This is a genomic window from Sphingopyxis sp. BSNA05 (assembly GCF_013265645.1).
Taxonomy (GTDB): domain Bacteria; phylum Pseudomonadota; class Alphaproteobacteria; order Sphingomonadales; family Sphingomonadaceae; genus Parasphingorhabdus.
Window position 1 is genome coordinate 1 of sequence record NZ_PYIA01000051.1, and the last position, 55,789, is coordinate 55,789.

Sequence of the window (55,789 nt, forward strand, 5' to 3'; positions counted from 1 at the left end):
CGTCGCTGCGCTCCTCGCAATGACGGTGATCTGGCCACGCAGCTGATTTCCGGTGCGCCAACATTAACGTTGGATCGCCGCCGCATCGTCAATAACTATCACCCTTAGCGCCTTCGCGTCTTCGCGTGAAAATCTTCCCTACCTGTTCAAAAGAACAAGCCGCGCGGAAAGCCATTGCATCTCAAGCCGATATGCGGAATTAATCGCTTGATGAAACATATAGACCCCGCCCGCTATCTCGAGCAGCCGTTCGGCCAGCTCGCTGATCTGATCAACGCCCATGCCGTCAACCAGCCCGACCGGATTGCGCTGGATGACAGCGTGGAAAAGCTGAGCTGGGCCGAGACCGCGGCGCAGGTCAACCGGATTGCGGCGCAGCTGCAGGCGGATGGTCTGCAGAAGGGGCAGGCGGTTGCGATTCTCGGGACCACCACGGTGCGCTATGCGCTGGCCTATCTCGGCGCGATTGTTGCGGGTGGTTGTGCAGCGCCTTTGACCACTTCGGCGACGCCGACGCAGCTGGCGAACATGATGCGGGACAGCGGTGCGATGCATCTGTTTATAGACCGCGTGAAGAGCTCCGAGCTGTTGGAGAGCGGCGAAAAATTGCCTGCGCTCAAACATGTCATGCTCGATCAGGCGGTGGACGACGCGCCGGTGATCCTGGACTGGATGGCCGATGAAGGCGCGACGCCGGCCGATCTGGGCGTCGGTCCCAAAGACCCTTATAATATCATCTATTCCAGCGGCACCACCGGCACGCCCAAGGGTATTGTCCACAGCCGCCAGATGCGCTGGTATCATGCCGCTGTCGGAGAGGCGACCGGATATGGCAAGCCCGGACAGGTCACATTGCTGTCGACGCCGCTCTATTCGAACACGACGCTAGCGCTGTTCACGCCGACCATTGCTTATGGCGGCACGCTGGTGATGATGGGCAAATTCGATTGCCAGCGCTGGCTGGAACTGGCGCAGGAGCACCGCGCCAGCCACACAATGCTGGTACCGGTCCAATATCAGCGGCTGATGGATTATGAAGGCTTTGACGATTTTGACCTGAGCAGCCTGACCCATAAATATTGCACCAGCGCGCCCTTCTCGGCGGAGCTGAAGGCGGAAGTGCTGAAGCGGATGCCAGGCGGGCTGATCGAGATTTACTCGATGACCGAGGGCGGTGTGGTCTGTCTGTTGCTGTGCCACGAACATCCCGACAAATTGCACACGGTCGGTATCGCCTGGGGCGGCAGCGAAGTGATTACGATCGACGAGCAGCTCAACCGTCTGCCCGCGGGCGAAATGGGCGAACTGGTCGGCCGGTCGCAGACGATGATGTCGGGTTACAAGAACCAGCCGGAAAAACCGAAGAAGCCAGCTGGTATGACGAGAATGGCGATCGTTGGCAGCGGATGGGCGATATCGGCAAGGTTGACGAGGACGGCTTCATCACGCTGATGGGCCGGACCAAGGACATGATCATTTCCGGCGGGTTCAATATCTATCCGCGCGATCTGGAAGAAGCGCTGATGGCGCAACCGGGTGTCGCCGATGCGGCGGTGGTTGGCGTGGCGTCGCGGCAATGGGGCGAGACGCCGGTCGGCTTCGTCGTGGCGGAGGCTGGCGTGACGCTTGATCTGGAGGCGCTGAAGGCGGCTACCAATGCGAATCTCGGCAAGACCCAGCGGGTCTCCGAATTGCGCCTGATCGACGAACTGCCGCGCAGCCATATTGGCAAGATATTGAAAACGGAATTGCGGGATATGGCCGAGGGGTAGGATGAACCCCGGGCCTGTCTGATGTTCCCCCGCGCAGGCGGGGGTCCATCTCCCGATGTTGCGTTTGGACGGAATGGTTTTGTTCGCGCAATGCCGCGGCCGGAGCGCGACGATCGACCTGTCTCTGGCGACGGGAGTTCTGGAGATGGGCCCCTGCCTGCGCAGGGGCACTGCTTGGCACTATGGGCTCGGGCAACCTAGTTTGAAGAGGGGCGTTATCCCGACATGTTGATGACCTTTCTTGTCGTGGTGGTGGTTTCGGCGGCGCTGATCGCGGGCGCGCTCTGGGGCGTTTACGGGAAGATATCGAGCAAGACCGAAGGCTTTGTCATTGCCCTGGCTGGGGGTGCGCTGATCGTCTCTCTGGTCAGCGAGATGATCCAGCCGGCGGTCGAGCAAAGCAATCTCTGGGTCGGGCTGGGTTCGGTCGCGGCCGGAGCGGCTGTATTCTCTGGCGTCGATTACTGGATTGATGAAAAATGGGGCGCGGAAGGCGGCGGCGGTTTGCTGGCCGCGATCACCCTCGACGGTGTGCCGGAAAATCTGGCGCTCGGGGTGGCGCTGATCGGGGCGGCACCGATTGAAGTGGCGGCGCTGGCCGGATCCATTCTGCTCTCTAACCTCCCCGAAGCCGCGGGCGGCGCCAAGCAGATGGTCGGCAACGGGCTGTCCAAAGGCAAGACGCTAGGGCTTTGGGCGCTGACGGCGCTGATCCTGTCTGGCGCAGCCATTGTCGGCAATTTTGCGCTGGAAGGCGTTTCCCCGCATATGCTGGCCGCGACCCGCTGTTTCGCCGCCGGTGCGGTGGTTGCCTCGCTCGCCACCGAGGTGTTTCCCAAGGCCTATAAGGAAGACCATCATATGGCCGGTGTAGCGACTGCAATCGGTGTGATCCTGGCGGTCTTTCTCGGCGAGCTTGCCACCGCCTGAGGCGGGCCGGATTTTGCGGCGGCAAGGGACAAAGGCACTAGACTCGAATGGGGTGGCCCACTAAGCGGCTAAGCCATGTCCATAGCTCATGAAGAAACCATCCTGATCGTCGATTTCGGCTCTCAGGTCACGCAGCTTATCGCCCGCCGGGTGCGCGAGGCGGGAGTCTATTCGGAGATTGCTCCGTTCCATATGGCGGAAGAGGCCTTTCACCGGCTGAAACCCAAGGGAATCATCCTCTCCGGATCGCCCGCCGGGGTGCCGGACGAAGGCAGCCCGCGTGCGCCGGATGTGATTTTCGAAAGCGGCCTGCCGATCCTCGGCATCTGCTACGGCCAGCAGGTGATGACCCACCAGCTGGGCGGCACGGTGGAATCGGGTTCGGGCGGCGACTTTGGCGGCGAATTTGGCCGCGCCTTTATCGAAATCAGCGAAGAATGCGTGTTGTTCGACGGCCTGTGGCAGGTCGGCGAGAAGCATCAGGTGTGGATGAGCCACGGCGACAAGGTCACCGAATTCGCGCCCGGCTTCCGGATCGTCGCGACCACCGAGGGCGCGCCTTTTGCCCTGATCGCCGATGACGAGCGGCGCTATTATGGCACCCAGTTCCACCCCGAGGTTGTCCACACGCCCGACGGCGGCAAGATGATCGCCAATTTCGTCCGCCATGTCTGCGGCTGCGCCGGCGACTGGACGATGGCGGAATATAAGGATGCCAAGATCGCCGAAATCCGCGAGCAGGTCGGCGACAAGAAAGTGATCTGCGGCCTGTCCGGCGGCGTCGACAGTTCGGTGGCGGCGATCCTGATCCACGAAGCGATCGGCGATCAGCTGACCTGTGTCTTTGTCGACCATGGCTTGCTGCGGATGAACGAGCGCGAGCAGGTCGAGACCCTGTTCCGCGACCATTATAATATACCGCTGGTGGTGGTCGATGCCGAGGCGCGGTTCATGGCTGGCCTGGCCGGTGTCTCCGACCCGGAAAAGAAGCGCAAATTTATCGGCGGCGAATTTATCGAAGTGTTCGACGAGGAAGCCGCCCGGGTTGGCGGCGCCGATTTCCTTGCCCAGGGCACGCTTTATCCCGATGTGATCGAGAGCGTCTCGTTCACCGGCGGGCCGAGCGTGACGATCAAGTCGCACCATAATGTCGGTGGCTTGCCGGAACGCATGAACATGAAACTGGTCGAACCGTTGCGGGAACTGTTCAAGGACGAGGTCCGCGATCTCGGGCGCGAGCTTGGGCTGAATGACCAGTTCGTCGGACGCCATCCCTTCCCCGGCCCGGGTCTCGCGATCCGCATTCCCGGCGAAGTGACCAAGGAACGCTGCGATATCCTGCGCAAGGCCGACGCGATCTATCTCGAGGAAATCCGCAACGCCGGATTGTATGACGCGATCTGGCAGGCCTTCGCCGTATTGCTCCCGGTGAAGACCGTCGGCGTGATGGGTGACAGCCGCACGTATGATAATGTTTGCGGCCTGCGCGCCGTGACCAGCACCGACGGCATGACCGCCGACGTCTACCCCTTCGACGCCAGCTTCCTGACCCGCGTATCAACGCGGATCGTCAACGAGGTGAAGGGGATCAACCGGGTGGTTTACGATTATACCAGCAAGCCGCCGGGGACTATTGAATGGGAATAAATCGGAAAGAGCAAACAGCCGGGGGCTGTTTGTCCGATTTATTCGGCGACGTGAGGAGCCGCTGAGCCAAGCGCCAAAGTTTGGCAGTGCCTCGGTCCTTCGACAGGATCAGGACGAACGGGGCTTTTTGAGCGCTCGCTTCTTAACAGTTTAGGCCAATCATCTCCTTCCGTTCGTCCTGAGCTTGTCGAAGGACGGGTGCGCGCTATCGTGCGGCGATGGCATTCTGGACCTATATGCTGAAATGCGCGGACGGGCATTTTTATGTCGGGCACAGCGATAATCTTGAGGCCCGCATTGCGGCCCATCAGTCGGGAACGATCGGGGGATATACCCACAGCCGCCGGCCGCTCGAGCTGGTGTGGTGCGAAACATTCGGATCTCGCGAAGAAGCCCTTGCCGCGGAGCGCCAGATAAAGGGCTGGTCGCGGGCGAAAAAGCGGGCGTTGATTGCTGGTGACTGGGATTTGATATCCGAACTGGCCCGGTGTCGGTCGCGGGGATAGATTGTGCGAATTCGTACTTCGACAAGCTCAGCACGAACGGGGTTTTGTATTTCGGTCTCGCTGCCACGGAAGGTTGGTCGACCGGCGCCAATCGGCATCAGTCGGCTATGACACAGGCAGTTGTTGACCCCCCGTCACCGTCATACTAGACCTGAATTTAATCAAACAATTAAATTCAGGAGAGACCCGCCATGAAAGCCATCCAACTGCATGCCCCCGCATCGCTCGACAATCTCAAGCTGGTCGATCTGCCTGATCCGGCAGCGCCCGGCCCCGGCGAAATCGCGGTGCGGTTGCGCGCTTCCAGCCTCAATTTTCATGATTATGCGGTGGTCAAGGGGATGATCCCGACCGCCGAGAACCGCATCCCGATGTCCGATGGCGCGGGCGAGGTCACCGCCGTGGGCGAGGGCGTAAGCGATTTTGCGGTGGGCGATCTGGTGGTTTCGACCTTCTTCCCCGAATGGATCGACGGTGCGCCGCCCGAAGGCGGTTTCAAGCGCGTCCCCGGCGACGGAATCGACGGCTATGCGGTCGAGCAGGCGGTCAGTCTGGCGACGGCATGGACCAAGGCACCCGAGGGTTATAGCGCCGCCGAGGCTGCGACTTTGACTTGCGCCGGCCTGACCGCGTGGCGCGCTCTGTTTGTCGACGGCTGCGTGAAGCCGGGAGATACGGTATTGGTGCAGGGCACCGGCGGTGTTTCGATCTTCGCGCTGCAATTTGCCAAGGCGGCCGGCGCGACGGTGATCGCGACCTCTTCGTCCAACGAGAAGCTGAAGCGGCTGAAGGAACTCGGTGCTGACCATCTGATCAATTACAAGGAAGTCGAGGCCTGGGGGCCGAAGGTGCTCGAACTCACCGGTGGCAAGGGCGTTGATTGCGTTGTCGAAATCGGCGGGCCGGGCACGCTCGACCAGTCGATGATGGCGACGCGCATTGGCGGCCATGTCGCGCTAATCGGCGTGCTGACCGGTTTTGCCGGACCCGTGCAGACAGCGCTGCTGATGGCGAAGAACCTGCGCGTGCAGGGCCTGACCGTGGGCAGCCGGGCGCAGCAGCAGGATATGATCGCAGCGATCGAGGCCAATGGCCTGAAGCCGATACTCGACAAGTCCTTCCCGCTCGCCGATCTGGGCGATGCTTTCCGTCATCAGGAATCGGGCCAGCATTTCGGCAAGATCATCGTCGATATCTGATCCATGACGCGGCTCGCCACACCCGAGGATTGCGATGCGGTGGTTGCGCTGTGGCAGGCCTGTGGCCTGACGCGGCCGTGGAATGACGCGCGCGCCGATTTCGAGCGGGCGGTTGGCGGTGTTTCGTCCGACATTCTGTTGCTGGAAAAAGCAGGCCGACTGGCTGCGACGGTCATGGTCGGCGATGACGGCCATCGCGGCTGGGTCTATTATCTCGCGGTCAAGCCGGATTGCCGGAAACAAGGCCTTGGCCGAACGATGATGGCAGCAGCGGAGCATTGGCTGCGCGAACGCGATGCGCCGAAAATACAATTGATGGTACGCGACGACAATGAAGCGGCGATCGGGTTTTACAAGGCGCTGGGCTATGATGTGCAGCCGGTTGTGACCATTGGTCGCAGGCTGGACTGATCGGCAAGGGGCGGCGGTTGCCGGCCTCGGAGTCTTGCTACTAGACTATCGTCCGCCCATATCTCGGTGATGCAACTAGACCTGGGCCCCGATCACCGCACCGAAATATTGCGCCGGATGCACAGCAGGCTGGTCGCGCAGTTCGGCCGGGTGATCCGGCCCGATGACAAGCGCCGTGATCCCATGTGGACGCTGGTGCAGGGCGTCATCGGCGCGCGCGCGAAAACCGCTGTGTCCAATGCCAATGCGGACCGCTGATCGCCGAATATGGATCGTGGGAACGGGTCGCAGCGGCGCCTCTCGAGGAATTGAAAGCCCATCTGCAAACGGCGACTTTCCCGGCAATGGCGGCGGAGCGGCTCAAGGCCTGTCTGCAGGACATTATCGCGCAGCGTGGCAAGGCCAGTCTGGATCATCTTGCGACCATGGAGACAGCGGATGCCATGGCCTGGCTGGAGACCTTGCCCGGGATTGCGCGGAAGATCAGCGCCGGCATCATGAATACCAGCCAGTTTGATCGCAAGGCGCTGGTGCTCGATACCGGCCACCGGCGGGTGGTGCAGCGCATGGGTCTGGTGCCGCCCAAAGCGGATACGACCCGCGCTTATGATGAGCTGATGCCTATCTTGCCGCCCGAATGGTCCGCCGCCGATCTTGACGAGCATCATCTGCTCGGGAAGCGCCTTGCCCAGACCATTTGCCGACCGAAACGACCGGATTGTCCGTCCTGTCCGGTGCGCGCAGACTGCGAAACGGGACGGACCTTATGATAAGCGATCAGCAGGTCGAGACCGTCTATCGCCGTCTCTCCGAAGCCATGCCGGGACGGACGAAGGACGCCAAGGGCCCGAAGGGCCAGCCCGACGCCTTCCGCTCCTGCATATCCTGCATGCTCTCGGCCCAGTCGCTCGACCGCAATACGGCCAGGGCCGCGCGCGCCTTGTTCGCGCTCGCGCAAACGCCGGAAGACATGCTGGAGCTGGACGACCGCGATATTGCCGCAGCGATCAAACCTGCGGGCTTTATAATATGAAACGCGCAATATCCGGAGATTCTGCGAGCATTTGCTGGCCGAACATGGCGGTGTCGTGCCGAATACCCGCGAAGGCTTGTTGTCGATGCCCGGCATTGGCCGCAAATGCGCGGATATTGTCATGAGCTTCACTTTCGGCGCCGATGTGATCGCTGTCGACACCCATGTGCACCGCGTCTGCAACCGGATTGGCCTGACCGATGCGAAGTCGGCCGACAAGACCGCCCAGCAACTGGAAGAGCGTAGTCCCGATTGGGCCTTGCGCGACGGGCATTTCTGGCTAATTCAATTCGGGAAGCGAATTTGCACCGCCCGGAGCCCGAAATGTGACCTTTGTCCGGTTGCTGACCTATGTCTCTGGCTCAAAGTGCAGCAAAAACAGGACCAGGCCCATGAGCAACGAAACCAAAATGTACGGCATTTCCAATTGCGACACGATCAAGAAGGCGCGCAACTGGATGGAGAAAAACGGCATCAACTATGTCTTCCACGACTATAAAAAGTCGGGGATCAGCAAGGAAAAGCTGGAAATGTGGGTGATGCAGGTCGGTTGGGAAGCGCTGGTCAACAAGCGCGGCACGACCTTTCGCAAGCTGCCGGACATGGTGAAGGAAAATATCGGTGACGATACTGCGGTCATGGTGATGGCGGAGAATCCCAGCATGATCAAACGCCCGGTGCTGGAACATGGCGACGAACTGGTCGTCGGTTTCAAGGCAGCGGATTATGAAGCGGCGGGGCTGACTGCGCGCAACAGCTGATGCCGACGATCATGTCCCATGCCGCTGTGCCCCTCGTGGGCGCTGTGATATTGGGACGGAGCAGGCTGTCTTTGCCGGTGATTGCCACCGGATTGCTATTCGCGATGCTGCCGGATGCTGACGTGGTCGGTTTTCGGCTGGGCATCGAATATGCGGACAGCTGGGGGCACCGGGGCGCAACCCATAGCCTGCTTTTTGCCGCCGTTGCGGCCCTGTTCGCAACCGCCTTGCTGCGGCCCGAGCGATTTGGTCTGGCGGCGGCTTTCCTGTTCGTTTCGATGGCCTCGCACGGACTGCTGGATATGCTCACCAATGGCGGGCCGGGCGTGGCTCTGTTCTGGCCCTTCGACTCCATGCGCCATTTCGCCCCCTATACCCCGATTGCCGTATCGCCGATCGGGATTTCTGATTTTATCAGTAGCCGTGGCATCAAAGTGTTATATTCCGAAGCTATATGGATTTGGATACCGCTGACACTGGTTGCCGCAGGTTTCGGTATCAAGAAAAGGACAAGCAAATGGTTCAGGCAAAATGGAACGGCGCGGTGATTGCCGAGAGCGACGATATAGTGATGGTCGAGGGCAACCATTATTTCCCCCGCGATTCGGTCTGGTCGAAATATCTGATGCACAGCGATACGACCAGTCATTGTCCCTGGAAGGGCGATGCATCCTATCACAGCCTGATCGTCGACGGCGAGATCAACGAGGATGCGGCCTGGTTCTATCCCGCACCCAAGAAAGCCGCCGCCGAAATCGAGGGCCGGATCGCCTTCTGGAACGGCGTCGAGGTCGGCTGATGATGAGCTTCCGCTTTGCTTTGGTGATTGGATTCGCGCTGGCGCTGGCCGGATGCGGGGCAGGAGCGGAGCAGGCAGGAGATACAGATATGAAGGCAGCGACCTTGACCGGAGAAGCACCGATCATCATCGCCCATCGCGGCGCCAGCGGCGAGCGGCCGGAACATACGCTGGCGGCCTATCGGCTGGCGATCGAACAGGGTGCCGATTTTATCGAACCCGACCTGGTGCTGACCAAGGACGGCGTGCTGGTGGCCCGTCACGAGAATGAGATCAGCGGGACGACCGATGTCGCCGTTCGTCCGGAATTTGCCGATCGCAAGGCGACCAAGCTTATCGACGGTCAGGAATATTCCGGCTGGTTTACTGAAGATTTTACGCTTGCCGAGTTGAAGACATTGCGGGCGAGGGAACGGCTCCCCGAATTGCGGGCCGCGAACGCGCAATATGATGACCGGTTCGGAATACCGACCTTTGAAGAGGTCCTGCAGTTGCTCGAGGCGCATGCCACAGAAACCGGCAAACGGATTGGTGTCTATCCGGAAACCAAACATCCCGGCTATTTCAAGGCTCTGGGACTGGGCCATGACGAGCCTTTGCTGAAATTGCTGAAACAATATGGCTATGATGAAAAGGATGATCCGGTCTTCATCCAGTCGTTCGAGGTCGGCAATCTGCAGGCATTGGCGATGACAACGGATGTCCGGCTTGTGCAGCTGGTGGCCAGCGAAGGCGGCCCGCCGGACATCGCCGGGCGGACCTATGCATCAATGGTGACGGTTGCGGGCTTGCAGCTATCGCCACCTATGCGGACGGAATCGGACCGTCCAAAGATATGGTGATTGGCCGCAACGCCATCGGCCAGCTGGGCGAACCGACCGGGCTGGTCGAGGCCGCACACAAGGCCGGCCTCGTGGTCCATCCGTGGACCTTCCGCCGCGAAAACTACTTTCTGCCGACCGATTTCAAGAGCGGCGTCGATCCGCGCGAGCCGGGTGATCTGGCAGGCGAAATCCGCGCCTATGTCGCTGCGGGTGTTGACGGGCTGTTCAGCGATAATCCGGCTCAGGCGGTATCCGCGGCCGAATAGTGACGACGGGTGGTGACGGCGTAAATCAATATTGAGACGACCATCAGGCGGCGCCCAGAATGAAAGGCGCGCCGGGAAAATAAAATCCGTCCTTGTCGGCATAGGCCCCGAAGACTCCGGTCATCATCACCGGCCCGATGATCGAGGTCAGGCTGATCGTGCTGGCAATTGATCCCTGCAATTCGCCCTGGGCATCCTCGCTGATCCGGCTGCTCATCATCTGCTGCATCGCCGGGAAGGCGAACCCGCTGGCCGCGCCGACGATGATTCCGAGGAACACGAACCAGTCATTGGGTGCGAAGGCGAAGATCAGATAGGCGGGTATCCCGAACAGCAAGCCGAACTGGCCGGCGCGTCGTTCGCCCAGCTTTCGGATCAGTGGCCCGGTCAATATGCCCTGGACCAGCGCCAGCAATATTCCGAACAGGGCGACGCTCAGCCCGATCTTCAAGATGCTCCAGTCAAACCGTTCGATCAGCCAATAGGCCCAGATCGCGATCTGCGCCTGCGCCGCCAACTGGAGCACAAATATGGTCGACAGAAAGCCCAGGACGAGAGGCGTTCTGCTCATCTGGAGGATGCTTCCCATCGGATTGGCGCGGGCGATAGAAAATGGACGGCGCTTTTGCTTTGGTAGCGTTTCTTGCAGTATAACAATGCCGACGCCCGTCCCGAGGAGGGCAAGGATTGATGCGGCAATAAACGGCAGTCTTTCTCCATATTCGCCCAGCACACCGCCGATGCCGGGACCAAGGACAAAGCCCATCGCGCCGGCACCGCCCAATATGCCGAAATATTTGCCGCGCTCGGCTGGCGAGGTAACATCCGCAACGCAGCTATTGGCAGCGGCCCAGCTTGCGCCCATGATCCCGGACACTATCCGGCCGATGAACAGCCAGATCAATGTCGGCGCCCAGGCCATGATCGCATAGTCGAGCCCGAGCAGGAACAGCGTGACCAGCAATACCGGTCGGCGCCCGAACCGGTCGCTCAGGCCGCCAATGACCGGGGCGAACAGAAATTGCATCATTGCATAGGCGAATAGCAGCCAGCCGCCGATTTCCGCGGCGCGATCGATTGTCGTGCCGGTGATCCCCTCGATCAGCGCAGGCATGACGGGCAGGATCAGGCCGATGCCCATCATGTCGATGAACACGATGAAGGCGACGAACAGCAAAATGGACTCTGGCTTGCGGGCCACAGGCATGACTATTTCCAATGGATGGAGATCAGATTTTGGTGAGTCGCGAGACATGGGAAGTGTGCCGCAATAATATTTGCATGGCAATGGACAATCGCGGCAACAGGATACTGGCCTTATCCGGCAAGGGAGGCTAAACATCCTCCATGTCCACAACCTTCAAACTCGATACATCCACCAGCCGCGCCAATCCCCGGCCACAGCCGATGCGGCGCCTGTCTGTTCCGAAAATCCAGGGCCGCAAGGTCGACGGGGTGACGGCGGAACCGGTGGTGATGCTGACCGCCTATACCGCGCGGACGGCGCAATTGCTCGACGCGCATTGCGATATGCTGCTGGTCGGCGATTCGCTGGCGCAGGTGATTTACGGGCTCGATTCGACGATTCCGGTCACGCTGGAGATGATGTGCAACCATGGCGCAGCCGTCGTCCGGGGCAGCTATCACAGCGTGGTCGTCGTCGACATGCCCTTCGGTTCTTATGAAGCGTCGCCGGAGAAAGCCTATGAAAGTGCTGCCCATATCCTGAAGGAAACCGGGGCAGCGGCGGTCAAGCTCGAGGGCGGTGAAGTGATGGCCGAGACCGTCGCTTTTCTGGTCCAGCGCGGTATTCCGGTGGTCGGCCATGTTGGCCTGACGCCACAGGCGATCAATGTGCTCGGCGGCTATGCCGCGCGCGGGCGCAGCGATGCCGAGGCGAAGAAGATCGTCGGCGATGCAGTGGCGCTGGACCAGGCCGGCGCCTTCGCGATCGTGCTGGAAGGCGTGCTGGAGCCGATCGCGATTGAGGCGACCAAGGCGGTCAAAGCGATTACCATCGGCATCGGCGCGTCGGCGCAATGCGATGGCCAGGTGCTGGTGACCGAGGATATGCTTGGCATGTTCGACCGCACCGCGCGCTTCGTGAAACGCTATCACAATATTGCCGAACAAATTGACCAGGCCGCGCAGCAATATGCCGGTGAGGTCAGGGAGCGCAGCTTCCCGGGGCCGGACCAGCTCTATCAGCCGAAAAATAGCGATATTTCTCTTATTCCGCCGATCCTCCGTTCAGCCTGTGGAAATGGTCAATAGACTTTTACATTTGCTATTGCGGACGCTAAAGGACAGCCGATTGCATATTGCCTTCGTCTGACCGGCGAACCGGGCACGCGAAACAGATTTGAGGAAGCCAGCTTGGCCAAAGACAAAGATAAAGCACCGGAAGAGAAGCCGGACCAGCAAGAACAGGTATTTCTGCGCGAAGTGGATGAGGCGGTGCGCGAGGACCAGCTGAAAACCATCGTCACGCGCTACGGGATCTGGATTTTCGCCGCCATCGTCATTGGTCTGGGCTCGCTGGCCGGCTGGATATTCTGGCAGAACAGCCAGAATGAAGATTCCGGTCTCCGCAGCGAGGAATATGTCGCGGCCATCGACAGCATCCGCCAGAATAATCTGGATGGGGCCGCAACTGCGCTCGAGCCGTTGATGGAGGCCGAACAGAGCGGCTACCGCGCCGCCGCGCAAATCCTCCGGGCAAGCATCGCGCTGGAGAAAGATGATCCGAAAACAGCGATCGCCGGCTATGCCAAGGTCGCATCCGACGACAGCCTGCCAAAGCCGTTTCGCGATCTCGCGTTGATTCGCCAGACCACCGCAGAATTCGATACGCTCAAGCCGCAGCAGGTGATCGACCGGCTGAAGCCGCTTGCGGTGCCGGGCAACCCCTGGTTCGGCAGCGCCGGCGAAATGGTCGCAATATCCTATCTCAATATGAACAAGTCCGATCTGGCGGGCCCTCTGTTCGCCCAGCTGGCGAAAGACGAGGGCGTCCCGGCAACCATCCGGTCGCGCGCCTTGCAGATGGCCGGGGTTCAAGGCATTGATGCGGTCGAACTGGACAGCGATGATAAAAAGTTGCGCCGCCGATCGGGGTAGCGACTGAGGGAGAATCCAAGGAATGATTTCCGGCAAGACACTTATCGCCAGCCTGCTGGCTGTTTCCTTATTGTCCGGTTGCGGCATTCTGGGCGGCGGCGACGGCGATGACAAGAAGAACACGCCGACGCTCGGCAAGCGCACGCCGATATTGAGCGGTGAAAGCGGCGCGGAAGTCGATGCCGGACTGGCCTCGATTGCCGTAATCCTGCCGGCACCTGTCGCCAATAGCGAATGGGCGCAGTCGGGCGGAAACGCGAGCAAGTCGATCGGCCATGTGGCATTGCCCGGCAGTCTCGACCGGGTCTGGACCGCCAGCATCAGCGGTACCAACAAGCGCGAACGGCTGGCCGCTGCACCGGTAATATCGGGCGGTCGGCTCTTCGTGACCGATACCGAGGCGATGGTTCATGCCTTTGATGCGACAACCGGCGCGAAAATCTGGTCCTCGCAGATTGAGGTCAAGGGCGACGGTGCCTCTTCGCGCTTCGGCGGTGGAGCGAGCATATTGGGCGAGGTTGTCTATGCGACCAATGGCGTTGGCGATGTTGTCGCGCTCAACGCGGCGGACGGCAGCCAGATATGGAAAGTGCGTCCGGCTGGTCCGCTGCGCGGGTCGCCAACGATTTCCAACGGTAATGTCTATGTGATGACGCAAGACAACCAGATATATGCGCTGAGCATGGTTGACGGCTCGGTGCAGTGGAATGAAGCGGGCACAGTCGGACTGGCCGGCATTTTCGGCGTAGCGGCACCTGCTGCGGGGCAGGGTACGGTTGTCGCCGGCTATTCCTCGGGGGAATTGACTGCCTATCGCTACGAAAATGGCCGCAATCTCTGGAATGATGCGCTCGCACGCACGAGCATCTCGACCTCCGTGGCGACCCTTTCCGATATCGATGCCGATCCGGTCATCGACCGCGGCCGGGTCTTCGCGCTGGGGCAGGGCGGCCGTATGGCGGCCTATGAACTGGTTTCGGGCCAGCGGATCTGGGAATTGAACATTGCCGGGATCACCACCCCGGTGGTGGCCGGTGAATGGGTTTTCGTGCTGACCGATGACGCGAAACTGCTGTGCATCGCGCGGCCGAATGGCAAGGTGCGCTGGATCAGCCAGCTCGCTGCCTTCAAGAACGAGAAGAAGAAGAAAAACCCGATCAACTGGACGGGCCCGGTACTGGCCGGAAATCGTCTGATCGTGGCCAGCACCGAAGGCGATGTTGTTTCGATCTCGCCTGGTGAGGGATCGAGCCAGACGCTGTTCGAACTGGATGACGGCGTTTCGCTGCCGCCGGTTGTTGCGGGTGGCATGCTATATATTCTCGACGACAGCGGCCGGATTTCCGCGTTCCGCTGAGATTCAGAAGCAAAGGACAGGGACCGGCTTTATGCTGCCCAATATTGCAATCATAGGCCGACCGAATGTCGGCAAATCCACCCTGTTCAACCGTCTGGTTGGCAAGAAGCTCGCGCTCGTCGACGACATGCCCGGGGTAACCCGTGACCGTCGTGAAGGCGCGGCCAATCTGCTGGGTCTCGAATTCAATGTCGTCGATACCGCCGGCTATGAGGACGAGGATGCCAAGAGCCTGCCCGGACGGATGCGCAAGCAGACCGAGATGGCGGTCACCGGAGCCGAGCTTGCGATCTTCGTAATCGATGGCCGCGCCGGCCTGACTCCCCTCGACGAGGAAATCGCGCGCTGGCTCAGAAGCGCGAAAACGCCGGTCGTCCTGCTCGTCAACAAGGCGGAGGGCAAGGCGGCGGAATCCGGGATATTAGAAAGCTATTCGCTCGGTTTCGGTGATCCGATCCCGTTCAGCGCTGAACATGGCGACGGCATGGCTGACCTGTTCCAGGCGCTCCAGCCCTATGTCGAGAATTTCAAGGCTGCTGCCCGTGACGAACCCACCGACGAATCGGCCCCGCTGAAGCTGGCGATTGTCGGTCGTCCTAATGCGGGCAAATCGACGTTGATCAATAAGATGCTGGATGAGGACCGGATGATTACCGGTCCGGAAGCCGGAATCACGCGCGACAGTATTACGGTTGACTGGGTCTGGCACGACGACGCGCTGACCGAGGAAGAGAAGCTCGACGGCATAGAGCCCGAGCGACAGGTGCGGCTGATCGATACCGCCGGCATGCGCAAGCGCGCCAAGGTCAACGACAAGCTGGAAAAGCTGGCCGTGGCCGACGCGCGCCACGCGGTGGACTTTGCCGAAGTGGTGGTGCTTTTGCTCGACGCGACCAAGGGGCTCGAGGCGCAGGATCTGCGGATCGCCGACCATGTGATCCAGGAGGGCCGCTGCCTTGTGATCGGGATCAACAAATGGGATGTCGCCGAGGGGCCGAGCAAATTGTTCAACGGCATCCGTGCGGCGCTCAACGACGGGCTGGCGCAGGTGCGCGATGTCCCGCTGATCGCCGTGTCCGCCTTTACCGGCAAGGGTATCGACCAGTTGATGAAGGCTGCCTTCGAGGTTCGCCGTGTCTGGTCGCAGCGGGTGTCCACCGGCAAACTAAACCGCTGGTTCGAAGACGCGATTACCGACAATCCGCCCCCGGCGCCCGGTGGCAAGCGGATCAAGCTGCGCTATATCACCCAGGCCAAGACGCGGCCGCCTTCTTTCGTGATTTTCGGGACGCGTGTCGATGATCTGCCCGAAAGCTACCGCCGCTATCTGATCAACGGCATCCGCCGCGAACTGGGTTTTGGCGGTGTTCCGGTGCGGCTGATCATCCGCGCGCCGAAAACCCCTATCATGAAAAGAATGATATCTCCGCAGCTTGCGGAATTGCGGGGCGAAATACGGCCTCCGGTAACTAAGTTTTTACAGGTTTTGCGGTAGGTTCAGGAAGATTAGCGTATTTTCGCTATTTTCCGGGAGCGTTCGGTGGGACCAGTGGAAAGCGACTTGATTGACTGGAAGGTCTGGGCCGAAACGCGTTCGGCTCTGGGGGCGAATTTTGTCCGCATTTTGGGTTATTTCCGCGAAGACGGAATCCAGTCTGTCGACAAGATCGAAGAGGCCATGCGCGCCCATGATCCTGCCGCGATGGTGCTTGCCGCGCACAAGCTGAAAGGCGAGGCGCTGCAACTCGGTGGCCTGCAACTGAGCATCAACGCGGAAACAATCGAGATGACCGCCCGCGCCTGCGTCGAGCATCACGAGACGCCCGACGAGCTTATCGAACTGGTGGTGGCGCTACGACCGATGTTCGAGGACACGCTGGCGATCCTGGAAAAGGGCGCGAGCCCGGTGGTCCAGCAACGCCAGCCGACCGGCTTTGGCCGCCGGTTCGGCTGAAACGCCCTCCCGCAGCCTATTCGACCGATTTCGACTGCAGCTGGATGTAATTCTCGATTCCCATCCGCTCGATCATGTCGAACTGCTGTTCGAGGGAATCGACGTGATCTTCCTCGCTTTCGAGAATTTCGGCGAACAGGTCGCGGCTGACATAGTCTCGCACGCTTTCGCAATGTTCGATAGCGTCCTTGAGCATCGGCAGCGCCTCATATTCCAGTTCCAGATCGGCCTTGAGGATTTCCTCGACCGTTTCGCCGATCTTCAGACGGCCCAGAAGCTGGAAATTGGGCAGGCCGTCGAGGAAGAAAATCCGCTCAGCCAGCTTGTCGGCATGTTTCATCTCGTCGATGGATTCGTGCCGTTCGAATTCGGCCAGTTTCGTCACGCCCCAATTGTCGAGCATGCGATAATGCAGCCAATATTGGTTGATTGCGGTGAGTTCGTTTTTCAGAGCTTCGTTGAGAAACTCGATGACTTTTGTATCGCCCTTCATGGCAGTGTCCTTCCCGACTGACAGTGGATCTGTTGGGAAAGTCTATACAGCATCCTTCGCCGAAGCGAAAGAGCAGCATTTACAGAAAAAGCAATTATTTCAATGATTTGCTAACGAGAATGCTAAGCGGTTGCAAGTTGTGATTTTATAATCGTCTGGGCGAAAGCGAGACATTGTCCGCATTTCGGTTTGCGACCGAGCTGGGCATAGACCTGGGACGGGCGATCCGCACCGCTGCGAACGGCGGCTCTCAGGTCTTTTTCCTTAATCGCATTGCAAACGCAAACAACCATCTCGGTTCCTCTCTGCGACTCGTATATCGCTAATGAGAATAGATCGCAATAGCAAAATAACGATAGATGGAATCTTTCCAAACAGGAAATATCGGTTAAACCGGCCCATGGCCAGAGCATGAGGTTTGTGATGCGTAGAATATACAGTTCCATTGTTCCGGTTGCGCTGGCCCTGGCGTCAACGTCGGTCGATGCTGCCAATGTGCCTGAATCGACGCAGCTAATGGTCGAAAGGGAAGACGCGGGAAAATCGACCGCTCCGGAACCGTTTCCGGTTGTCGAATTTTGGCAGATAATGCCATCGGAAATAGCCGAGGACCTGGAAGAGTTTCTGGAATCGGTTGAAAGCGAGCTTCGCGCCGCCTTGGTGCCGACGGGAGAAGCGGAAGCAGGTTGGAACACCAGAGGTGTAGACCTGATCGGACATATAGAGTCCTTGCCGGGCGGCATTGCCAATAACGGTCTGTTGACCCTTGGAGAGGTGCCGTCGCTGGAGCTTTTCGGAAAAATTCCTGCCGACATTCTTGCCGATTGGCAATATATTCAAGCGGGGCCGAAAGCCGTAAGTCCGGTCGATGCCAAGGGCGGCATCTTTGTTGCTATCAGTCCGGTCCATGTTGTTTTCCTGGCGGCTGATGAAATACAGGCCGGGAAAGCCAGTTGCATGAAAAATCCCATAGAAAAAGCATCGGATCATCTGACCGTGTATCGATATTCCGGGATACCGTTTGATCCGGAAAGCGATGCCTCTCTGGAAGCAGAGACGGAAGCGATCGTGATGCACAGCATGATGGGCGGTCTCGACTCGCCGGTAATTTGCTCGATATATCGCCGGGATCAGAAAGGCCATCTGCTGAACTTTGCATATACGCCGGATGGGCGGCCGCTAGGGCTGATGGACGATGCCGGGGACCGGCTGGAGATTGTCTCCGGGTTCAATCTGTACGAGCAGCTAAACGCCAATTATACCAGCGCGTTCACCGATGATGAACAATCGAGTCCGGCAGAAGCGGTCAGCGATCCTTCATGACAGGCGCATCGGCTGCGCCCGTTGCCGCGCCAGGCTGCGCCACAGCCATTCCAGCGGTCCATAGCGGAAGCGTGTCAGCCAGGGTTTTGACCAGATCAGCATGAGCACCCAGGCAGCCAGCACGAACAGATATAATTCCGCGCGCCCGACCGATCCATATAATCCCAGTCCCCAGCCGTAGAAGAGGAAGGTCATCAGCAGGCTGGTCCCGAGATAATTGCTAAAGGCGGCGCGGCCCACCGCGGCGATTCGCACCACCCAGCTTGCGTTCCGGAACGTCCGGATCAGCCAGATCAGCAACGCGGCATAGCCGATCGTCATCAGCATCTGCGACGGCCAGTTCCAAGCATAGCTGGCATTGACCATCCGCAATATCTCGAAACCGCCGGCGATCAGATAAATGGCGATTGCCGTCACTATGGCGGTGCCGATAACGGTCAGCCGGATAGCCCAGGAACGATAGGCTTCGACCGTCCACTGGCCGGTGATGAAGCCGTTCCTGTAAAGCGTCATGCCGATCATCATCAGCGGCAGCGTCTCCGCCAGATTATAGGCCAGCAAAACCAATGGCCCGAACGGGTTGTTCCGGATCTTGTCGAGCAATATCGGGAGAAAGCCGGACTGATGCAGCGCGATATCTGCGGTGATGGCGCTGGCCGTGCCTTCGAAGCCGGCAATGGTGTAGGCGACATCGTCGAGCAGGCCGGCACTGGCTCCCGGGAGGCTGGCCTGATATTGCATATAGAGCAGGCTACCGAACATCAGGGTATAGCCCAGAAAACCTATGGTGAAGATCAGCAACGCGCGACGGATCAGGTCCTCTGCGTTCAGCCCGCGCAGAAAATAGGCGATACAGCCGACGGCGGCGTAGAGAAATAATATGTCGCCGGCCCAGAGGAGAAAGAAATGCGCGAGGCCGAACAGCGCCAGCCAGAACATCCGGGAAAAATGCACCTTTGCCGGATTCTCGCCATGTCTCTGCGCCCGTTCGATGACCAGCATCATGCTTGCCCCGAACAATATGGTGAAAAGGCCGCGCATCTTGCCGTCGACAAATATGAAGGACAATGCCCAGACGATGGTGTCAGGCAGGTCGGTGCCACCATGGACCGCCGGGCTCACATAGGCCATTTCCGGCATCGCGAAGCCGACGATATTCATCAGCAAAATGCCCATCACGGCAAAACCGCGCAAGGCGTCGAGCTCGATATAGCGGGGGGTGGTGACAGTGTTGTTCATATCAAGCCCGTTCGTCCTGAGCTTGTCGAAGGACTTTGACCTGCGGGACCCGCTGCTACCGGTTGTGCTTCGACAGGCTCAGCACGAACGGCATATTCCGGACGAAGGTTGCTCACAGCCAACTGGCGATCTGGTCCAGCGGTTTCTTGATCGTCGCGTGGACCGGAACCGTCGCGTCGGGGGCTGGCTTGCCGACGACGAGCACCATCATCGGCTTTTCGCTGCTCGGCCGGTCGCAGATCTGATTGAGAAACTTCATCGGATTGGGCGTGTGGGTGAGGGTGGCGAGACCGGCATCGTGCAGCGCCGTGATCAGCATGCCGGTGGCAATGCCGACGCTTTCGTTCACATAATAATTCTGCTTCGTCTCGCCCGGGTTCATGCCGCCTTTGCGCTGGCCGAATATCACGATCAGATAGGGCGCGGTCTCGAGGAACGGCTTGTCGGCATCGGTGCCGAGCGGCGCAAGTGCTTCCAGCCACTCTTCGCTGCCCTTGCTCTGGTAAAAGGCGCGCTCCTCTTCCTCGGCGGCGGCGCGAAGGGCCTTCTTTTTCTGGAGATTCGATCACGGCAAAATGCCAAGCTGGTGATTGGCGCCATTGGGCGCGGTGCCGGCGGCGAGTATCGCATTTTCTATCACTTCCCGAGGCACGGCTTCGTCGCTGAAATAGCGGCAGGTTCGCCGGGTCCGGATCGCTTCGTAAAAGGCGCGGGACCGGGCAATGCGTTCCGCGTCGGAATGTTCCGGCAACTGCGTATAGGGCAGGGTGTCATGCGGCTTCATTTAGATCTCCCGCGATCAGGACGCGTCAAGGCCATGGGCTGCACAGCGGATAGCGGAACGGCCCCCGACAGGAAAGCCACTATCCTCTATTGACACAGATGTTAGTAAGCGACATATAGACGGCATGAAAATTGATCACAAATTCCCAGCGCCCGGTGATTCGCAAATGCCCTTTGTCCACCCGGAACGCCCCGCAGCCCGCTTTCGCCCCCTGAAAGCGCTCCATCATTTTCGCGAGCTGATCAAGGACAAGGAAGATACCGAACAGGTCTTCCATATTTTTGAATCGCTGCCACGCCCCGGCTTCCGCAAGGATGCCAGAAAATTTGTCGAAAGCGACAAGGGCAGGGCGTTGCTGCAAAGCGAACCGGAACTGGCGCCTCTTCTCGATGACCATGAGCGTCTGCGCAAGATGCCGGCCGGCAGCCTGGCCCACGCCTATTGCGATTTCATGGAAAAGGAAGGCCTGAGTGCGGCCGGCCTGATCGCCGAATATGACCAGTTCAGCCCGCGCAAATATGGCGATATGATCGAATGGTACGGTTTCCGCCAGCGCGACACGCATGACTTGCTTCACGTCCTGACCGGCTATGGGCGCGACGCGCTGGGCGAAGCCTGCGTCTTGGCCTTCACTTATGGCCAGAACCCGTCATTGGGCAATGTCTTCATCGCTTATGCCGCTGGTCTCAACATGAAGAAGCAGGTCAAGAGTGACGCGCCGATATTCAGCGCAATCCGCGAAGGCCAGAAAATGGGCAAGGCCTGTCCCAAGATCAACGAAGAATCGATCACCGATCTGCTCGCCCAGCCGCTGGACGCGTTGCGCGAGCGGCTGCACATCAAGACACCGCATTTCTATCACGAGGCCCATGCCAAGTTCCGGGCCGGAAATGTCGATCCCTACGATATGCTGGCGCAGACGGCTTAAACAGATTTCCTCCTTATAGCGCAGCTATGGGGAGGTGGGCCGCGAAGCGGCTCGGAGGGGCAATATGCGTCAATACCCCTCCACCATCCTCCGAATGGGCCCCCTCCCCAAAGCTTCGCTTCAGGGAGGATTTATCAGCGCAATTCCTTGCGGATCACCAGCTTCAGCCCCGACCAGATGTCATCCACTGCACAGACCTTGATATCGACAAATCCCATCGGCAGGGCGACTTCGCGGATCGTGTCTTCGCTGATGTCGGTCTCGACCTTGGACGCCTTTTTCGGCCAGCTCACCCACACCTGACCGGCGGGATCGATCATCTCGCGCAGGGTGGTCAGATGTTCTTCCATCGCGTTCCGTTCGGTCACGAAAATATGCGCGGCGTGCAGACCGGGAGCAGGGACTTCGTCCTCCGACAGGGTCAGCCCGGAATCCTCGATCTCGGCCCGGACACGGTCCGGCATGTTGAGAAACCAGACGCGCATGCCGTCCTTGAGGGAGAGCTTTTTGGCCAGCGGGGTTGTGGAATAGCCTGCGGTCATGTTGTTTCTCCTGTCGTTTGATGATCAACGACAAGAGGCGGGGGTGGTTCCCTTTTAAGTCGCTCCTGTTGCACATCTCTTCGCGATTTAGCCAGTTACGAAAATTTCATATCAGGGTTCATAAGCAATATTCAGGCGCTGCGCCTGTTCCATCAGGCTGCGGTCCTGAGACAACAAACGTCCGTTGTCCAGCATCCGCGCCGAGACCAGCAAATGTGCGTCGACATAGCCGATGCCGGTTCCTGCCAGCCCGGCCCATTCGATGAATGCGGCGACTTCCGACGCATCGGCTACCGGCGCCTTTTGCAAATCTGACAGATGTTCCCTGACGGCGCCATTTTTGGGAAGGCCACTGAGCAGCAATTCGCCATAGACGAAGGGATGGAGAAGCCTTCTCACGGATTGCGCTGGCGGGCTGTCCAGCAATGTATCGATACCGCGAAAATGATCGATCCAGGTCGAAGTGTCGATGATGATCATTGCCGCTTTATTCGGAATTGACGAAACGCGGCGGTCGGCGGCGTGGCGGGGCTTCAAGATCCGGCAGGCTGCCCTTCAGTTTCGCCAGCCGCTTTTCGGCGCCAATGGCCACCAGCTGCTCCAGCGCCATGCGCAGGATCGTCGACCGTTCGCTGATCCCGGTATATTCCATCGCCCGGTCCATCAGGGCGTCATCTATTGTAACGGTGGTTCTCATGCATCTTTTATAGCATCATTTGATGCTATATTCAATGCAAGGGGATAGTCTTCCATCCTGTGCCGGAAGAAGTTTTGAGGACGTTATTCCAGCAGCTCGGTGTTTGGCTCAGATAATCTCCGGAATCTTGCTTCCTTGATGCGAATCAGAGCGATCCCAAGCATTGTCAGCAATGCGCAACTTGTCCCGACACCGATCAAGACGAATGCAGAAATCAGCATAATTGCAATATCACCGACCGCAAAGCTTCCATCAATTCCGGCGAACCAGAGTTGATCGTCAGATTCGAAGCAAATGGAAAGAGTAGTGAGGAAAAGTGCGACCTTTGTGATCCATTTGAGTAGTGATGGAGCGTATTGGATATGAACGGGGGCTAATCCAAGATTGCTCGACCTAGTGCCAAGCGATCTTGCAATTATATAGATTGAGAACAAAATCAAAATTCCAACTGCGACAAGACCAAGCTTTGCCATAATGACCATTTCTCTATGCGGTTCATAAAGGCTCAGTACAGTCAAAAGCAAAGTGCGTTACTCCATCCAGTCGCGGAAGAAACTTTCATGCGCTTCCCGCAGATCGGTAACCGCAATCGGCTTCCCGTTCAGCACCAGCTTGTCGCCCTTAACCTGTCCGATCTTCTCGAACGGCACCTTTGCGCGATCCAGATCATCTTCGTTGCGATAGGTGATGACATAGCGGCCCTGCGCTTCGCTGAAGGCAAAGGCGCTGGTCATCGGGTCAATTTCGGCGCCGAGATTACCGGCCAGGGCCATTTCGGCGAGCGTCACGGCAAGGCCGCCGTCGCTGATATCGTGGACGGCGGTGACCTTGCCGTCGGCGATCAGCTCGCGGACGATCCGGCCGGCCCATTCTTCATCCTTGAGATCGACCTTGGGTGGCGGGCCATCGGTGCGGCCGTGAATTTCGCGCAGCCAGGTCGACTGGCCGAGTTCCTCGTGATGGAAACCGATGGTGGCGATGAAATCGCCTTCCTGCTTGAATCCGATGGTCATCATCTTGTCGAGATCGTCGATCAGCCCGACTGCGCCGATCGCCGGGGTCGGCAGGATCGCGTGGCTGACGCCGTCGGCGCCGGTGGTTTCGTTGTAGAGGCTGACATTGCCCGAGACGATTGGCATGTCGAGCGCCTTGCAGGCTTCGCCCATGCCTTCGATGGTACCGACAAATTGCGCCATGATATGGGGCTTTTCGGGGTTTCCGAAATTCATGCAGTCGGTGGTCGCCAGCGGCTTCGCGCCGACCGCGCAGAGGTTGCGATAGGCTTCGGCAATCGCCTGCTTGCCGCCTTCATAGGGATCGGCCTTGCAGTAGCGCGGGGTGCAGTCGGTGGTGATCGCGAGGCCCTTGTTGGTGCCATGGACGCGCACCACTGCAGCATCGCCACCGGAGCGTTGCGCTGTATCTGCGCCGACCTGGCTATCATATTGTTCCCAGATCCAGCGGCGCGAGGCGAGCGCGGGGCTGGCCATCATCTTGAGCAGGTCTGCGCCGATATCGCTGCTTTCGGCTATATCGCCGAGCGGCTGCACATTGATATGCGCGGCATATTCCTCGCGGGTAAGATGCGGGCGGTCATAGAGCGGCGCATCGTCGGCGAGCGGGCCGAGCGGAATATCGCAGACGGTTTCGCCCTTGTGGGTCAGAACCATGCGGCGGCTGTCGGTGACTTCGCCGATGACCGCGAAATCCAGTTCCCATTTGGTGAAGATCGCCTCGGCCATTTCTTCGCGACCGGGTTTCAGCACCATCAACATGCGTTCCTGGCTCTCGCTGAGCATCATCTCGTACGCGGTCATGCCGGTTTCGCGGCAAGGCACTTTGTCCATATCGAGAATGATGCCGACTTCGCCATTGGTCGCCATTTCGACGCTGGAACTGGTCAGGCCAGCCGCGCCCATATCCTGGATCGCGACAATCGCGTCGCTGGCCATCAGTTCGAGACAGGCTTCGATCAGCAGCTTTTCGGTGAACGGATCGCCGACCTGAACGGTGGGGCGCTTTTCATCGCTGTCATCATCAAATTCGGCGCTCGCCATGGTCGCGCCGTGGATGCCGTCGCGGCCGGTCTTGGAGCGACATAGACGATCGGATTGCCGACGCCGGAGGCCGCTGAATAGAAAATCTTGTCCGCGTCCGCGACGCCAACGGTCATCGCATTGACGATGATATTGCCATCATAGGCCGGGTCGAAATTGGTCTCGCCGCCAACGGTCGGGACGCCGACGCAATTGCCATAGCCGCCGATACCCGCGACAACGCCCTTGACCAGATGCTTCATCTTCGGATGGTCGGGCCGGCCGAAGCGGAGCGCGTTGAGGTTTGCGACCGGCCGCGCGCCCATGGTGAACACGTCGCGCAGGATGCCGCCGACGCCGGTCGCCGCGCCTGATAGGGCTCGATATAGGACGGATGGTTGTGGCTCTCCATCTTGAAGATTGCCGCCTGACCGTCGCCGATATCAATCACACCGGCATTTTCGCCGGGACCGCAAATGACCTGCGGGCCGGTGGTCGGCAGCTTCTTCAGGTGCAGGCGCGATGATTTGTAGGAACAATGTTCCGACCACATGACCGAAAAGATGCCCAGTTCGGTGATATTCGGCTCGCGGCCGAGCGCGTTCAATATGCGCTGATATTCCTCCGCGTTAAGGCCATGCTCGCGCACGGTTTCGGTGGAGATCTGGGGCTCTGCAATCAGCGTGTCTGTGGTCATGAAGACCCTTTAACGGCGCGGGGCAATTTCGCCTAGAGGGAATTGATGTTTCGTGGCGCTGCTTTAAGGATAGGTTCAAAGGAGCAACCTATGTCCAAAACCATCGAACTGATTTTCGATTTCGTCAGCCCCAATGCCTATCTGATCTGGCAGCCGCTCAAGGCGCTGGCCGACAAACATGGCGCGACCATCGCAATCACCCCGGCCTTTCTTGGCGGGATGCACAAGCTGACCGGCAATGCGCCGCCGTTCATTCGCGACGCGGAAGTGAAGGGCAAGAATGAATATGCGATGCTGGAGCTGGGGCGTTTTGTCAAAAGGCACGGGCTCGCCAAGTTCAAGATGAACCCGCATTTTCCGTTTAATACAATTACGCTGTTGCGGATGCTCGTGGCGCTTCCGGCGGAGAAGCGGGCGGAGTTTATCGAACTGCTCCTGCCTCCGATCTGGGAAGACGAGCTGGACGTGACCGACGGCGAAACGCTGGGCAAGATTTTGCAGGATGGAGGTTTTGATGCGGCGGACCTGCTCGCGCAAACACAGGATCCGGCGATCAAGCAGGCCCTGATCGACAATACGGAAAATGCGGTCGAGCGCGGGGCCTTTGGTATCCCGACCATCTATATCGACGGCGAGATGTATTTCGGCAAGGAACGGCTTGGCCAGATTGACGAGCAGCTATCCGCTTGAAATCGCCCTGCAATGATATCTGTACCATTGATCGTTCGAGCAAGCTTTGTGTCGGCTGTGGGCGCAGCCTGTCGGAAATAGGCGAGTGGGGTTCTGCTTCATCCGGCCGGCAGCGTGAGATATTGTCCTTGCTGCCGGACAGGATGAGGCAATTGGCCGTGAAGGCGAAACGCTAAGGACTCGGAGCGTCAGGCCTTGACGAACCGCAACACCAGATAAGCAGTCAGCGCCGCGGTCACACCGGTCGCGAAAGCGCCCCAGGCGATATCGTACAGGCTGATTTTGGTCGACCAGACCTTGAGTACGGCCTGGCTGGTCAGATCGTAAGTCGCATAAGCGATCCCGCCGAACAACGCGCCGTTGTGCAAGGCCGTGGACCACTGGCCGCTGGCAAGCGCCGGCTTGATCCCGAACCAGACGATTCCGAACAGGTAGATCGCATAGAAAATCATCGCCGGAGCCTTGCGGAATTCATCCGCCATGATCTCGCCGATCACCGGCCGGTACAGGCTCTGTGCCATATTGCTGAGCCAGAGAAAGTCGAGAATGCCGAAGACGATGGCGGCGATGAAATAGGCGGCGATATATTGGGTCATATTTTATCTGCTTTCCTGTCTTTGCGCTTGCCCGCTCAAACCTGCTTCAACATGCGCGTCTTGCCGACCAGAAATGCGACGGCGGATGCGATGGTAAAGGCGATCAGGGCGGTTATCATCATGCCCGGAGTTGCGGCTTCCGGTTCCGGAGCAAACCAGTTAACGGCCTGAAATAGAGCCAGCAATATGGCCAAAAGCACTAAGACAAATTTCGAGCTGGGCGCAATTGGGCGGGTGCGGATTACGAAAAGGTGAGCGCGCCAAAGGTGATCAGCAGTTCCAGCGGCATCTCGATCATCGGATAGTTCCACAGCACAAGGCCCATTTTCGGCGGTGATCCGGCGAGCGTCAGGTCAGGCGCATGGACCAGCAGGTCGAGAAACCAGTGCGATAGCACCACCGCGCCGCCGATCAGCGCGCCGGTCCGGTTGCGGGTAACCAGCCAGATCAGCAGCGCAAAGGCCGCGGCCCAGATCGTGCTCCCGAGCAGGCTGTGGGTATAGGGCATGTCATAGAGGTCGAGCGGCACCATCTCGGTGATCCCCGGGGTGATCCGGAAATTTTCGATACCGGCCAGCGCTAGGCCGAAAAAGCCGAAATCCACCAATTGCCCGGCGACAAACAGGGTGCCGAGACCCGGTGCCTTGGGGTGGGTTGCGGCGACCATCGCGGGCGCAAAATGACCTATGAACATGTTTCTTCTCCCAGCTTTTCTTTCGGGAGCTACACCGGAAGTGGACGATAGTGAAGTCCAGCCCTTGACCGCGGCTCAAAGCCTCGTCATTGAATTGCGCCATGAGCGAAACCAATGAAGATTTTTCTGCCCTGAATTTCGAGGATGCGCTGAAGCGGCTCGAGGATATTGTCCGCAAGCTCGAAAGCGGCGATGTGCCGCTCGACCAGTCGATTGCGCTGTATAGCGAAGGCGAGAAATTGCGTGGCCTGTGTCAGCAACGGCTGGAAGCCGCGCAGGCCAAGATCGAGAAAATCACCCTCGACCGCGATGGCAAACCGCAAGCTACTGCACCTTTTGACGCGGACTGAGCCCGTGGCGGCCAATAATAATTCGGATCTTTTGCGGGAAATGGGACGGGTTGCCACCGCTGTCGACCGGCAGTTCGACACGCTTCTGCAAGTCCCGGACGATGCCCGTCGCGAACTATACGAAGCGATGCGCCATGCCGCGATAGGCGGCGGCAAACGGATGCGGCCGCTGCTGGTCATGGCCACCGCGCGATTGTTCAACGTCGATGAATCCTGCGCCATCCGGGCGGCGACCGCGGTCGAGGCCCTGCATGTCTATTCGCTGATCCACGACGATCTGCCCTGCATGGACGATGATGATCTGCGTCGGGGCAAGCCGACCACCCATATCGCCTTTGGCGAAGCGACCGCAGTTCTCGCCGGTGACGCCTTGCACGCGCTTTCCTTCGGATTGCTGGCCGACGAACGCACCCACCATGATCCGTTCGTGCGCGCCGAAATGACCGCCTGTCTGGCCAAAGCCGCCGGGCCTGCCGGTATGGCGGGCGGCCAGATGATGGATCTGGTGGCGGAGAACACAACCTTTGATCTGCCGACCGTGACCCGGCTGCAACAGTTGAAAACCGGTGCGCTGATCGGCGCCTGTGTCGAGATAGGGGCTATTCTTGGTCGCGTGGCAAACGAGGGCCGGACCAGCTTGCGTGGCTATGCCCATGATCTGGGCCTCGCATTCCAGATCGCCGACGACATATTGGATGTGGAGGGTGACGAGGAAAAGGCCGGCAAGGCGCTGCACAAGGATGCCGAGGCGGGCAAGGAGACTTTTCTCAGCCTGATGGGACTGGAACGGGCCAAAGAACAGGCCCAGATGCTGGTGGATCAGGCGAAATCGCATTTGAATGGTTATGGCGAGGAAGCGGACCTGCTTCGCGCCATAGCGGAATATACAATCACCAGAGACCGCTAGGCGGGAAGGACGGGACATGAGAATCGGCGTTTATCCGGGGACTTTTGATCCCATTACATTGGGTCATATGGATATCATCAAGCGCGGCATGCGGCTGGTCGACAAGCTGGTGATCGGCGTGACCACCAATCCCTCGAAATCACCGATGTTCTCCGACGAAGAGCGACTCGAGATGGTGCGGCGGGAGACGGCCGAACTGGGCGATGGCGTCGAGGTCGTCGGCTTCAACATGCTGCTCATGAAATTTGCCGAGAAACAGGGCGCCAATGTCATTGTCCGCGGTCTGCGGGCGGTTGCCGACTTTGAATATGAATATCAGATGGCGGGCATGAACCAGCAATTAAACGACGATATCGAAACAGTGTTTTTGATGGCTGATGTGTCGCTGCAACCAATCGCCTCGCGACTGGTCAAGGAAATCGCCATGTTCGGCGGCGAAATTCACAAGTTCGTGACGCCGCTTGTGGCCGATGAAATCACCGCGCGGGTAGAAAAGATCGGCCTGAAGGGTGATCAATAGGCTTCGCAGCAATTCATTGCAGTGAAAGGTAGAATCGTCCAAAGGCTGTTAGCTTTCCCATTCCGCAATACCAAATCGAGTATGCCATGCTGCGCAAATTTCTATTGACCATCTCCGCCCTGTTTCTGGCTTCCCTTCCTGTCCACGCACAGGAAGCGTCTGAACAGACACCGGCGCCGGCGTCTGTTCCTGCCGAAGAAAATATCCTTTATCTTGATCTGTCGACCGGCGGCCGGGTGACAATCCAGCTCTATCCGGCCATGGCTCCCAATCACGTCGAACGAATCAAGACGCTGACGCGCCAGGGCTTTTATGACGGCATTATTTTTCACCGTGTCATCGAAGGCTTCATGGCGCAGACCGGTGATCCGACCGGCACTGGTACCGGCGGATCGGAATTGCCCGACCTGAAAGCCGAATTTGGCCAGTTTCCACATGTGCGTGGCGTCGTCTCTATGGCGCGCGCGCAAAGCGAAGACAGCGCCAACAGTCAATTTTTCATTGTCTTCTACCCGCGTTTCTCGCTCGACAAAAATTACACGGTCTTTGGCCGCGTGACTGGCGGGATGGAATATGTGGATTCGATTGAACGTGGAGAACCGCCGGTCAACCCGAGCCGGATCCTGCAGGCATCGATCGCTGCCGACAACAAGCCTCCGGTCCTGCCGAGCGCGCTGGACAATGTTTCCGAGACGCCGTTCTCGGTCGAAGACCTGAACGCGCCGATCAATCCCTAGAATATTCCGTGCGCGTTGACCTGTTCGATTTTGCGCTGCCGCAGGAGCTGATCGCGTTGCGTCCGGCGGTCCCGCGGGACAGCGCAAAATGCTGCGGGTCGATGGCGACCGGATGTCCGACCATAGCGTTAGCGACTTGCCGCAACTGCTCGGCCCGCAGGGTATTCTGGTCTTCAATGATACCAAGGTGATTCCGGCGCAGCTGCAAGGCACGCGCGGGGAAGCAAAAATCGGCGCCACGCTGCACAAAAGGGTCGATCTTCGCCGCTGGCAGGCTTTCATCCGCAATGCCAAACGTCTCCGCGTCGGAGAGATCGTCGATTTTGGCATGGATGTGACAGCCGAAGCAGAAGCCAAGCTGGACGACGGCAGTTTCATTCTGCATTTTCTGGGTGATGAGCCGGTCGAGCTGATGCTCGAGCGTGCGGGTACCATGCCCCTGCCGCCCTATATCGCCAGCAAGCGGGCGATCGACGCGCGCGATGCGGAAGATTATCAGACGATGTTTGCCCGCGAAAAGGGCGCGGTCGCCGCGCCGACGGCGGCGCTGCATTTCACCGACGGACTGCTGGACGCTCTGGCGGCCGCCGGCATAGGCAGCGAAACGCTCACCCTGCATGTCGGGGCGGGGACCTTCCTGCCGGTCAAGGTCGATGAAACCGACGACCACCAGATGCACAGCGAGTGGGGCCGGATCGATGCGGCAACGGCAGACCGGCTGAATGCCGCGCGCAAAGCGGGAGGCCGGGTGATCGCGGTCGGCACCACCAGCCTGCGCCTGCTGGAAAGCGCGACGGACGAGGACGGGATCATCCGTCCGTTCGAAGGTGATACCGATATTTTCATCACGCCGGGCTACAAGTTCCGCGCGATCGACGGCCTGATGACCAATTTCCACTTGCCCAAATCGACCCTGTTCATGCTGGTCAGCGCATTGATGGGGCTGGAGACAATGCAGGCGGTCTACGCCCATGCAGTTGCGGAAGGATATCGTTTCTACAGCTATGGGGATTCCAGCCTGTTGCTGCCAAAGCGATAGCCGTGCTGGCCTTGTTACTAGTGGAATAGCGAAACGAATCAGGGCATGATCGCACCTGATATGGAAGTTTTCTAAACGGAGAGATGACAATGGATAGCTACGAGCAGAATTACATCAACGGTCAATGGGTCGATTCTATTGGCGGTACGCCGCACCAGGTCATCAATCCGGCAACCGAAGAGCCGGGCACGAAAATCGTGCTGGGCACCAAGGCCGATGTCGATGCCGCGGTTGCCGCAGCGAAAGCCGCGTTCAAGACTTTCAGCAAGACCTCCCGCGAGGAACGGCTCGCCCTGCTCGAGCGGATTATCGCGGAATATAAGAAGCGCATGCCGGATATTGCTGCCTCTCTGGCGGTGGAAATGGGCGCGCCGGTCAGCTTGGGCAATGCCGCACAAGCACCAGCCGGTCTCGGCGGGTTCCTTGGCACGCTGGAAGCGCTGAAGAATTTCGAATTTTCCGAAAAGTCGGGGCCAACAGCATCGTCTATGAACCGATTGGTGTGGTCGGCATGATCACGCCGTGGAACTGGCCTTTGAACCAGATCACCTTGAAAGTCGCTCCGGCCCTGGCGGGCGGCAATACTATGGTGTTGAAACCGTCCGAAGAATGTCCCGGCAGCGCCGCGATCCTGGCCGAAGTGATGGATGCTGCTGGTGTTCCGCCGGGCGTATTCAATCTGGTGCAGGGTGACGGCCCGACCGTGGGCGCCGCGATTTCCTCGCATCCCGATGTCGATATGGTCAGCTTTACCGGCTCGACCCGCGCCGGTATCTTGGTCGCAAAAGCGGCCGCCGATACGGTCAAGCGCGTGCATCAGGAACTGGGCGGCAAGTCACCCAATCTGGTCCTGCCCGGTGCCAAGCTGGAGGAAGTCCTGCCGCCAACCATCGCCGGGGTGATGGTCAACACGGGCCAGAGCTGCATCGCGCCAACCCGCGTATTGGTGCACAAGGACCAGAACAGCGAGGCTATCGCGGTGGTCAAGAATATCGTCGAGAGCCAGGAAGTCGGCGACCGACGGTCGAAGGCGGGCATATGGGACCGGTTGTGAACAAGGCGCAATTTGGCAAGATCCAGGATCTGATCCAGTCGGCGATTGACGAAGGTGCCACGCTGGAAACCGGCGGAACAGATTTGCCGGCCAATGTGAACCGCGGCTATTATATCAAGCCAACCCTGTTCAGCGGTGTGACGCCGAATATGCGGATCGCCAAGGAAGAGGTCTTCGGTCCGGTTGTCACTCTGATGAGCTATGACAATCTCGACGAGGCCATCGAGATCGCGAATGACACCGAATATGGCCTCTCCGCCGTCATTTCCGGTGATCCGGCTGCTGCCGCCGAAGTGGCTCCGCAACTCAAGGCCGGAATGGTCATCGTCAACAATTGGGGGCCGGCTCCCGGTCTGCCTTTCGGCGGCTATAAACAGTCCGGCAACGGCCGCGAAGGCGGCGTGTACGGTCTGCGCGATTTCATGGAAATGAAATCGATCAGCGGCCTGCCGAGCTAAACGCGCGCTACGGAAACAAAAAGGGCGGATCAACCGAACCGCCCTTTTTTCTTTACTGACCGAAAGGCTCAGCCTTCGGTAGGAGCCGGTGCAACCGGTGGGTCATTGTCGGCAACTTCGGTGAGCGAGCCACCCATGGCTTCGCATTCGCCTACATCGATGTTTTTCCAGGCATTGCCCTGATAATCGACGACAGAAGTGCCGGCACAGGTTGTGCCTTCACCGGCTTTGCAATCATTCTGGCCGGCCAGCGCGATGCCGTAGCATTTCTCTTGGTCCGCCGCGGCGACTTCGGTCACTTCGCCGCTTGTTGCTTCCGCGCCTTCGCTGGCCGTTTCACCATTGCCGCCGGAGCAGGCGGAAAGAGCGGCTGCCGCGATCAGTGCGGTTGCCGCGGAACCCAATGTTGTTGCTTTTGTCATAAATTACTCCCGATTTAGGTCTTTGAGAATCTGCGCCCATCCTGCACAGATGTCGAAATATTCGAACAGGACAGACCATTGGTTACACCAACAACAGTAAAACACAAAATCGAGGCCGTAAAATCTGGTTTCACGTTGCGAAGCGGGCATGTCCATGGCTGAGCGCTTTTCCTTTTCCATTGCGGCGACCGACGGCAAGGCGCGGACCGGCACAATCAGCATGTTGCGCGGTGAGATTCGCACGCCGGCCTTCATGCCGGTGGGCACGGCGGCCACGGTCAAGGCGCTGAAGCCGGAGACCGTGCGCGCGACGGGTGCAGACATCATTCTCGGCAATACCTATCACCTGATGCTGCGCCCGGGCGCGGAGCGGGTGGCGCGGCTTGGCGGTCTGCACAAGTTCATGAACTGGAATCGCCCGATCCTGACCGACAGCGGCGGCTATCAGGTGATGAGCCTGTCTGAGCTGACGAAATTGAGCGAGAACGGGGTGGAATTCCAGAGCCATCTCGACGGTTCGCGCCATATGCTGACCCCTGAACGGTCGATGGAAATCCAGCGGTTGTTGGGCAGCGACATCGTTATGGCGTTCGACGAATGCACCAAAATGGTGCGACCCGGGAAGAGGCATTGGCCTCGATGGAACGGTCGATGCGCTGGGCCAAGCGGTCGCGCGACGGTTTTGACAGCGGTGAGGAGCATGCGGCGAGAGCGGCCTTGTTCGGGATCCAGCAGGGTTCGCTGGACAAGGAAATGCGGGCGGCCTCTGCCGAAGCGCTGATCGAGATCGGTTTTGACGGCTATGCCATTGGTGGTCTGGCCGTGGGCGAAGGGCAGGAAGCGATGTTCGACGTGCTCGACTATGCGCCCGGCCAATTGCCCGCCGACAAGCCGCGTTATCTGATGGGTGTGGGCAAGCCGGATGATCTGGTCGGTGCGGTCGAGCGCGGCGTTGACATGTTCGACTGTGTGCTGCCCAGCCGGTCGGGCCGCAACGGACAGGCGTTCACCGCGCAGGGACCGATCAATATCCGCAACGCAAAATTTGCGGAGGACCTTGCTCCGCTGGACGAAAATTGCGCCTGTCCGGTTTGCCAGAACCATAGCCGCGCCTATCTGCACCATCTGATCCGGGCCAAGGAGATATTGGGCGCGATGCTGATGACCGAGCATAATATTGCATATTATCAATCGCTGATGGCAGGCATGCGGGACGCGATTGCCGCCGGAACATTTGCCGATTTTGCCAAAATTTCCGCAGCGCCTATCTGAAACCATGATCATCGGACTGCCGGAAAAGACGAGTCTGCAGGATGCGCTGGACCGCGCGCGTGATCATGCGCCCTATCTCGGCATGGCGATGCAGGTGCTGCCCGAGCTTACCGATCTGCTTGCAGAGGATAATCTTGACGCGGCGCTGGACTATGTGCGCGACGCGGGAGCGGGTGCCGCCAATGTCCGGCAAAAGCTGCGATGGGAAAACGGGCGCTGGCGCTGACGCTGGCGATTGGCGATCTTGCCGGCCAATTGTCGCTCACCGACGTGATCACCCGCCTGTCCGATTTTGCCGACCGGGCGCTCGACGAGGCTTTGGCCGATATATATGCGACCCGCTATCCCGATGCGCCGCTGGAAGGCTTTTCGATCATCGGCCTCGGCAAGCACGGCAGCCGCGAACTCAACTATTCTTCGGATATCGATCCGATCTTCATCTACGATCCCGACAAGATCCCGGTGCGCGGCCGGGAAGAACCCAGCGACGCCGCGCGGCGGATCGGCCAGCAGCTGGTCGAAGCGCTCAACAGCCGCGATGCCGACGGCTATGTGTTCCGCGTCGACATGCGCTTGCGCCCTTCGCCGGAAGTAAGCCCGGTGGCGCTACCGGTGGAAGCGGCGATCAGCTATTATGAATCGAGCGCGCTCGCTTGGGAACAGGCGGCCTATATCCGCTCGCGCGCCGCTGCGGGGGATCCGGAGCTGGGGCGCTATTTTCTAGAGACGATCAATCCGTTCATCTGGCGGCGCTCGCTGGATTATGGCGCGATCAAGAATATCGGGTCGGTCACCGCGCAAATCCGCGATCATTATGCTGCCGGCCAGAAATTCGGCCCGGGTTTCGATCTGAAGCGCGGGCGCGGCGGCATTCGCGAGACGGAATTCTACGCCCAGATGCACCAGTTGATTTTGGCGGCCGACAACCGGACCTGCGCGCACCGGCAACGCGCGATGCGCTGTCTGCGCTGGTCAAGGCCGAACGGATCGATGGCGACAAGGCGCGGGTGCTGAGCGAATCCTACGAACTTTACCGGGTCATCGAACATCGCCTCCAGATGGTCAACGACCAGCAGACCCACAGCCTGCCAGACGCGGCCGCGGACCTTGACCGCGTGGCACGACTGCACGGGCTTCAGAGCGGACAGCAACTGCTCGACCTGCTTGCCCCACATGTGGAGGCGGTTGGCACCATCTACGATGATCTGATCGAGCCGGAAGACGACCGGCGACTGCCGCTGGATGAGGAGAAGCTGGCCGCGGTGATAGCGGAGAAGAATCTGATCGAGGGGGACAGCTTTCTGCAGGCGATCCGGCGCTGGCGGAGCGGCAAGGTGACCGCTTTGCGCTCTTCGGCCGCGCAGGAATCCTTCGAGGCGATATTGCCCGATCTGGTCGATGCGATCGCCACGGCCCCCAATTCGACCAAGGCGCTGGCGCGGCTCGACAGCCTGATCGAGAAATTGCCGACCGCGATCAATTTCTTCCGGATATTGGAAGCCCGCCCGGCTCTGCTCGACCTGCTTGGCAAGATTCTCAGCCACGCGCCGGTGCTGGCTGATGCATTGGCCCAGCGGGCGGAATTATTCGACGGTCTGATTGATGCAACCGCGCTGGATCTGCCCCCGTCGGTGGAGGACCTGGTCGAACAATTTGCCCGCATGGAGCCGGGTGATGATTACCAGATGCTGCTCGACAGGGTGCGGGCCCGGGTTGGTGACAAACGCTTTGCGCTCGGCGTGCAGCTGATCGAGGGCCATCATGATGCGCTTGCCATTTCGGCGGGCTATGCCCGGGTGGCGGAAGCGGCAATCCAGGTGCTGACCGACGCGACCATAACGGAATTTGAGGCAATACACGGCAAGGTCCCGGGCGGCACGCTGCTGATCCTCGCGCTGGGGCGGCTGGGCGGAGAGGCGCTGACGCATGCGTCGGACCTCGACCTGATCTTCCTGTTCAGTGGCGACCATAGTGCCGAGTCCGATGGTCAGCGCTCGTTGGGGGCCACCCAATATTACAACCGCCTGGCCGCGCGGCTGGTCACGGCCTTGTCCGTTCCGACGGCGGCCGGCCCGCTCTATGAAGTGGACACGAGATTGCGGCCCTCGGGCACGCAGGGGCCGCTGGCCGTCACGTTGGAGAGTTTCTACAAATATCAGCGGGAAAATGCCTGGACCTGGGAGCATATGGCGCTGACCCGGGCGCGGCCCGTCTATGGCGATCCGGCCGCGCGGGCCGAGCTTCAAAAAGAAATATGCGACATCCTGTGCGAGGAACGCGAACCCGAAGCTTTGCGCAAGGCGGTCCGGAAAATGCGGCTGGATATTGTCGAGCATAAGCCGCCCAAGGGGCCGCTGGATACCAAGATGATGGAAGGCGGGCTGGTCGACTGGGAGTTTATCGTCCATTTTCTGCAGCTGAAAACGGGTGAGGCGCTCTACCCGCAATTGGGCAAGGCGGTCCGGGCGCTGGTGGACGCGGGGCATCTCGACAAGGAAATGATCACCGCGCATGAGCTGATGACCCGCTTGCTGGTGGCCTTGCGGCTAATGTCGCCGGACTGCGACTTTCCGCCGGAAACCAGCCGGGCCTTGATCGCCAAGGCTGCGGGACAGGAAAGCTGGGACGCGCTGCTCGACGGCTATGATCGGGCGCGCCAATGCGTTATCGACGAGTGGAACAGGCACTTGCGGCCGGATCCCGATGAAATATTAGGAGATATTATATGATCGATGTGGGCGATAAAATTCCGGATATGGAACTGGTGGCGCCGGATGGCAGTCCGGTGAGGATTTCCGACTATGCCGGGAAAAGCTGGTGCTGTTTTTCTATCCGAAAGCCAGCACGCCGGGTTGCACGACAGAATCAAAGGATTTTTCGGCGCTCCTGCCCGAATTTGAAAAAGCCGGCGCTGCGGTGCTCGGCATGTCGGCGGACTCGCCGAAAAGACAGCAGAATTTCATCAACAAACAGGAGTTGACCGTCGATATCGCTTCCGACGAAAGCACCGAGTTTCTCGAGAAAATCGGTGTCTGGGCGGAAAAGAAAATGTACGGCAAGACTTTCATGGGGATTATCCGCTCGACATTTCTGATCGGGCCGGATGGCACCGTGCTGAAGGCCTGGCCGAAAGTGAAGGTCAAGGGCCACGCGGAAGAGGTGCTGGCTGCGGTACAGGCGGCATAGTCCCCTGAAATGACCGAACAGCTTGATGTCGGCAGCGCGGTTTTGCGCGTGCTGCAGACCGCCGATCCGCTCACCAAGGTAATGGCTGCCCGTCATGCTGCGCGGGAATGGCGGCTGGGGCGGCTGGCGCACGGATTTGGCGAGGCCATGCCGGATATACCGGCGCGCCTGATCATCCGGTCTTGATGCGGCCGCGCGACATGCCGCGACGCGGGAAGGGCACTTCCGTGCCCCGGCGAATCGCCCTGATCCACGCGCTGGCCCATATCGAATTTGTCGCGATTGATCTGGCGTTCGATATGATCGGGCGGTTTGGCGCGCAATTTCCGCGGGAATTTACCGACGACTGGATGCGGGTCGGCGCCGAAGAAGCAATGCATTTCGCCTTGCTGGATCGCAGATTGCGGGATCAGGACAGTCATTACGGGGCGTTGCCTGCCCATGACGGGCTTTGGGATAGCGCAAAAAACACCGCCTACGATGCCTCGGCGCGTCTCGCCATCGTTCCGATGGTGCTCGAGGCAAGGGGGCTGGATGTGACCCTGGAAACCGTCGAACGGTTCAAGCGGCAGGGCGATGATCTGACGGCAAAGGTGTTACATCGCATCTATAATGACGAGATTGTCCACGTTTCGTTCGGCACGAAATGGTTCGAATATGATTGCAAAAGGCATCATCGGGCCCCGCATGCGCATTGGAAAAATCTTGTAAAACCCACTTCACCGGCGGGTTAAAGCTCCATTTAACGACTCAGCGCGCCAGACAGCCGGTCTGACCCGAGAATATTATTATGGCATTGAATAATTAACCGATATGAATTTACACCCGTAAACGCACAACGGGGGCGAAGGTTCCGCCACAAAATTCAAGCCATGGATTTCATGGGTCGCAGATAAAGGTTCGATCATTATATGACCGAAAACATAGTAGTTTTGTTCAAGAAATCTGTGACCAAGATCACAGCAGTGGCCCTCCTCGGTTCGGCAATGATCTTTTCCACCGCTGCCTCAGCAGAAGACGCTGCAGAAGCGGCAGAAGCCAGTATCCCGGTTGATGTTCTGAAAAGCCAGGCCGCCGAAAGCGCACTTGGCGAAGCTGACCCCGCTTTCAAACTTATTTTCGACAAATGGAGCGGCCAGGGGAAAAAGGAAGAGGTCAAGCTGACCATTCCATCTCGCAAACCGGTAAAAGACTTCACGCTGACAAGCTCCTACGGTTTCCGGTCCGACCCCTTCAAGGGCCGTCGCGCCAATCACAAGGGCCTCGATATGGCCGGCCCGATCGGCACACCAATTTACGCCACCGCTGACGGTATCGTCGGACGCGCACAATGGCTGGGCGGCTATGGCAAATATATCGAAATCAATCACGGCAACGGCATCCAGACCCGCTACGGTCACATGTCGCGGCTCAATGTCGAAGCCAATGCACGGGTCAAGAGCGGCGACCTGATCGGTTTCATGGGCTCGACCGGTCGTTCCACCGGCAGTCACCTTCACTACGAAGTGCGGATTGCCGGGGAAGCGGTCAATCCGATCCCGTTCATGCAGTCCAATGATTTCCTGATCGCGCAGAAGCTGAATTCCGGCGTTGCATTGGGCGGTCCAGCAGAATAAGACGGTTTTCACACCTTTGGGAGAGGGTGCATCAGGGAGCGGTTAAAGCTTAAGGCTTGCCGCTCCTTTTGATTCTCCCTATCTAAGGATCATGAACCAACTGCTCGCAACCACCGAACAGGATATTATCCTGACGCCCAACGCCGCAAAACGCGTGGCGGCCATTGCCGAAAAACAGGGCAAGGCAGCCATTTTGCGGCTGGCTGTCGAAGGTGGCGGCTGTTCCGGTTTCCAGTATCGCTTCGGCCTGGCGGACAGCATCGAAGAGGATGATATTGCGGTCGAAGAATCCGGCGTGACGCTGGTGGTCGACGAAATCAGCCTCGATCTGGTGCGGGGCAGCGCGGTCGACTTTGTCGAGTCGCTTGGTGGCAGTGCTTTTCAGGTGACCAATCCCAACGCGGCATCTGGTTGCGGCTGCGGCTCCAGTTTCTCTATCTAAGTGAAAATAGCCAGCTTCAATATAAACGGCATCAAGGCGCGTCTGCCGCGCCTGCTGGAATGGCTCGAAGAGACCAGGCCCGATGTTGCCTGCCTGCAAGAAATCAAGACGCGGGACGAAGGATTTCCCGCCGAGAAGTTCGAGGAAATCGGCTATGGCGCGATCTGGCACGGCCAGAAAAGCTTTAACGGCGTTGCCATTTTGGCGCGCGACCAGGTTCCGGACGAGGTGAAGCGCGGGCTCGATGGCGAACCTGAAGACGAGCATAGTCGCTATATCGAAGCCAATATCAGCGCCAAAGACGGTTCAAAAGTGCGCGTATCCAGTATATATCTGCCGAACGGCAACCCCCATCCCGGGCCAAAATTCGATTTCAAGCTTCGCTGGATGAAACGGCTGCGCGAACGCGCTGCGGAAATCTGGGCCGAAGAAGTGCCTGCGGTGCTCGCCGGCGACTATAATGTCATCCCGCGCGACAATGATGTCTATTCGGTCAAAGCGATGCAGAATGATGCTCTGATGCAGCCGGAAAGCCGCCAGGGCTATCGCCGTATATTGAATGACGGCTGGACCGATGCGCTGGGCGTCACCTATCCGGCCGGCAATATCTGGACCTATTGGGATTATCGTAGCGGCGGCTGGCAGAGGGACCAGGGCTTTCGTATCGACCATCTGCTGCTCAGCCCGCTTGCCGCTGACCGCCTGAAAACGTGCGGCGTCGACAAGGAACATCGCGGGCGGGAAAAGGCCAGCGATCATACACCGGCCTGGGTTGACCTGGATATCTGACTCGCCCGCCGGCGACGCATTGCTTTTTCTAGCTGATCGGCTTTTCGTAAATCAGATATTCGCGGTTAATGGTCGCTTCGATTGCTTCGGCAATCGCCAGCATTCCCTGATTGTCTTCCAGTATCCAGCCGATTTCCGCGCGTTTTGTGCCGAAATTGAGCTTGGCATCGCGGCGAATATATTCGATCAGCATGAACACCATCTGGCTGGCCAGGCGGCTGTTCTGCAATTCCTTTTTGACCCCCATGAGCGGCACGCGCATCGAGTTGGATTTGGGGAAATTCAGCCACCAGAGCAGCTTTGCCCAGCCGAACGGCCATAGCGAGCCGTTCATTGTCTTGATCGCCTCGTTCATGTCGGGCAGCGTCATCATGAAGGCAACCGGTTCGCCTTCCAGTTCCGCGATCCGGATCAGATCTTCGTGAACGATCGGTTTCAGGCTCTTGCCGGCATGTTCGATTTCACGGTCGGTCATCGGGACAAATCCCCAATTGCTCGACCATGCATCGTTGAGAAGATTCATGATAATCGCGGCATCACGGTCGAAATTCTTCTTGTCGACCTTGCGTATTTTTAGTCTTTTGTTGCGCTCGCCCGATGCCACGATCCGTTTGACCAGTTCGGGAAAACCATCCTCTACCGGCAGGTGATAGGTCACCAGCCGCTTCGCGACACGATAGCCCAGATTCTCGATCCATCCCTGATAGTCCGCATTGTGGTGCCCCATCAATATCATCGGACTATGGTCATGGCCTTTGGTCAGAACGCCGGGTTCTTCCCAGATCGACATGCTGATCGGGGCAAGCACTCGCGTCATGCCCTGGTCTTTCAGCCATGACTCGGCCTGAAGGATCAGTGCGTGCATCACCGCTTCGTCGCTGGCTTCCATCATGCCCCAGTTGCCGGTTCCTGGCCCCATGCCCTGTTCGGGCGGCTGTTCGAGCGCCAGTTCGTCGATATGCGCGCTGATCCGGCCAACCACCTTGCCCTGTCTGAGAGCGAGGAACAATTGCACCCGGGCATGTTCGAAAAACGGGTTTTTGCCCGGGGTTATAAGCTTGGCGACTTCGGATCGGAGCGGCGGAACCCAATGCGGGTCATCGGCGTTGAGCTTGTAGGCAATATCGATGAACTCTTTGGTCTGGGCCTTGGTAGTGACAGGTTCTACGACTATATCCTGAGTGGCCACCATATTTTATCCTTCTATATATGCGGCTGGCTGTGGCGTTAATCGAGGCGCAATGTCAAGGGCAGGCGCGCCATTGCGGTCTTGCCCTTGCCATGATCTCGCCACGATATGTTGCTCTAGGCCAACCAACGATAATGCAGGTGTTTATGAGTTCGACAACTATTTCTCCGAAAAATTCGCCAGCGGCAGCGGCAGATCCGCGCCGGATCAACGCGGCTGTGCCCGTTCCCGAGGATGTCGAGCTGATCCGCACGGCGGCCAAGGTCACGCGCGACCTCAATACGCCCAGGCCGGTCATCTATTGGGCGGATTTCCTGGCATCGGTGGCCGTGGGCTATGGCTCGCTCGCCGGCGCCATTATCAGCCAGTCGACCGGTATCGCCATCGCGTTCGGTCTGATCGCGGTGCTGGCGCTATACCGGGCTGGGAGCTTCATTCATGAACTCACCCATGTCCGGCGCAATGCGCTGCCCGGCTTCCATTTCGCGTGGAATGCCCTGTTTGGCGTGCCGATGCTGATTCCATCTTTCATGTACGAGGGCATTCACAGCATCCATCACCGGACCAAGAAATATGGCACGGTGGAAGACCCGGAATATTTGCCGCTGGCGCTGATGAAGCCCTGGTCGGTGCCGTTGTTCGTGATTGTCGCGGCGCTGGCGCCGGTGGCGTTGTTGTTCCGCTATGCCGTTCTCAGCCCGCTGTCCGCTGTGATACCGCCGCTGCACAAGCTTGTCGTCGAACGCTATTCGGGGTTGATCATCAATCCCGAATTCCGCCGCAAGCCGCCCGAGGGTGACCTCAAACGCCGCTGGCTGGCCTGCGAAATCGGCGCCAGTGTCTGGGCGATCGCTTTGCTGGCCATGGTCGCGACCGACGTCATCCCGCTGCGCGCCTTTCTGATTTTTCTGGCGGTTATGTCGGGCAGCGTGGTGCTGAACCAGATTCGCACGCTGGTTGCCCATCTTTGGGAAAATGACGGACAGGAAATGAGCGTGACCGCGCAATATCTCGACAGCGTCAATGTCCCGCCGCCGGCAACCCTGCCTGCCTTATGGGCGCCGGTGGGCCTGCGCTATCACGCGCTGCACCATCTGTTGCCGGGGGTTCCCTATCACAGCCTGGGCGAAGCGCATCGCCGTCTGGCGGCGGAATTGCCGAGCGACTCCAAATTCTACCGGGCGGATCATGACAGTCTGTGGACTCTGATCACCGGACTCGTGCGGGGCAGCGCCGGGAGAAATTGAAGCGGCTATTCCTCGGTCCGGATCAGCACGGTTTCGCCGATCAGGAAGAACAGCATGAACGGTGCCCAGGCCGCCAGCAAGGTCGGATAAGCGCCGATATTCCCCATCGCGAGCGCGAAATTGTCGGCGACAAAATAGGCAAAGCCGAGCGCCATGCCGATCACAGCGCGCAGGAACAGCTGTCCGGACCGGGCCAGACCGAAAGCGGCGACAGCCCCGAGCAACGGCATCAGGATCGAGGACATCGGTCCGGAAATCTTGTGCCACCAGCCGGCCTTGAGACTCATCGTCGGACGGCCCGCACGTTCGAGTTCGTCAATCGCCGTGCGCAACGCAAAATCGACAGGCTGTCCGCATCGACATTGGTCAGCGTGAACTGGTCCGGCCGGATCGAATCGCCGATCATCAGCTCGGCTTTTGTCTCCTCCGTTCCCGTGCTGACATCGAACTGGGTGACGTCGGTGACTTTCCAGCCTTCGCCGGTGAATCGCGCTTCCTTGCCCTGCATCAGGCTTTTGAGCCCGTTGCCGGTGCGATTGTAGATGGTGATGTCCTGCAACAGGACATCCTTGCCGCGGCCGGTCACGGTCCGCGCGTTTATCAGATTATTGCCATCCTTCACCCAGACATTGGTGCGGACGTTGCTCTCCGCCGGGATCGGGCCAAATTCGACTTTCTCCCATTGCGACAGTCGGGCGGTGGCAGGCGCGACGATGGTTTCATTGAATATGAAGGACAATAGCGCCACGCCCATGCTGGTGACGATCAATGGTGCGAGAATCTGATGGGCGGAAAGGCCACCCGCCTTCATCGAGATGACTTCGCTGTTCTGGTTCAGGGTGGCGAGGGTGATGATCGTCCCGAGCAGAACCGAAAAGGGCAGAAAACGGGCGACAAGCTGCGGTGCGCGCAGGGAAACATAGGTCCAGAGTTCGGCCTCGCCATTGCCTTCATAGGCCATGATCTTGCCGCTTTCGCCGAGCAGGTCGAGCGCCTGCAACACCAGCACCAGCAGTGCCAGCACCGCCAGCGTCCGGATGATGAACATCTTTGCCATATAGATGGCAAGGGTACGGGATGGGAAAAAATCCATGTCCGGCTATTCCTTCATCAATGCGCGTTTGCGATTGAAATTGAGCAGCCCCTTGAAAACCCCACCGAATTTGGAGAAGGCCTTTTCCAGAGCACCGATCGGCTGGCCGCCCGGCACATGGGCTGCGACATGATACATCCATATGATCAGCGCGGCGAACAGGCAGAAGGGCAGCCACAGGGCGATGATCGGATCGATAAGGCCCAGAGCCCCGACGTCCTCGCCATATTCGTTGACCTTGTGATAGGTCACAATCATGATGATCGACAGGAATACGCCGAGCGCGGAACTGGAGCGTTTCGGGGGAACTGCGAGCGCCACCGCCAAGAGCGGCAAGAGCAGCATCATCACCACCTCGACCATGCGGAAATGGAAATTGGCGCGGCTTTCGTTGCGTTCGGCAACCGGCCGGTTTTGATCCTGTCCGACCCGGACCAGTTCGGGTATCGTATATTCCAGATCCTTGCCACCGCGCGACCGGAACGTCTCGATATCGGGCAGGTCGATCGGCAGATCATGGTTGCTGAAGCTTAATATCCGCGGCTTTTCGTAATTCGGTGCGTCATGGACCAGAACGCCGTCGGTGAGCCGCAGGATGATCGTGTCGGGATCGTCAGTCGCCAGAAACTGGCCGTTTTTCGCAGTGACCGAGACAGTCTGCCCTTTCTTGTTCTCGGCGCGGACGAACATCCCGCTCAATTTCGTCCCGTTGTCGCGACTTTCCTCGATCCGCAGGGTCATCCGGTTCCCCAGATTGGTGAATTCGCCAACCTTGATCGACGCGCCGAGCGCGCCTGACCGCAATTCGAAGCGTAATTCCTCGTAATAATAGCGCGAGAGTGGCTGGATGAAACCGACCAGCGCCAGATTGACCAGCATCAGGGCGATGGTGAACAGATAGGGTACCCGGAGCAACCGTCCGTAACCCTGTCCTACTGCGCGGAAAACATCGAGTTCGGAACTCAGGGCAAGCTGGCGAAATGCGAGCAGGATCCCGAGCAGCAGACCGATCGGAATGCCAAGCGACAGATATTCGGGGATAAGATTGGCCAGCATCCGCCAGACGACGCTGACGGGGCCGCCTTCTGCCGCGACAAAATCGAAAAGACGCAGCATTTTTTCCAGCACCAGCAGCATCGCCGCGATCACCAATGTGCTGAACAGGGGCACCGCTATCAATTTTGCCAGATAGCGATCAGTGGAAGTCAGCAGTTTCAACTTGTTGTCTACCTCTCACCATGTTTTCGCCGCAAATCAAATCCATAGCAATCGGTAGATCGGGGGGCTGATTCTTGTCCGTGCCGGAGTAATGGCGCGGGTATAACGACTAGGAGTTACTACGTCATGTTGAAATTTGCGGCATCTATCGCATTATCGACTACTATTTTGCTTTCTTCTGCCCCTGCATTTGCCGGCGGTCGCGTCATACCCAATGACATGCGCCAGTGCCAGTCCGGCAAGGGACCCGCTGTAAAAGTGGAAATCGAAGGTCTGAAAGAAGCCACTGGCAAGGTTCGCGTCCAGAGCTATCGTGGCACCAAGGACGAATGGCTGAAAAGCGGCGCCTGGCTCTCGCGCATCGAAGTGCCGGTCAGCGCGAAGAACATGACTTTCTGCCTGCCGTTCAGCCAGACCGGCGAATATGCGATTGCGGTGCGTCACGACCTTAACGGCAACGGCAAGACCGACCTGTCCAGCGACGGCGGCGGCATGTCGAACAATCCGAGCATCAACATCTTCAACCTTGGCAAGCCAAGTTACAAGAAAACCAAATTTGCCCTTGGCAATGAGGTTAAATCCATCCGCATCACCATGAAATATATGTGATGTATTCAGTACGCGGGACAATTTGGGGCTAATTCATGGCAAATGTCGCACTTCTTTCCAATCCGAACTCAACCGGAAACCGGTCGATTTTGCCAGAAGTGCGCTCCTATTGCGTGAAGAACAGCGATGTTTTCCACTATGAAGTCGATCATGTCGATGAAATTGCCAAGGCGCTGGAGACCATCGCCCGTGTGAAGCCGAAGGTGCTGGTCATCAACGGCGGTGACGGCACGGTGCAGGCAGCGCTGACCGAATTGCACCAGGGTGGTCATTTCGGCGACAATCCGCCACCGGTTGCGGTACTGCCCAATGGCAAGACGAACCTGATCGCACTTGATCTGGGCGCCGAGGGCAATCCGCTGAAGGCGCTGGAACGGATCGTCGAGCTAGCCAAACACGATTTGCACGAACATCTCGTCGACCGGGAACTGATCGCGCTGTCCGACGGCAGCAAGGATAGCAAGGTCGTGCTCGGCATGTTTCTCGGCGGAGCCGGACTGTCGGAATTCATTCTCTATTGCCGGCACAAGATCTATCCGCTGGGCCTGCCCAACGCGGCCGCGCATGTGCTGACGGTTTTCGCCGCACTGGCCTCCGTTTGTTTGGAATAAAGGGCAAGTTTTTGCCGAAGCGGTCGACGCCGATCAAGATATCGCTGATTCGTGATGGTCAGTTCCAGGGCAATTTTGCGGTGTTGATCGTCACCACGCTGGAGAAGCTGTTGCTGATGAAGCGATCCATGCGGAACAAGAATGCGATTGGCCGCATGCAGTTTCTGGCCATTGACCAGCAGGCCGGAGCGATAGTGCGTTTTCTGCTCTCGGTGATTTTCGGTCGGCTGGGAAGAAATGTCCAGAAGGGTATCCATCTGGAACGCGGAGACATGATCCGGATCGAGGGCGACGGCAGCAATGTCCTGATGGATGGCGAGCTTTTCTCCGCCCAGCCGGGACAACCGATCGTGCTGAAATCAACCAAGCCAGTATCCTTCCTTCGGCTCGCCGCCTGAGCTAAGGCGTTTCGCGTGAGCGAACTTAAGACATTGATTGCACAGGAACTGGCCCAGCCCGTCGACAGCCGGGTGTCGGCCTTTGCCTCCTCGATTGCCGCGCAATATGGCGAGGCGTCGCGGGCGGTACTATTCTACGGTTCCTGCCTGCGCTCCACCGAGCTCGACGGGCAGATGCTCGATTTTTATCTGATCGTTTCGGATTACGAGGCGGCTTATGGAAAAGCTGGCTGGCGGCAGCGAACCGGCGCTTGCCGCCCAATGTCTTCCCGGCGGAACATGACGGACTGGTTGCCAAGGTGGCGGTCCTCAGCGAGAAGGATTTTCACAGGCTGAACCGCATTGGCGCCAGCGCGGTCAGCGTCTGGGCCCGATTTGCCCAACCCTCGCGGCTGGTGTGGCAGGCCGACGAAATGGCGCAGACGAAGGTGGTTGAAGCGATCGAAGGCGCTTCCATCACCTTGTTCGATATGACTTTTCCGATGATGGATATCGACACGGAACATCATATCGTCGATCTCTGGAAACGGGGTTTCGAACTGACCTATGGCGCGGAGCTGCGAGCCGAGCGAAAGGACCGCTCCGGTTCGGTGGTGGACTCTGATCCTGATCGCTATGCCCGCTTTGGTCCGGCCGTGATGGCGACGATTGCCGAACGGGACGAGGCGCGAGGCCGGAAACTCAAAATTGTCGCATCCCGTGATGCGGTTGAAAAAGATGGCGGCAATTGCGGCGCAACGGCAAAATTCTCACGCTCGCCAGACTGGCCAAGGCGTCCGCGACTTATGCCGGCGGGATCGACTATCTGGCGTGGAAGATCAACCGCCACGCCGGGACGGATTATGTGATCAAACCGTGGCAACGCAAATGGCCGATATTGGGCGCGCTGGTGATGCTGCCGCGGTTGATTGCGGGTGGAGCGATCAAGTGAGCCCGTCATGCAAATGATTCCGTCATCCTGAACTTGTTTCAGGACCCCGGGCGCCGAACCGGAAGATGGTGGCAAGAGTGACGAGATCCTGAAACAAATTCAGGATGACGAGATGCTAACGGTCCTTGTAATCCGGCTTCCTCTTGGCAAAAAGGCCTTCGCCGCCTCGCGGCTGTCTTCGGTCATCGAGAGCATCACCTGCTGCCGGTCTTCGATCGCCAGTGCCGCTTCAAAGCTCTGCGCGTCGATATTGCGATTGAGCGCATCCTTCGACAGGCGCAGGCCCATTGGCGCGGTGTCGAGCATCTCCTCGGCCAGGGACAGGCCGGTCGATAGCAGTTTGTCCTCCTCGACCATTTCACTGATCAGCCCGTATTTCTCGGCCCGTTCGGCGTGGATGAAGCGACCGGTCAGGATCAATTCCGATGCAATCGAAGCACCGACCATGCGCGGCAGGAAATAGCTGGAACCCATGTCGCAACCGCCGAGACCAATCTTGATATAGGCCGCATTCATCTTGAGCGACGGCGCGCCGAAACGGACATCGCTGGCCAGTAATAGCGAGAGGCCTCCGCCGCAGGCCGCGCCTTGCGCTAGCGCGATAATCGGCTGCGGGCATTGCCGCATCAATTGCATGACCGTGGCGATCGATCGCTGCGTCCGCCAGACATGCTGCACCTGGCCGGCCGATCCGTCATTTTTCCAGCCGCCGATATCGAGACCAGCGCAAAAGGCGCGGCCTTCGGCGCGGAACAATACGACCCGGACCTCTGTGCGTTTTTGTAACTCGCGGAAGTAATCCTGCAGCGCGAAGATCATTTCCTCGTTCATCGTGTTGAGTTTGTCGGGGCGGTTGAGCGTCAGGATTTCTATCGCGCCGCGCTGTTCGATGAGGATAGGATTATTCATCACAGTTTACGTCCGTTGGAAGGTCCATAGATTGAACCAATTTCTTGATTGTTGCTATGTCATATTGGACCCACTGATCATCAGTGGGTTCGATCAATGCTGGATTGGCCAACCCGCCATCGCAACAAAAGCAAATTTCTATTTCGCCAACCAGTTTTCCCAATTCATTAAAATATCGGAAGAAATGGTGGGGAATAAAACATGCTTCTTCGTAGGCACCTTCGCCACTTTCGGGACGTTGAACGATGATTTGACGAGTGATGGCTTTTTCAAACATCATTCGTTCGTCGGAAGTCAACTCGACCCCATCGGGATTGCTCGTGCCAAAGAAGCCATCGACGTTGAGTGGTAGGTCTTCAATGAATAAACGCACCGACTTGGCGTGAGGATAGACTTCGATAGACTTTGTTTCAGTTATGAGTTTATCCGAGGGAGCTTGGGCTTTTTGGCCATCACATGCTGCTAGGCCAAAATAGAGAAAATAGCGATCAGAAACAATTGAATCTGATGTCTATTTATGACTGGCATCAAATCGCCCCAACAGCCTTGCCAGCCGCTTCAAACATGCCGAGAATCTGGTCGACTTGCTCGCTCGTATGTTCGGCACAAAGCGAACAGCGCAGCAGTGTCATATTGGCCGGTGTCGCGGGCGGTCTCGCCAGATTGACATATAGGCCTCCGCGAGCAGCGCCTGCCACATCATCGCGCCTTTTTCGAGATCCGGCATGATCACCGCGATGATCGCGCTTTGCGCTTCGGGCGTGCCGAGGGTGAAACCGAGGTCGCGCAGGCCCTTGTGCAGTTTCTTGCTATTCTCCCAGAGATGCGCGCGCTTGTTGCCGCTGTGCATCAGCTTGCGGATCGAGGTACTCGCCGTTGCCATCACGCTGGGTGGCAGGCTGGCGGTGAACACATAGGGGCGGCAGACCAGCCGTAATATTTCGAATTTCGGATGGTTGGAGACGCAGAAGCCGCCGACCGTGCCGACGCTTTTGCTGAACGTGCCGATGATGAAATCAACGTCGTCGATCACGCCCTGCGCTTCGCAGACGCCGCGGCCGTTTTCGCCGATGAAGCCCATCGAGTGGGCCTCGTCGACCAGCACCATCGCGCCGTTTTCCTTGCAGATGCGGACCATTTCCTTGAGCGGTGCGACATCGCCGAGCATCGAATAGACGCCTTCAAGCACGACCAGCTTGACGGCCTCGGCGGGCAGGCGTTTCAGCCGCTTTTCCAGCGCTTCGACATCATTGTGACGGAAAGCGACGATCTCGGCATTGCCCATCGCGCAGCCATCATAGATCGACGCATGGCTGTCGATGTCGAGAATGACATAGTCGCCCTTGCCGGCGAGCGTGGAGATGATCCCGAGATTGGCCTGATAGCCGGTAGAAAAGACCATCGCGTGGTCCATGTCGTAAAATTCCTTCAGCGCATCCTCGCAATCGCGGTGCAGGCTGTAGGTCCCGTTGAGCACGCGGCTGCCGGTGGTGCCGGAGCCAAATTCTTCCAGCGCTTTCAGGCCGGCCTTACGCACGTCATCGTCAAAGGTCATGCCCATATAATTATAGGTGCCGAGGAGAATAGTTTCCTTGCCGTTGCAGACGGCGACAGTGGGCGAGATAACCTCTTCCATCACCAGCGAAAACGGGTCCTTGACGCCCGTCGCGAGGAGATTCTCACGCTCCTGGATGAGCGGGTCAAATTTACTGAGTAGATCGGTCATGCTTTACTTCCGTTAGTCCTGAGCCTGTCGAAGTACCAACCACCCGCTCGTGCGACCCCTATTCTATCTCAGGGCGAACGGGTGTCTGGCTCTAGTTTTCCATCAACTTCGCGACGGCATCGGCGAGCTGGCCGACGGTTTCGATTTCGGCCTGCATGTTCATGGTGATGATGATATCAAATTCGTCCTCAACGGCAGCGACGAAGTCCATGACCGTCAGACTGTCCCATTCGAGATCACCCTGAAAGGTGGTGGTCGGCGCAAGTTCGACGCCCTTGTTGTTGAACGGTCCGATCAGTTCGCTGATCTTGGTCATGATTTCTTCGCGATTTGCCATAATATGCTTTCAAAATTGCTATTCCCGACCTTTGCCAAGACATGCGCACCATTGGCAAGCGAATAAGGCGCAAAAGCGGCACAATGCGTGCCTTGTCTTGCCCAATCATGTGCTTTCTGCCACTCTTCTGCCTTATCGCAGTCCACCATTTGGGGAAGTAATCATGGACGAAGGCAGCAAATGGCCGGACGAAGTTGTATATGCGCTGGGAACAACCCAGCGCCATCATGTGCAATTGAGCGTTATGGCCGATAACAAGGCAAATATGCTGATCGGCGCGACCTTTGTCGTTTTCACGCTGGCTATCGGCCAGAGCCACGCCGGGACAATTTCCCTGCCGCTGCTCATCCTCGCGATTTCGGCTTTCGGGTCCGCTGGTCTGGCGGCGCTGGCGGTGATGCCTTCGGTCAGGCCTCGGAAGGACAGTTCTCCAAACATGCTGTTTTTGGTGGTTTTTCGAAGGTCAGCGAAGACGAGTTCATCGAACATCTGCTGGAAACCGAATTGCGCACCCAGGAATCAACCTATCGGGCGATGCTGCGCGATATCTACCAAATGGGGCAGATTCTGGAACACAAGAAATATCGCTTTCTCGGCTGGGCCTATCGGGTGTTTCTGATTGGTCTCACGCTGACCTTCGTCACCTATGTTTACGAACAGTTCGCCGGACCGATTTTCCAGTCCTGATTACAGCCAGTCGTTGTGGCGATACCATGTTGCGGTATCCTTGAGGCCCTGGCGCGTCTCGATCTGTGCCTGCCATAATTGCGTCGGCAGACGCCTTCGCGGGTCTATCGTCCAGTCGTCATGGCAAAATAATTGACCCGGTCTGCGGTAAGCTTGGCTTTGTCGCCGCGCGCCAGACGGTCCGCCCTGGCAGCGAAACGCAATAGGGATTTCGGTATACCGACCGTGGCGACGCGTTTGCCCATCGCCTGACCTATCGCCTTGGCAAAACCGGCCTGCGTCCAGCCGCCCGGCTTGCCGTCATCGACCTCGAAAATCTGGGCGGTAAAATCTTCCTGTTCCGGCAACAGGGCAAGCAAAGCCTGACACAGATCCTGGACGTGGATCACCGATAAAAGGCCGTCAGCATCAGGGGGCAGGGTCACGAACCCCAGTCGGGCCATTTTGAACAGGTCGAGAAACTCGCCGTCACCCGGGCCATAGACCGCGGGTGGGCGAAGGATCGTCCAGTCGAGGCCGCTGGTCTTGACCAGCTTTTCGGCCTTGGCTTTGGTCTCGCCATAGATGGACAGCTGCGGCTGGGTGGCGGCGAGCGAGGACACATGGATGAAGCGTTTGGTTCCCGCCCGTTTTGCAGCCTCTATGACGGCCAGTGTTCCCGCAACATTCCCCGCTTCAAAGCCTGCCCGGTCCGGCGCGTTGACCACGCCGGCAATGTGCAAAACCATATCCGCGCCGCTGCATAATCTTGCGAGGCTTGCCTTGTCGTCCAGCGCACCGCGCACCCAGGTGACGCCCGGACGGTCATCCTGCTTGCGCCGGGTCAGCGCGCGCGCGTCATATCCTTCCCGAACCACCAGATCGAGCATGCGGCTGCCCACAAAGCCGGTCGCGCCGGTGATCGCGACTGTCTTGCGAGCGGTGCCGGTCATCGCGACTAGACCATCACCATCTGGTTGCGATGGACCACGGCGCTGCGCGGCGCATAGCCGAGCAGGGCCTCCAGTTCCGAACTGCGGCGACCGATGATCTTGGCGCAGTCGAGTGCATTATATTCGGCCAGACCGCGGGCGATTGTCAGCCCATCCTCGTCCCTGATCTCCACCACATCGCTACGTTCGAACTGGCCATCAATCGTGATGATCCCGGCTGCCAGAAGGCTGTTGCCGGATTGCAGGGCAGCGACCGCACCGGCATCGACAGTGATCGATCCGGCCGAGGTGAGACGCCCGCCCAGCCACGCCTTGCGGGCATTGGCACCGTCGCGGGCCTTGAACAGGTCCCGACATTGGTCAGTGCATAGCGCTCGAGCGGATGGTCCTGGCGCCCGGAGATGATCGACAGCTCGATCCCGGCAAGATTGGCAATCTTCGCCGCTTCCAGCTTGGATGTCATCCCGCCCGAACCCAGTCCGGAGGACGAGCTACCATCGGCCATCGCCATGATCGATTCATCGACCGTTTCGACCACGCCGATAAACTGTCCGTAAGCCTCGCTATCCTCCCGACGGTCGTAAAGACCGTCGATGTCTGAGAGCAGCAAGACCCGGTCGGCAGATGCCGCTTGGCCGACCCGCGCGGCAAGCCTGTCATTGTCGCCAAAGCGGATCTCGTCGGTGGCGACGCTGTCGTTTTCGTTGATCACGGCAATGGCGCGATGCTCGATCAGCTTTTCCAGCGTCGCGGTGGCGTTGAGATAGCGCTTGCGATCTTCCATGTCGTCCAGCGTGAGCAGCATCTGGGCAGCGGTGATCTGATATTCTGCCAGCAATTCCGACCACAGGCTGCTCAGCGCGATCTGCCCGACCGAGGCCGCCGCTTGCGCGTCTGCGAGACTGGAACGGCCGCCGTGTTCAAGGCCAAGCTTGCGTGCGCCGAGGGCGATCGATCCCGATGACACGATGATGAGATTGTCGCCCGCCTGATGGCGCTTGGCGATATCGGCGACCAGCGTTTGAAGCCAGTCCCGCCGTGGCTTTCCGTCCTCTCCGACCAGCAGCGACGAGCCGACCTTGACGACAATCGTTTCCGGCTTTGCAGCGTTCACAACGGTGACCAGTCCTTGGGTTTATCCTCTTCATCAGAGGCTAGCGACGCCTGACCCTTGCGCTCGATCGAACTATTCTCGCCAACCGCTTCCAATATCTTGTCGAGCGCGGCATCGAGACCCTCGCCGGTCGCGCCCGATACCGGGAGTACATGTTCCGCACCGGCGGCGCGCAATTGACCGGCGATGTCGGTCATCAGTTCTTCGTCCAGCAGGTCCGCCTTGTTGAGCGCCAGGATTTGTGGCTTCTCGGCAAGGCCGCCGCCATATTTTTCCAGTTCCTTGGTGACCGTTTTCCAGGCTTTCACCGGATCATCACCGGTCGCATCGATGAGATGGAGCAAAATCTTGCACCGCTCGATATGACCGAGAAAGCGGTCGCCGATACCGGCCCCGTCGGCTGCGCCTCAATCAGACCGGGAATATCGGCAAGCACGAATTCGCGGCTCTTGTGCCGAACCACGCCGAGTTGGGGATGGATGGTGGTGAACGGATAGCGCCGACCTTGGCACCGGCATTGGTCACCTTGTTGATCAGGGTCGACTTGCCGGCATTGGGCAGGCCGACAAGGCCCGCGTCCGCGATCAGCTTCAGTCGCAACCAGACGGCTGCTTCCTCACCCGGTTCACCGGGCTGGTGCTGACGGGGCGCACGGTTGGTCGAGCTTTTGTAGCTGGCGTTGCCGCGGCCGCCGATCCCGCCTTCCAGAAATGTGGCGCGCTGGCCTTCGCGGGTGAAATCGAGCAGCACATGGTCCTTGTCTTCGGACAGGATCTGCGTGCCGACGGGCACTTTGATGACCAGATCATCGCCACCCGCGCCGGTCCGGTTGCGGCCGGCGCCACCCTTGCCGCGCGGCGCTCTGAAATGCTGGGCATAGCGGAAGTCGATCAATGTGTTCAGACCTTCGACGGCCTCGAACACGATATCGCCGCCTTTGCCGCCATTGCCGCCATCGGGGCCGCCATATTGGATATATTTTTCACGCCGGAAACTGACAGCGCCAGGGCCGCCCTGGCCCGAGCTGACATAGATTTTGGCTTGATCGAGAAAATGCATGTTGCAGCATTTAGGGATTTGGTGCGGGAAAGGCTAGGCTTTGCTGCAATATAACGAAATTGTCCTTGTCCGCTGGCTGGCCGGACAGGCTAGATGCTAAGACCCCCGTCGACTGCGAAGGCCGCGCCGGTGGCGAATTTGCTTTCATCCGAAGCAAGATAGACGATCAGATGCGCGATATCATCGGGTTCGCCCATATGACCGACCGGCTGGGCGAGCGCGAAGGATTCTTCGGTTTCGGCAGGGTTGGGCGTCCCGTCGATGACGCTGCGGACGTTGGGCGTCATGATCGTACCAGGGAGGACCGCGTTGACCCGCACCCTGTTCTTCTCGCGCGCGCAGTAGAGCGCGATCGATTTGGTCAGCATCGGAATCGCCGCCTTTGCGCTGTTATAGGCGATCAGATCGGCGCTAGCATTAATCGCGGCGGCGGAGGAAAGGTTGATGATCGACCCGCCCGTCTTGCTCATCAGCGGCAGGGCTGTCTTGCATCCCAGAAAGATCGAGTCGACATCGACGGTGTAACAGCGTTTGAAATCCTCGTAGCTGACGTCCGCGATCGAACCGAAAACCGTGACCGCGGCATTGTTGACCAGAACATCGAGCCGGCCATATTCCCCCTCGACATGGGCAATGATTTCGCTCCAGCGATCCGGATTGGTAACATTCTGCTCGAGAAACTCCGCCTTCTCGCCAAGCTCCGCTGCGGTTGCGGCTCCCGCTTCGGCATTATGATCGGTGATGATCACCCGCGCGCTTCCTCGATCAGGCGCTTTGCAGCGGCCTTGCCCAGTCCCATGGCCCCGCCGGTGAGCAATATGATCTTGTCCTGCACGCGTCCCATAAATCTCTCCCGGTTGTCGCCCTGTCGCTAATGCGTCCAGCTGCTATTCCGCCGCTTCCATCTGATCCATCTGCGCGACGCGGGGATCATTGGGATAGACCCACTCTTCGCCGATCACCTGCTCGACGGCCAGATGTTCCGGCACCCGGCTGAGGCCGATCATCTTGTCGCACGTCTGGTGAAAGCTGTAGATTCGTGCTTCCTGATAGCTGAGCGGCACGCTCTTGAAACCGTCGCTTTCCATTGATTTCTGGATCATCTCGCCAAATTGCGTGTCCTCGAGGATGATCGGCGACATATCGCGGCCATTGGGCTTGCTCTCGTCCGGAACGGTCCAGAGATCCGGCGCGGGGCCATCACCCCAGTCCATCGCCATGGTTACCAGCTCGATCCGCGTCGTATTCAGCGAAGTCGGCCAGAAAATCAGCGGCGGGACGAAATAGTTGCTCAGCGGAGAGACCCAGTTGGGAAACATCGTATAGCTTTGCGTGCAAGTCCGGCCAAATTCTCCGACGCCTTCGATCTCCTGCCAGTGGGGCGGGCTGTCAATAGCCCGGACATGCTCACGGTCGGTCTGCTCCGGGGCAGGGGCGAGCATCCGGGCATGGCCATTGGGATAGATGGTGTTCACATTGCGCTTGCTGTCGACGAGCGGCGCTACTGTGTCGGGATGGATGAAGGGTACGTGATAGACCTCCATATTGGCCTCCATCGCCACCTTCCAGTTGCACTTCAGGTCAAAACTGTGGCGGGCGGCAAGCTTGATCTTGTCAAAGCGGAATTCTTTCCACTCGT

At 58.8% G+C, this 55,789-nt stretch carries 57 protein-coding genes and 14 pseudogenes (1 of these 71 cut by a window edge); 44 read left to right on the forward strand and 27 right to left on the reverse strand.

The features are described from left to right. Window positions 1-210 precede the first annotated feature (210 nt). From C8024_RS05345 to C8024_RS05400, 15 genes and pseudogenes are all read left to right on the forward strand, one after another. The gene (locus tag C8024_RS05345; RefSeq protein WP_367947169.1) at window positions 211-1,452 is read left to right on the forward strand and encodes a class I adenylate-forming enzyme family protein; all 1,242 of its coding nucleotides are present in this window, start codon (window positions 211-213) and stop codon (window positions 1,450-1,452) included. Continuing rightward, window positions 1,407-1,772: a hypothetical protein gene (locus C8024_RS22975; RefSeq protein ID WP_367947170.1), complete on the forward strand. Its 366-nt coding sequence runs from the start codon at window positions 1,407-1,409 to the stop codon at window positions 1,770-1,772. The genes C8024_RS05345 and C8024_RS22975 overlap by 46 nt, the downstream gene beginning before the upstream one ends. Before the next feature lie 231 nt (window positions 1,773-2,003). Further along, window positions 2,004-2,702, forward strand: coding sequence for a ZIP family metal transporter (locus tag C8024_RS05350; protein ID WP_254305596.1), 699 nt, complete (start codon window positions 2,004-2,006; stop codon window positions 2,700-2,702). 75 nt (window positions 2,703-2,777) lie between these two features. Then, window positions 2,778-4,349 (forward strand): glutamine-hydrolyzing GMP synthase, encoded by a 1,572-nt coding sequence (guaA, locus tag C8024_RS05355; RefSeq protein WP_173203328.1) that lies wholly within the window; start codon window positions 2,778-2,780, stop codon window positions 4,347-4,349. Window positions 4,350-4,567: 218 nt separating this feature from the next. Then, window positions 4,568-4,855: a GIY-YIG nuclease family protein gene (locus C8024_RS05360; RefSeq protein ID WP_173203330.1), complete on the forward strand. Its 288-nt coding sequence runs from the start codon at window positions 4,568-4,570 to the stop codon at window positions 4,853-4,855. 191 nt (window positions 4,856-5,046) lie between these two features. Continuing rightward, entirely contained in the window at window positions 5,047-6,054 is a 1,008-nt protein-coding gene (locus C8024_RS05365) for an NAD(P)-dependent alcohol dehydrogenase (RefSeq protein ID WP_173203332.1), read from the forward strand. 3 nt (window positions 6,055-6,057) lie between these two features. Then, entirely contained in the window at window positions 6,058-6,465 is a 408-nt protein-coding gene (locus tag C8024_RS05370) for a GNAT family acetyltransferase (protein ID WP_173203334.1), read from the forward strand. 69 nt (window positions 6,466-6,534) lie between these two features. Beyond that, window positions 6,535-6,723 (forward strand): hypothetical protein, encoded by a 189-nt coding sequence (locus C8024_RS20985; protein ID WP_254305597.1) that lies wholly within the window; start codon window positions 6,535-6,537, stop codon window positions 6,721-6,723. 50 nt (window positions 6,724-6,773) lie between these two features. Then, on the forward strand, window positions 6,774-7,235 hold the full coding sequence (gene nth, locus C8024_RS05375) for an endonuclease III (RefSeq protein WP_254305598.1): 462 nt from the start codon (window positions 6,774-6,776) through the stop codon (window positions 7,233-7,235). Then, window positions 7,232-7,498, forward strand: coding sequence for a hypothetical protein (locus tag C8024_RS20990; RefSeq protein ID WP_254305599.1), 267 nt, complete (start codon window positions 7,232-7,234; stop codon window positions 7,496-7,498). The genes nth (C8024_RS05375) and C8024_RS20990 overlap by 4 nt, the downstream gene beginning before the upstream one ends. A gap of 55 nt (window positions 7,499-7,553) precedes the next feature. Continuing rightward, window positions 7,554-7,997 carry an endonuclease III gene (gene nth, locus C8024_RS20995; RefSeq protein WP_367947176.1) on the forward strand — a complete coding sequence of 148 codons (444 nt, stop codon included), beginning with the start codon at window positions 7,554-7,556 and terminating at the stop codon, window positions 7,995-7,997. Next, complete coding sequence (locus C8024_RS05385; RefSeq protein ID WP_100092730.1) at window positions 7,891-8,259, forward strand: ArsC family reductase; 369 nt, start codon at window positions 7,891-7,893, stop codon at window positions 8,257-8,259. The genes nth (C8024_RS20995) and C8024_RS05385 overlap by 107 nt, the downstream gene beginning before the upstream one ends. Window positions 8,260-8,270: 11 nt before the next feature. Continuing rightward, on the forward strand, window positions 8,271-8,807 hold the full coding sequence (locus C8024_RS05390) for a metal-dependent hydrolase (RefSeq protein ID WP_217272008.1): 537 nt from the start codon (window positions 8,271-8,273) through the stop codon (window positions 8,805-8,807). Beyond that, the gene (locus C8024_RS05395; protein ID WP_173203338.1) at window positions 8,777-9,058 is read left to right on the forward strand and encodes a DUF427 domain-containing protein; all 282 of its coding nucleotides are present in this window, start codon (window positions 8,777-8,779) and stop codon (window positions 9,056-9,058) included. Before C8024_RS05390 ends, C8024_RS05395 begins: the two co-directional genes overlap by 31 nt. 89 nt (window positions 9,059-9,147) lie before the next feature. Further along, window positions 9,148-10,148: pseudogene (locus C8024_RS05400) on the forward strand (glycerophosphodiester phosphodiesterase). 43 nt (window positions 10,149-10,191) lie between these two features. Here C8024_RS05400 and C8024_RS05405 read toward each other — a convergent pair. Further along, window positions 10,192-11,355: a TCR/Tet family MFS transporter gene (locus C8024_RS05405; protein ID WP_173203340.1), complete on the reverse strand. Its 1,164-nt coding sequence runs from the start codon at window positions 11,353-11,355 to the stop codon at window positions 10,192-10,194. Between the two features lie 140 nt (window positions 11,356-11,495). On the opposite strand from C8024_RS05405, the gene panB reads away from it, so the two are divergent. The 5 genes from panB to C8024_RS05430 all read left to right on the forward strand — a co-directional run bounded on the left by panB (window position 11,496) and on the right by C8024_RS05430 (window position 16,579). Beyond that, entirely contained in the window at window positions 11,496-12,422 is a 927-nt protein-coding gene (gene panB / locus C8024_RS05410) for a 3-methyl-2-oxobutanoate hydroxymethyltransferase (protein WP_173203342.1), read from the forward strand. Window positions 12,423-12,524: 102 nt separating this feature from the next. Beyond that, window positions 12,525-13,268 carry a tetratricopeptide repeat protein gene (locus C8024_RS05415; protein WP_173203344.1) on the forward strand — a complete coding sequence of 248 codons (744 nt, stop codon included), beginning with the start codon at window positions 12,525-12,527 and terminating at the stop codon, window positions 13,266-13,268. Window positions 13,269-13,290: 22 nt separating this feature from the next. Further along, entirely contained in the window at window positions 13,291-14,625 is a 1,335-nt protein-coding gene (locus tag C8024_RS05420) for a PQQ-binding-like beta-propeller repeat protein (protein WP_173203346.1), read from the forward strand. A gap of 31 nt (window positions 14,626-14,656) precedes the next feature. Then, entirely contained in the window at window positions 14,657-16,120 is a 1,464-nt protein-coding gene (der, locus tag C8024_RS05425; RefSeq protein WP_173203348.1) for a ribosome biogenesis GTPase Der, read from the forward strand. 45 nt (window positions 16,121-16,165) lie between these two features. After that, window positions 16,166-16,579: an Hpt domain-containing protein gene (locus tag C8024_RS05430; RefSeq protein WP_100092721.1), complete on the forward strand. Its 414-nt coding sequence runs from the start codon at window positions 16,166-16,168 to the stop codon at window positions 16,577-16,579. Between the two features lie 16 nt (window positions 16,580-16,595). On the opposite strand, the gene bfr is transcribed toward C8024_RS05430, so the two are convergent. Further along, window positions 16,596-17,072, reverse strand: a complete 477-nt coding sequence (gene bfr / locus C8024_RS05435) for a bacterioferritin (RefSeq protein ID WP_067197774.1) — start codon at window positions 17,070-17,072, stop codon at window positions 16,596-16,598. A 122-nt stretch (window positions 17,073-17,194) separates the two neighbouring features. Beyond that, complete coding sequence (locus C8024_RS05440; protein ID WP_082788199.1) at window positions 17,195-17,365, reverse strand: bacterioferritin-associated ferredoxin; 171 nt, start codon at window positions 17,363-17,365, stop codon at window positions 17,195-17,197. Between the two features lie 130 nt (window positions 17,366-17,495). Here C8024_RS05440 and C8024_RS05445 point away from each other — a divergent pair, with 130 nt between their 5' ends. Further along, window positions 17,496-18,395, forward strand: coding sequence for a hypothetical protein (locus C8024_RS05445; RefSeq protein WP_173203350.1), 900 nt, complete (start codon window positions 17,496-17,498; stop codon window positions 18,393-18,395). Here C8024_RS05445 and C8024_RS05450 read toward each other — a convergent pair. Together C8024_RS05450 and C8024_RS05455 are read right to left on the reverse strand one after the other, a co-directional pair. Then, on the reverse strand, window positions 18,390-19,634 hold the full coding sequence (locus C8024_RS05450) for a DUF418 domain-containing protein (protein ID WP_173203352.1): 1,245 nt from the start codon (window positions 19,632-19,634) through the stop codon (window positions 18,390-18,392). The two genes, C8024_RS05445 and C8024_RS05450, sit on opposite strands and share 6 nt — an antisense overlap. Before the next feature lie 112 nt (window positions 19,635-19,746). Beyond that, a pseudogene (locus C8024_RS05455) lies at window positions 19,747-20,418 on the reverse strand (nitroreductase family protein). Window positions 20,419-20,542: 124 nt separating this feature from the next. Here C8024_RS05455 and C8024_RS05460 point away from each other — a divergent pair. Beyond that, window positions 20,543-21,346: a Coq4 family protein gene (locus tag C8024_RS05460; RefSeq protein WP_254305601.1), complete on the forward strand. Its 804-nt coding sequence runs from the start codon at window positions 20,543-20,545 to the stop codon at window positions 21,344-21,346. A gap of 134 nt (window positions 21,347-21,480) precedes the next feature. On the opposite strand, the gene C8024_RS05465 is transcribed toward C8024_RS05460, so the two are convergent. The 5 genes and pseudogenes from C8024_RS05465 to purL all read right to left on the reverse strand — a co-directional run bounded on the left by C8024_RS05465 (window position 21,481) and on the right by purL (window position 25,318). Then, window positions 21,481-21,888, reverse strand: coding sequence for a DUF3052 family protein (locus tag C8024_RS05465; RefSeq protein WP_173203354.1), 408 nt, complete (start codon window positions 21,886-21,888; stop codon window positions 21,481-21,483). A gap of 111 nt (window positions 21,889-21,999) precedes the next feature. Further along, the gene (locus C8024_RS05470; RefSeq protein ID WP_173203356.1) at window positions 22,000-22,368 is read right to left on the reverse strand and encodes a type II toxin-antitoxin system VapC family toxin; all 369 of its coding nucleotides are present in this window, start codon (window positions 22,366-22,368) and stop codon (window positions 22,000-22,002) included. 7 nt (window positions 22,369-22,375) lie between these two features. Beyond that, window positions 22,376-22,585, reverse strand: coding sequence for a type II toxin-antitoxin system VapB family antitoxin (locus C8024_RS05475; RefSeq protein WP_173203358.1), 210 nt, complete (start codon window positions 22,583-22,585; stop codon window positions 22,376-22,378). 83 nt (window positions 22,586-22,668) lie between these two features. Further along, window positions 22,669-23,058 (reverse strand): hypothetical protein, encoded by a 390-nt coding sequence (locus C8024_RS05480; protein ID WP_217272010.1) that lies wholly within the window; start codon window positions 23,056-23,058, stop codon window positions 22,669-22,671. Window positions 23,059-23,115: 57 nt separating this feature from the next. Next, window positions 23,116-25,318, reverse strand: a pseudogene (gene purL, locus C8024_RS05485) (phosphoribosylformylglycinamidine synthase subunit PurL). Window positions 25,319-25,408: 90 nt separating this feature from the next. Here purL and C8024_RS05490 point away from each other — a divergent pair. Both C8024_RS05490 and C8024_RS22980 read left to right on the forward strand, forming a co-directional pair. Next, window positions 25,409-26,008: a 2-hydroxychromene-2-carboxylate isomerase gene (locus C8024_RS05490; protein ID WP_173203361.1), complete on the forward strand. Its 600-nt coding sequence runs from the start codon at window positions 25,409-25,411 to the stop codon at window positions 26,006-26,008. Further along, on the forward strand, window positions 26,005-26,184 hold the full coding sequence (locus C8024_RS22980) for a DUF1289 domain-containing protein (protein WP_173203362.1): 180 nt from the start codon (window positions 26,005-26,007) through the stop codon (window positions 26,182-26,184). The genes C8024_RS05490 and C8024_RS22980 overlap by 4 nt, the downstream gene beginning before the upstream one ends. Window positions 26,185-26,196: 12 nt before the next feature. On the opposite strand, the gene C8024_RS05500 is transcribed toward C8024_RS22980, so the two are convergent. Genes C8024_RS05500 through C8024_RS05505 form a run of 3 tightly spaced genes read right to left on the reverse strand, consistent with a single transcriptional unit; the run spans window position 26,197 to window position 27,298 of the window. Continuing rightward, entirely contained in the window at window positions 26,197-26,604 is a 408-nt protein-coding gene (locus tag C8024_RS05500; protein ID WP_173203363.1) for a DUF2177 family protein, read from the reverse strand. Between the two features lie 35 nt (window positions 26,605-26,639). Further along, window positions 26,640-26,789: a hypothetical protein gene (locus tag C8024_RS21000; RefSeq protein ID WP_254305602.1), complete on the reverse strand. Its 150-nt coding sequence runs from the start codon at window positions 26,787-26,789 to the stop codon at window positions 26,640-26,642. A gap of 56 nt (window positions 26,790-26,845) precedes the next feature. Next, window positions 26,846-27,298 carry a hypothetical protein gene (locus C8024_RS05505; protein WP_254305603.1) on the reverse strand — a complete coding sequence of 151 codons (453 nt, stop codon included), beginning with the start codon at window positions 27,296-27,298 and terminating at the stop codon, window positions 26,846-26,848. Window positions 27,299-27,399: 101 nt separating this feature from the next. On the opposite strand from C8024_RS05505, the gene C8024_RS05510 reads away from it, so the two are divergent. The 6 genes and pseudogenes from C8024_RS05510 (at window position 27,400) to C8024_RS05535 (ending at window position 32,363) form a co-directional block, all read left to right on the forward strand. Continuing rightward, the gene (locus C8024_RS05510; RefSeq protein ID WP_100092711.1) at window positions 27,400-27,648 is read left to right on the forward strand and encodes an exodeoxyribonuclease VII small subunit; all 249 of its coding nucleotides are present in this window, start codon (window positions 27,400-27,402) and stop codon (window positions 27,646-27,648) included. Between the two features lie 40 nt (window positions 27,649-27,688). Continuing rightward, window positions 27,689-28,555 carry a polyprenyl synthetase family protein gene (locus C8024_RS05515; protein ID WP_240616936.1) on the forward strand — a complete coding sequence of 289 codons (867 nt, stop codon included), beginning with the start codon at window positions 27,689-27,691 and terminating at the stop codon, window positions 28,553-28,555. Window positions 28,556-28,571: 16 nt separating this feature from the next. After that, a complete protein-coding gene (gene coaD, locus C8024_RS05520; RefSeq protein WP_100092710.1) occupies window positions 28,572-29,075 on the forward strand; it encodes a pantetheine-phosphate adenylyltransferase in 504 nt (167 codons plus the stop codon). Window positions 29,076-29,161: 86 nt separating this feature from the next. Next, complete coding sequence (locus C8024_RS05525) at window positions 29,162-29,812, forward strand: peptidylprolyl isomerase (RefSeq protein ID WP_173203365.1); 651 nt, start codon at window positions 29,162-29,164, stop codon at window positions 29,810-29,812. 8 nt (window positions 29,813-29,820) lie between these two features. Further along, window positions 29,821-30,851 (forward strand): annotated as a pseudogene (gene queA / locus C8024_RS05530) (tRNA preQ1(34) S-adenosylmethionine ribosyltransferase-isomerase QueA). A gap of 89 nt (window positions 30,852-30,940) precedes the next feature. Next, window positions 30,941-32,363, forward strand: a pseudogene (locus tag C8024_RS05535) (aldehyde dehydrogenase family protein). 68 nt (window positions 32,364-32,431) lie between these two features. Here C8024_RS05535 and C8024_RS05540 read toward each other — a convergent pair. Continuing rightward, complete coding sequence (locus tag C8024_RS05540; protein ID WP_173203367.1) at window positions 32,432-32,785, reverse strand: DUF2282 domain-containing protein; 354 nt, start codon at window positions 32,783-32,785, stop codon at window positions 32,432-32,434. 154 nt (window positions 32,786-32,939) lie between these two features. Between C8024_RS05540 and tgt the strand changes: the two are divergent. The 9 genes and pseudogenes from tgt (at window position 32,940) to xth (ending at window position 40,090) form a co-directional block, all read left to right on the forward strand. Continuing rightward, window positions 32,940-34,065, forward strand: a pseudogene (gene tgt, locus C8024_RS05545) (tRNA guanosine(34) transglycosylase Tgt). After that, on the forward strand, window positions 34,062-34,283 hold the full coding sequence (locus C8024_RS22985; protein WP_367947171.1) for a hypothetical protein: 222 nt from the start codon (window positions 34,062-34,064) through the stop codon (window positions 34,281-34,283). The pseudogene tgt and the gene C8024_RS22985 overlap by 4 nt, the downstream one beginning before the upstream one ends. Further along, on the forward strand, window positions 34,259-35,071 hold the full coding sequence (locus C8024_RS22990; RefSeq protein WP_367947172.1) for a hypothetical protein: 813 nt from the start codon (window positions 34,259-34,261) through the stop codon (window positions 35,069-35,071). The genes C8024_RS22985 and C8024_RS22990 overlap by 25 nt, the downstream gene beginning before the upstream one ends. After that, window positions 35,065-36,786: a hypothetical protein gene (locus tag C8024_RS22995; RefSeq protein WP_367947173.1), complete on the forward strand. Its 1,722-nt coding sequence runs from the start codon at window positions 35,065-35,067 to the stop codon at window positions 36,784-36,786. Before C8024_RS22990 ends, C8024_RS22995 begins: the two co-directional genes overlap by 7 nt. 88 nt (window positions 36,787-36,874) lie before the next feature. Further along, a complete protein-coding gene (locus C8024_RS05555) occupies window positions 36,875-37,243 on the forward strand; it encodes a peroxiredoxin (RefSeq protein WP_367947174.1) in 369 nt (122 codons plus the stop codon). Between the two features lie 9 nt (window positions 37,244-37,252). Continuing rightward, window positions 37,253-38,047, forward strand: a pseudogene (locus C8024_RS05560) (ferritin-like domain-containing protein). 143 nt (window positions 38,048-38,190) lie between these two features. Next, window positions 38,191-38,859, forward strand: coding sequence for a M23 family metallopeptidase (locus tag C8024_RS05565; RefSeq protein ID WP_240616847.1), 669 nt, complete (start codon window positions 38,191-38,193; stop codon window positions 38,857-38,859). Window positions 38,860-38,950: 91 nt separating this feature from the next. Continuing rightward, window positions 38,951-39,301 carry an iron-sulfur cluster insertion protein ErpA gene (gene erpA / locus C8024_RS05570; protein WP_100092700.1) on the forward strand — a complete coding sequence of 117 codons (351 nt, stop codon included), beginning with the start codon at window positions 38,951-38,953 and terminating at the stop codon, window positions 39,299-39,301. Then, a complete protein-coding gene (gene xth, locus C8024_RS05575; protein WP_173203369.1) occupies window positions 39,302-40,090 on the forward strand; it encodes an exodeoxyribonuclease III in 789 nt (262 codons plus the stop codon). It abuts the gene before it with no gap. Window positions 40,091-40,118: 28 nt separating this feature from the next. Here xth and C8024_RS05580 read toward each other — a convergent pair whose 3' ends face one another. Further along, window positions 40,119-41,279: an N-acetyltransferase gene (locus C8024_RS05580; RefSeq protein ID WP_173203389.1), complete on the reverse strand. Its 1,161-nt coding sequence runs from the start codon at window positions 41,277-41,279 to the stop codon at window positions 40,119-40,121. Between the two features lie 146 nt (window positions 41,280-41,425). Here C8024_RS05580 and C8024_RS05585 point away from each other — a divergent pair, with 146 nt between their 5' ends. After that, window positions 41,426-42,526, forward strand: a complete 1,101-nt coding sequence (locus C8024_RS05585) for a fatty acid desaturase (protein WP_173203371.1) — start codon at window positions 41,426-41,428, stop codon at window positions 42,524-42,526. A gap of 5 nt (window positions 42,527-42,531) precedes the next feature. Here the strand turns inward: C8024_RS05585 and lptG are convergent. Continuing rightward, a pseudogene (lptG, locus tag C8024_RS05590) lies at window positions 42,532-43,619 on the reverse strand (LPS export ABC transporter permease LptG). 6 nt (window positions 43,620-43,625) lie between these two features. Continuing rightward, window positions 43,626-44,831, reverse strand: coding sequence for an LPS export ABC transporter permease LptF (gene lptF, locus C8024_RS05595; RefSeq protein WP_100095399.1), 1,206 nt, complete (start codon window positions 44,829-44,831; stop codon window positions 43,626-43,628). A gap of 132 nt (window positions 44,832-44,963) precedes the next feature. Between lptF and C8024_RS05600 the strand changes: the two genes are divergently transcribed. The 3 genes and pseudogenes from C8024_RS05600 to C8024_RS05610 all read left to right on the forward strand — a co-directional run bounded on the left by C8024_RS05600 (window position 44,964) and on the right by C8024_RS05610 (window position 47,386). After that, the gene (locus C8024_RS05600; protein WP_173203373.1) at window positions 44,964-45,446 is read left to right on the forward strand and encodes a DUF2141 domain-containing protein; all 483 of its coding nucleotides are present in this window, start codon (window positions 44,964-44,966) and stop codon (window positions 45,444-45,446) included. Window positions 45,447-45,481: 35 nt separating this feature from the next. Further along, window positions 45,482-46,455: pseudogene (locus C8024_RS05605) on the forward strand (diacylglycerol kinase family protein). A gap of 15 nt (window positions 46,456-46,470) precedes the next feature. Next, a pseudogene (locus C8024_RS05610) lies at window positions 46,471-47,386 on the forward strand (hypothetical protein). A gap of 99 nt (window positions 47,387-47,485) precedes the next feature. Here the strand turns inward: C8024_RS05610 and C8024_RS05615 are convergent. From C8024_RS05615 to C8024_RS21005, 5 genes and pseudogenes are all read right to left on the reverse strand, one after another. Then, window positions 47,486-48,295: an enoyl-CoA hydratase/isomerase family protein gene (locus tag C8024_RS05615; protein WP_217272014.1), complete on the reverse strand. Its 810-nt coding sequence runs from the start codon at window positions 48,293-48,295 to the stop codon at window positions 47,486-47,488. Further along, window positions 48,288-48,668, reverse strand: coding sequence for a hypothetical protein (locus C8024_RS05620; protein ID WP_173203377.1), 381 nt, complete (start codon window positions 48,666-48,668; stop codon window positions 48,288-48,290). Before C8024_RS05620 ends, C8024_RS05615 begins: the two co-directional genes overlap by 8 nt. 154 nt (window positions 48,669-48,822) lie before the next feature. Next, window positions 48,823-50,021, reverse strand: a pseudogene (locus C8024_RS05625) (aminotransferase class I/II-fold pyridoxal phosphate-dependent enzyme). A gap of 91 nt (window positions 50,022-50,112) precedes the next feature. Then, window positions 50,113-50,358: an acyl carrier protein gene (locus C8024_RS05630; RefSeq protein WP_173203379.1), complete on the reverse strand. Its 246-nt coding sequence runs from the start codon at window positions 50,356-50,358 to the stop codon at window positions 50,113-50,115. A gap of 225 nt (window positions 50,359-50,583) precedes the next feature. Continuing rightward, the gene (locus C8024_RS21005) at window positions 50,584-50,847 is read right to left on the reverse strand and encodes a hypothetical protein (RefSeq protein WP_254305604.1); all 264 of its coding nucleotides are present in this window, start codon (window positions 50,845-50,847) and stop codon (window positions 50,584-50,586) included. Between C8024_RS21005 and C8024_RS21010 the strand changes: the two genes are divergently transcribed. After that, the gene (locus C8024_RS21010; RefSeq protein WP_254305606.1) at window positions 50,848-51,045 is read left to right on the forward strand and encodes a Pycsar system effector family protein; all 198 of its coding nucleotides are present in this window, start codon (window positions 50,848-50,850) and stop codon (window positions 51,043-51,045) included. It begins immediately after the preceding gene. Here the strand turns inward: C8024_RS21010 and C8024_RS05640 are convergent. The 5 genes and pseudogenes from C8024_RS05640 to C8024_RS05660 all read right to left on the reverse strand — a co-directional run. After that, window positions 51,046-51,977, reverse strand: a pseudogene (locus C8024_RS05640) (NAD-dependent epimerase/dehydratase family protein). 5 nt (window positions 51,978-51,982) lie between these two features. After that, window positions 51,983-53,103 (reverse strand): annotated as a pseudogene (proB, locus tag C8024_RS05645) (glutamate 5-kinase). Then, window positions 53,088-54,150, reverse strand: a pseudogene (gene obgE / locus C8024_RS05650) (GTPase ObgE). Before obgE ends, proB begins: the two co-directional pseudogenes overlap by 16 nt. Window positions 54,151-54,239: 89 nt before the next feature. Further along, a complete protein-coding gene (locus tag C8024_RS05655; protein ID WP_367947175.1) occupies window positions 54,240-54,899 on the reverse strand; it encodes an SDR family oxidoreductase in 660 nt (219 codons plus the stop codon). Between the two features lie 138 nt (window positions 54,900-55,037). Beyond that, window positions 55,038-55,789 carry the 3' portion of an aromatic ring-hydroxylating dioxygenase subunit alpha gene (locus tag C8024_RS05660; protein WP_173203393.1) on the reverse strand. 544 nt of this gene lie beyond the right edge of the window, so the window shows 752 of its 1,296 coding nt (coding positions 545-1,296); its start codon lies off the right edge, out of view — the gene reads right to left on this strand; its stop codon occupies window positions 55,038-55,040.

Bases quoted from the DNA above. Each gene is read 5' to 3' on its own strand.
- C8024_RS05345 (WP_367947169.1), top strand. From the start codon at position 211: ATGAAACATATAGACCCCGCCCGCTATCTCGAGCAGCCGTTCGGCCAG.
- C8024_RS22975 (WP_367947170.1), top strand. From the start codon at position 1,407: ATGGGCGATATCGGCAAGGTTGACGAGGACGGCTTCATCACGCTGATG.
- C8024_RS05350 (WP_254305596.1), top strand. From the start codon at position 2,004: ATGACCTTTCTTGTCGTGGTGGTGGTTTCGGCGGCGCTGATCGCGGGC.
- guaA (WP_173203328.1), top strand. From the start codon at position 2,778: ATGTCCATAGCTCATGAAGAAACCATCCTGATCGTCGATTTCGGCTCT.
- C8024_RS05360 (WP_173203330.1), top strand. From the start codon at position 4,568: ATGGCATTCTGGACCTATATGCTGAAATGCGCGGACGGGCATTTTTAT.
- C8024_RS05365 (WP_173203332.1), top strand. From the start codon at position 5,047: ATGAAAGCCATCCAACTGCATGCCCCCGCATCGCTCGACAATCTCAAG.
- C8024_RS05370 (WP_173203334.1), top strand. From the start codon at position 6,058: ATGACGCGGCTCGCCACACCCGAGGATTGCGATGCGGTGGTTGCGCTG.
- C8024_RS20985 (WP_254305597.1), top strand. From the start codon at position 6,535: ATGCAACTAGACCTGGGCCCCGATCACCGCACCGAAATATTGCGCCGG.
- C8024_RS20990 (WP_254305599.1), top strand. From the start codon at position 7,232: ATGATAAGCGATCAGCAGGTCGAGACCGTCTATCGCCGTCTCTCCGAA.
- C8024_RS05385 (WP_100092730.1), top strand. From the start codon at position 7,891: ATGAGCAACGAAACCAAAATGTACGGCATTTCCAATTGCGACACGATC.
- C8024_RS05390 (WP_217272008.1), top strand. From the start codon at position 8,271: ATGTCCCATGCCGCTGTGCCCCTCGTGGGCGCTGTGATATTGGGACGG.
- C8024_RS05395 (WP_173203338.1), top strand. From the start codon at position 8,777: ATGGTTCAGGCAAAATGGAACGGCGCGGTGATTGCCGAGAGCGACGAT.
- C8024_RS05405 (WP_173203340.1), bottom strand. From the start codon at position 11,355: ATGCCTGTGGCCCGCAAGCCAGAGTCCATTTTGCTGTTCGTCGCCTTC.
- panB (WP_173203342.1), top strand. From the start codon at position 11,496: ATGTCCACAACCTTCAAACTCGATACATCCACCAGCCGCGCCAATCCC.
- C8024_RS05420 (WP_173203346.1), top strand. From the start codon at position 13,291: ATGATTTCCGGCAAGACACTTATCGCCAGCCTGCTGGCTGTTTCCTTA.
- der (WP_173203348.1), top strand. From the start codon at position 14,657: ATGCTGCCCAATATTGCAATCATAGGCCGACCGAATGTCGGCAAATCC.
- bfr (WP_067197774.1), bottom strand. From the start codon at position 17,072: ATGAAGGGCGATACAAAAGTCATCGAGTTTCTCAACGAAGCTCTGAAA.
- C8024_RS05440 (WP_082788199.1), bottom strand. From the start codon at position 17,365: ATGGTTGTTTGCGTTTGCAATGCGATTAAGGAAAAAGACCTGAGAGCC.
- C8024_RS05445 (WP_173203350.1), top strand. From the start codon at position 17,496: ATGCGTAGAATATACAGTTCCATTGTTCCGGTTGCGCTGGCCCTGGCG.
- C8024_RS05450 (WP_173203352.1), bottom strand. From the start codon at position 19,634: ATGAACAACACTGTCACCACCCCCCGCTATATCGAGCTCGACGCCTTG.
- C8024_RS05460 (WP_254305601.1), top strand. From the start codon at position 20,543: ATGAAAATTGATCACAAATTCCCAGCGCCCGGTGATTCGCAAATGCCC.
- C8024_RS05465 (WP_173203354.1), bottom strand. From the start codon at position 21,888: ATGACCGCAGGCTATTCCACAACCCCGCTGGCCAAAAAGCTCTCCCTC.
- C8024_RS05470 (WP_173203356.1), bottom strand. From the start codon at position 22,368: ATGATCATCATCGACACTTCGACCTGGATCGATCATTTTCGCGGTATC.
- C8024_RS05475 (WP_173203358.1), bottom strand. From the start codon at position 22,585: ATGAGAACCACCGTTACAATAGATGACGCCCTGATGGACCGGGCGATG.
- C8024_RS05480 (WP_217272010.1), bottom strand. From the start codon at position 23,058: ATGGCAAAGCTTGGTCTTGTCGCAGTTGGAATTTTGATTTTGTTCTCA.
- C8024_RS05490 (WP_173203361.1), top strand. From the start codon at position 25,409: ATGTCCAAAACCATCGAACTGATTTTCGATTTCGTCAGCCCCAATGCC.
- C8024_RS05500 (WP_173203363.1), bottom strand. From the start codon at position 26,604: ATGACCCAATATATCGCCGCCTATTTCATCGCCGCCATCGTCTTCGGC.
- C8024_RS05505 (WP_254305603.1), bottom strand. From the start codon at position 27,298: ATGTTCATAGGTCATTTTGCGCCCGCGATGGTCGCCGCAACCCACCCC.
- C8024_RS05510 (WP_100092711.1), top strand. From the start codon at position 27,400: ATGAGCGAAACCAATGAAGATTTTTCTGCCCTGAATTTCGAGGATGCG.
- C8024_RS05515 (WP_240616936.1), top strand. From the start codon at position 27,689: ATGGGACGGGTTGCCACCGCTGTCGACCGGCAGTTCGACACGCTTCTG.
- coaD (WP_100092710.1), top strand. From the start codon at position 28,572: ATGAGAATCGGCGTTTATCCGGGGACTTTTGATCCCATTACATTGGGT.
- C8024_RS05525 (WP_173203365.1), top strand. From the start codon at position 29,162: ATGCTGCGCAAATTTCTATTGACCATCTCCGCCCTGTTTCTGGCTTCC.
- C8024_RS05540 (WP_173203367.1), bottom strand. From the start codon at position 32,785: ATGACAAAAGCAACAACATTGGGTTCCGCGGCAACCGCACTGATCGCG.
- C8024_RS22985 (WP_367947171.1), top strand. From the start codon at position 34,062: ATGATCATCGGACTGCCGGAAAAGACGAGTCTGCAGGATGCGCTGGAC.
- C8024_RS22990 (WP_367947172.1), top strand. From the start codon at position 34,259: ATGGGAAAACGGGCGCTGGCGCTGACGCTGGCGATTGGCGATCTTGCC.
- erpA (WP_100092700.1), top strand. From the start codon at position 38,951: ATGAACCAACTGCTCGCAACCACCGAACAGGATATTATCCTGACGCCC.
- C8024_RS05585 (WP_173203371.1), top strand. From the start codon at position 41,426: ATGAGTTCGACAACTATTTCTCCGAAAAATTCGCCAGCGGCAGCGGCA.
- C8024_RS05600 (WP_173203373.1), top strand. From the start codon at position 44,964: ATGTTGAAATTTGCGGCATCTATCGCATTATCGACTACTATTTTGCTT.
- C8024_RS05615 (WP_217272014.1), bottom strand. From the start codon at position 48,295: ATGAATAATCCTATCCTCATCGAACAGCGCGGCGCGATAGAAATCCTG.
- C8024_RS05630 (WP_173203379.1), bottom strand. From the start codon at position 50,358: ATGGCAAATCGCGAAGAAATCATGACCAAGATCAGCGAACTGATCGGA.
- C8024_RS21005 (WP_254305604.1), bottom strand. From the start codon at position 50,847: ATGTTCGATGAACTCGTCTTCGCTGACCTTCGAAAAACCACCAAAAAC.